This window comes from Tateyamaria omphalii, assembly GCF_001969365.1.
Lineage (GTDB): Bacteria > Pseudomonadota > Alphaproteobacteria > Rhodobacterales > Rhodobacteraceae > Tateyamaria > Tateyamaria omphalii_A.
In genome coordinates this window covers 1637979-1695649 of sequence record NZ_CP019312.1, presented here as the reverse complement: position 1 = coordinate 1695649, position 57671 = coordinate 1637979, and the positions used below count along the sequence as shown (strand labels likewise).

General features: G+C 62.6%; 49 protein-coding genes, 1 tRNA gene and 1 pseudogene (2 of these 51 cut by a window edge). 27 read left to right on the top strand and 24 right to left on the bottom strand.

The annotated features are described in order from the left end of the window. Both BWR18_RS08435 and BWR18_RS08430 read right to left on the bottom strand, forming a co-directional pair. Positions 1–1565: the 5' portion of a mechanosensitive ion channel family protein gene (locus BWR18_RS08435; protein ID WP_076627561.1), read on the bottom strand. The gene continues 739 nt to the left of window position 1, outside the view; the window shows 1565 of its 2304 coding nt (coding positions 1–1565); it begins with the start codon at positions 1563–1565; its stop codon lies off the left edge, out of view. Between the two features lie 238 nt (positions 1566–1803). After that, positions 1804–2721: a LysR family transcriptional regulator gene (locus BWR18_RS08430; protein WP_076630203.1), complete on the bottom strand. Its 918-nt coding sequence runs from the start codon at positions 2719–2721 to the stop codon at positions 1804–1806. A gap of 170 nt (positions 2722–2891) precedes the next feature. Between BWR18_RS08430 and BWR18_RS08425 the strand changes: the two genes are divergently transcribed. The 10 genes from BWR18_RS08425 (at position 2892) to BWR18_RS08380 (ending at position 14311) form a co-directional block, all read left to right on the top strand. Beyond that, on the top strand, positions 2892–6311 hold the full coding sequence (locus BWR18_RS08425; protein ID WP_076627560.1) for an indolepyruvate ferredoxin oxidoreductase family protein: 3420 nt from the start codon (positions 2892–2894) through the stop codon (positions 6309–6311). 87 nt (positions 6312–6398) lie between these two features. Beyond that, positions 6399–7286: a lysophospholipid acyltransferase family protein gene (locus tag BWR18_RS08420; protein ID WP_076627559.1), complete on the top strand. Its 888-nt coding sequence runs from the start codon at positions 6399–6401 to the stop codon at positions 7284–7286. A 30-nt stretch (positions 7287–7316) separates the two neighbouring features. Next, positions 7317–8126: a glutamate racemase gene (murI, locus tag BWR18_RS08415; RefSeq protein ID WP_076627558.1), complete on the top strand. Its 810-nt coding sequence runs from the start codon at positions 7317–7319 to the stop codon at positions 8124–8126. 27 nt (positions 8127–8153) lie between these two features. Continuing rightward, positions 8154–9182 (top strand): N-acetyl-gamma-glutamyl-phosphate reductase, encoded by a 1029-nt coding sequence (gene argC / locus BWR18_RS08410; RefSeq protein ID WP_076627557.1) that lies wholly within the window; start codon positions 8154–8156, stop codon positions 9180–9182. A 9-nt stretch (positions 9183–9191) separates the two neighbouring features. Continuing rightward, a complete protein-coding gene (gene ccmE / locus BWR18_RS08405) occupies positions 9192–9635 on the top strand; it encodes a cytochrome c maturation protein CcmE (RefSeq protein WP_076627556.1) in 444 nt (147 codons plus the stop codon). A gap of 73 nt (positions 9636–9708) precedes the next feature. Beyond that, on the top strand, positions 9709–10320 hold the full coding sequence (locus BWR18_RS08400; protein WP_076627555.1) for a holin-associated N-acetylmuramidase: 612 nt from the start codon (positions 9709–9711) through the stop codon (positions 10318–10320). Then, positions 10311–10883 (top strand): holin family protein, encoded by a 573-nt coding sequence (locus BWR18_RS08395; RefSeq protein ID WP_076627554.1) that lies wholly within the window; start codon positions 10311–10313, stop codon positions 10881–10883. The genes BWR18_RS08400 and BWR18_RS08395 overlap by 10 nt, the downstream gene beginning before the upstream one ends. A gap of 158 nt (positions 10884–11041) precedes the next feature. Further along, entirely contained in the window at positions 11042–13012 is a 1971-nt protein-coding gene (locus BWR18_RS08390; RefSeq protein WP_076627553.1) for a heme lyase CcmF/NrfE family subunit, read from the top strand. Further along, the gene (locus BWR18_RS08385) at positions 13009–13464 is read left to right on the top strand and encodes a cytochrome c-type biogenesis protein (RefSeq protein ID WP_076627552.1); all 456 of its coding nucleotides are present in this window, start codon (positions 13009–13011) and stop codon (positions 13462–13464) included. The genes BWR18_RS08390 and BWR18_RS08385 overlap by 4 nt, the downstream gene beginning before the upstream one ends. Before the next feature lie 70 nt (positions 13465–13534). Next, positions 13535–14311, top strand: a complete 777-nt coding sequence (locus BWR18_RS08380) for an enoyl-CoA hydratase-related protein (RefSeq protein WP_076627551.1) — start codon at positions 13535–13537, stop codon at positions 14309–14311. A gap of 57 nt (positions 14312–14368) precedes the next feature. Here the strand turns inward: BWR18_RS08380 and BWR18_RS08375 are convergent, their stop codons facing one another. From BWR18_RS08375 to gltX, 4 genes are all read right to left on the bottom strand, one after another. Continuing rightward, entirely contained in the window at positions 14369–16123 is a 1755-nt protein-coding gene (locus tag BWR18_RS08375) for a calcium-binding protein (protein WP_076627550.1), read from the bottom strand. A gap of 201 nt (positions 16124–16324) precedes the next feature. Beyond that, on the bottom strand, positions 16325–17344 hold the full coding sequence (locus BWR18_RS08370; RefSeq protein ID WP_076627549.1) for a calcium-binding protein: 1020 nt from the start codon (positions 17342–17344) through the stop codon (positions 16325–16327). A 154-nt stretch (positions 17345–17498) separates the two neighbouring features. Beyond that, the gene (gene gltA / locus BWR18_RS08365; RefSeq protein ID WP_076630202.1) at positions 17499–18794 is read right to left on the bottom strand and encodes a citrate synthase; all 1296 of its coding nucleotides are present in this window, start codon (positions 18792–18794) and stop codon (positions 17499–17501) included. Between the two features lie 104 nt (positions 18795–18898). Continuing rightward, on the bottom strand, positions 18899–20311 hold the full coding sequence (gltX, locus tag BWR18_RS08360) for a glutamate--tRNA ligase (RefSeq protein ID WP_076627548.1): 1413 nt from the start codon (positions 20309–20311) through the stop codon (positions 18899–18901). An 80-nt stretch (positions 20312–20391) separates the two neighbouring features. On the opposite strand from gltX, the gene BWR18_RS08355 reads away from it, so the two are divergent. Then, entirely contained in the window at positions 20392–22461 is a 2070-nt protein-coding gene (locus tag BWR18_RS08355; RefSeq protein ID WP_083957665.1) for a ComEC/Rec2 family competence protein, read from the top strand. 39 nt (positions 22462–22500) lie between these two features. Here BWR18_RS08355 and lexA read toward each other — a convergent pair whose 3' ends face one another. From lexA to BWR18_RS08325, 6 genes and pseudogenes are all read right to left on the bottom strand, one after another. Further along, positions 22501–23199 carry a transcriptional repressor LexA gene (gene lexA / locus BWR18_RS08350; protein WP_076627546.1) on the bottom strand — a complete coding sequence of 233 codons (699 nt, stop codon included), beginning with the start codon at positions 23197–23199 and terminating at the stop codon, positions 22501–22503. 66 nt (positions 23200–23265) lie between these two features. Then, positions 23266–24440, bottom strand: a pseudogene (locus tag BWR18_RS08345) (molybdopterin molybdotransferase MoeA). Further along, positions 24437–24910, bottom strand: coding sequence for a cyclic pyranopterin monophosphate synthase MoaC (gene moaC / locus BWR18_RS08340; RefSeq protein WP_076627545.1), 474 nt, complete (start codon positions 24908–24910; stop codon positions 24437–24439). Before moaC ends, BWR18_RS08345 begins: the two are co-directional and overlap by 4 nt. Beyond that, positions 24911–25726, bottom strand: a complete 816-nt coding sequence (gene trpC, locus BWR18_RS08335; protein WP_076627544.1) for an indole-3-glycerol phosphate synthase TrpC — start codon at positions 25724–25726, stop codon at positions 24911–24913. A gap of 76 nt (positions 25727–25802) precedes the next feature. Next, a complete protein-coding gene (gene trpD, locus BWR18_RS08330) occupies positions 25803–26822 on the bottom strand; it encodes an anthranilate phosphoribosyltransferase (RefSeq protein ID WP_076627543.1) in 1020 nt (339 codons plus the stop codon). After that, positions 26819–27400: an anthranilate synthase component II gene (locus BWR18_RS08325; RefSeq protein ID WP_076627542.1), complete on the bottom strand. Its 582-nt coding sequence runs from the start codon at positions 27398–27400 to the stop codon at positions 26819–26821. The genes trpD and BWR18_RS08325 overlap by 4 nt, the downstream gene beginning before the upstream one ends. Before the next feature lie 166 nt (positions 27401–27566). Between BWR18_RS08325 and BWR18_RS08320 the strand changes: the two genes are divergently transcribed. Then, on the top strand, positions 27567–29057 hold the full coding sequence (locus BWR18_RS08320; RefSeq protein ID WP_076627541.1) for a divergent polysaccharide deacteylase family protein: 1491 nt from the start codon (positions 27567–27569) through the stop codon (positions 29055–29057). 106 nt (positions 29058–29163) lie between these two features. Here BWR18_RS08320 and trpE read toward each other — a convergent pair whose 3' ends face one another. The 6 genes from trpE to fabI form a co-directional block, all read right to left on the bottom strand. Then, complete coding sequence (trpE, locus tag BWR18_RS08315; protein ID WP_076627540.1) at positions 29164–30672, bottom strand: anthranilate synthase component I; 1509 nt, start codon at positions 30670–30672, stop codon at positions 29164–29166. Beyond that, positions 30672–32519: a peptidylprolyl isomerase gene (locus BWR18_RS08310; protein WP_076627539.1), complete on the bottom strand. Its 1848-nt coding sequence runs from the start codon at positions 32517–32519 to the stop codon at positions 30672–30674. Before BWR18_RS08310 ends, trpE begins: the two co-directional genes overlap by 1 nt. A gap of 77 nt (positions 32520–32596) precedes the next feature. Continuing rightward, a complete protein-coding gene (locus tag BWR18_RS08305) occupies positions 32597–33772 on the bottom strand; it encodes an aminotransferase (RefSeq protein WP_076627538.1) in 1176 nt (391 codons plus the stop codon). Between the two features lie 81 nt (positions 33773–33853). Beyond that, positions 33854–34357 (bottom strand): xanthine phosphoribosyltransferase, encoded by a 504-nt coding sequence (gene gpt / locus BWR18_RS08300; RefSeq protein ID WP_076627537.1) that lies wholly within the window; start codon positions 34355–34357, stop codon positions 33854–33856. Positions 34358–34360: 3 nt separating this feature from the next. After that, on the bottom strand, positions 34361–34969 hold the full coding sequence (locus BWR18_RS08295; protein WP_076627536.1) for a LysE family translocator: 609 nt from the start codon (positions 34967–34969) through the stop codon (positions 34361–34363). A gap of 4 nt (positions 34970–34973) precedes the next feature. Next, positions 34974–35780, bottom strand: a complete 807-nt coding sequence (fabI, locus tag BWR18_RS08290; protein ID WP_076627535.1) for an enoyl-ACP reductase FabI — start codon at positions 35778–35780, stop codon at positions 34974–34976. Positions 35781–35930: 150 nt separating this feature from the next. On the opposite strand from fabI, the gene pdxH reads away from it, so the two are divergent. The 4 genes from pdxH to BWR18_RS08270 all read left to right on the top strand — a co-directional run bounded on the left by pdxH (position 35931) and on the right by BWR18_RS08270 (position 37796). Beyond that, positions 35931–36536 carry a pyridoxamine 5'-phosphate oxidase gene (gene pdxH, locus BWR18_RS08285; protein WP_076630201.1) on the top strand — a complete coding sequence of 202 codons (606 nt, stop codon included), beginning with the start codon at positions 35931–35933 and terminating at the stop codon, positions 36534–36536. A gap of 119 nt (positions 36537–36655) precedes the next feature. Further along, positions 36656–37192, top strand: coding sequence for a cold-shock protein (locus tag BWR18_RS08280; RefSeq protein ID WP_076627534.1), 537 nt, complete (start codon positions 36656–36658; stop codon positions 37190–37192). A gap of 1 nt (position 37193) precedes the next feature. Then, on the top strand, positions 37194–37664 hold the full coding sequence (locus tag BWR18_RS08275; protein ID WP_076627533.1) for a DUF192 domain-containing protein: 471 nt from the start codon (positions 37194–37196) through the stop codon (positions 37662–37664). Between the two features lie 55 nt (positions 37665–37719). Further along, positions 37720–37796, top strand: a tRNA-Pro gene (locus BWR18_RS08270). Positions 37797–37801: 5 nt separating this feature from the next. Here BWR18_RS08270 and BWR18_RS08265 read toward each other — a convergent pair. Further along, complete coding sequence (locus BWR18_RS08265) at positions 37802–38188, bottom strand: hypothetical protein (protein WP_157598678.1); 387 nt, start codon at positions 38186–38188, stop codon at positions 37802–37804. A 593-nt stretch (positions 38189–38781) separates the two neighbouring features. On the opposite strand from BWR18_RS08265, the gene BWR18_RS08260 reads away from it, so the two are divergent. Continuing rightward, complete coding sequence (locus BWR18_RS08260; protein ID WP_076627531.1) at positions 38782–42438, top strand: vitamin B12-dependent ribonucleotide reductase; 3657 nt, start codon at positions 38782–38784, stop codon at positions 42436–42438. A gap of 362 nt (positions 42439–42800) precedes the next feature. Here the strand turns inward: BWR18_RS08260 and BWR18_RS08255 are convergent, their stop codons facing one another. After that, a complete protein-coding gene (locus BWR18_RS08255) occupies positions 42801–43274 on the bottom strand; it encodes an RNA polymerase sigma factor (RefSeq protein ID WP_076627530.1) in 474 nt (157 codons plus the stop codon). 235 nt (positions 43275–43509) lie between these two features. Here BWR18_RS08255 and BWR18_RS08250 point away from each other — a divergent pair, with 235 nt between their 5' ends. Continuing rightward, positions 43510–43758, top strand: coding sequence for a hypothetical protein (locus tag BWR18_RS08250; protein WP_076630200.1), 249 nt, complete (start codon positions 43510–43512; stop codon positions 43756–43758). Positions 43759–44010: 252 nt separating this feature from the next. On the opposite strand, the gene BWR18_RS08245 is transcribed toward BWR18_RS08250, so the two are convergent. After that, on the bottom strand, positions 44011–45552 hold the full coding sequence (locus BWR18_RS08245; protein ID WP_076627529.1) for a trimethylamine methyltransferase family protein: 1542 nt from the start codon (positions 45550–45552) through the stop codon (positions 44011–44013). 392 nt (positions 45553–45944) lie between these two features. On the opposite strand from BWR18_RS08245, the gene BWR18_RS08240 reads away from it, so the two are divergent. After that, positions 45945–46532, top strand: a complete 588-nt coding sequence (locus BWR18_RS08240) for an outer membrane protein (RefSeq protein WP_076627528.1) — start codon at positions 45945–45947, stop codon at positions 46530–46532. On the opposite strand, the gene BWR18_RS08235 is transcribed toward BWR18_RS08240, so the two are convergent. Then, a complete protein-coding gene (locus BWR18_RS08235; protein ID WP_076627527.1) occupies positions 46529–47707 on the bottom strand; it encodes a pyridoxal phosphate-dependent aminotransferase in 1179 nt (392 codons plus the stop codon). The genes BWR18_RS08240 and BWR18_RS08235 overlap by 4 nt on opposite strands. Before the next feature lie 116 nt (positions 47708–47823). Further along, positions 47824–48180, bottom strand: coding sequence for an MmcQ/YjbR family DNA-binding protein (locus tag BWR18_RS08230; RefSeq protein ID WP_076630199.1), 357 nt, complete (start codon positions 48178–48180; stop codon positions 47824–47826). A gap of 1168 nt (positions 48181–49348) precedes the next feature. Here BWR18_RS08230 and cysS point away from each other — a divergent pair. From cysS to BWR18_RS08215, 3 genes are all read left to right on the top strand, one after another. Beyond that, on the top strand, positions 49349–50725 hold the full coding sequence (gene cysS / locus BWR18_RS08225; protein ID WP_076627526.1) for a cysteine--tRNA ligase: 1377 nt from the start codon (positions 49349–49351) through the stop codon (positions 50723–50725). Between the two features lie 85 nt (positions 50726–50810). Continuing rightward, positions 50811–52427: a citramalate synthase gene (gene cimA, locus BWR18_RS08220; RefSeq protein ID WP_076630198.1), complete on the top strand. Its 1617-nt coding sequence runs from the start codon at positions 50811–50813 to the stop codon at positions 52425–52427. 40 nt (positions 52428–52467) lie between these two features. After that, positions 52468–53235 (top strand): squalene/phytoene synthase family protein, encoded by a 768-nt coding sequence (locus tag BWR18_RS08215; RefSeq protein ID WP_076627525.1) that lies wholly within the window; start codon positions 52468–52470, stop codon positions 53233–53235. A 17-nt stretch (positions 53236–53252) separates the two neighbouring features. Here the strand turns inward: BWR18_RS08215 and BWR18_RS08210 are convergent, their stop codons facing one another. Further along, entirely contained in the window at positions 53253–54476 is a 1224-nt protein-coding gene (locus BWR18_RS08210) for an MFS transporter (protein ID WP_076627524.1), read from the bottom strand. A 91-nt stretch (positions 54477–54567) separates the two neighbouring features. Here BWR18_RS08210 and BWR18_RS08205 point away from each other — a divergent pair, with 91 nt between their 5' ends. The 5 genes from BWR18_RS08205 to BWR18_RS08185 all read left to right on the top strand — a co-directional run. Further along, on the top strand, positions 54568–55251 hold the full coding sequence (locus BWR18_RS08205) for a precorrin-6A/cobalt-precorrin-6A reductase (RefSeq protein WP_076627523.1): 684 nt from the start codon (positions 54568–54570) through the stop codon (positions 55249–55251). Beyond that, positions 55248–55877, top strand: a complete 630-nt coding sequence (locus BWR18_RS08200; protein ID WP_076627522.1) for a DNA-3-methyladenine glycosylase family protein — start codon at positions 55248–55250, stop codon at positions 55875–55877. Before BWR18_RS08205 ends, BWR18_RS08200 begins: the two co-directional genes overlap by 4 nt. Then, on the top strand, positions 55874–56539 hold the full coding sequence (locus tag BWR18_RS08195; protein WP_076627521.1) for an alpha/beta hydrolase: 666 nt from the start codon (positions 55874–55876) through the stop codon (positions 56537–56539). The genes BWR18_RS08200 and BWR18_RS08195 overlap by 4 nt, the downstream gene beginning before the upstream one ends. 141 nt (positions 56540–56680) lie before the next feature. Then, positions 56681–57274, top strand: a complete 594-nt coding sequence (locus tag BWR18_RS08190; RefSeq protein WP_076627520.1) for a hypothetical protein — start codon at positions 56681–56683, stop codon at positions 57272–57274. Positions 57275–57459: 185 nt separating this feature from the next. Next, positions 57460–57671, top strand: partial view of an HNH endonuclease gene (locus BWR18_RS08185; protein ID WP_076627519.1) — the 5' portion only. 373 nt of this gene lie beyond the right edge of the window; 212 of the gene's 585 nt are visible here — the first part of the coding sequence; it begins with the start codon at positions 57460–57462; the stop codon falls past the right edge of the window.

The window sequence follows — 57671 nt, the reverse complement described above, 5'->3', positions numbered from 1 at the left end:
GCCTGGCTGACACCGAGGATCAGGGGCAGGACTGTCGAGAGCCGCGACCCGCCCGCGCCGCCGCCATCGCCGCCGCCCATCTCTTCGGCGTTGGGGTCGTAGCCCGACGCTGTCATTTCCGCCGCGAGCTTGCGGTTGATGATGAGCGACACGACCTCGTACACCAGATAGCCGATGGCGATGATCAGCAGGAACTCCATCAGGTTGGCGGCGAAGCGTTCGCCGACGCCTGCGTTGGCCAGTGTCGTGGGTGACATGTCCCAGAAAGACGCCACGGCCATAAGGACGATGCCAAAAACCAGCACCCGCCCGATCCGCACATAGGAGCGGCGGGTGGAGACGTAGGCCCGTTCCGCCACCGGCCCTTCGCCCGTCATCGGGGGGGCGAGGTGCCGCACGAGGCCGCGAATGGCTGTGTCCATCGCCGGGGCGAAGGTGAGGAGTGCGAGGGTTTTGTATTGCGGGATGCCCTCCAGCAGGGCGAAGTTTTCGTAGCTGACGACGATGTTCACGATCCACCAGGTCGCGAGTGCGACGCCGATGCCGAAATAGGGGTAGGCGCGTGCGATCCAGTCCTCTGCCGGACTGAGGTCGTTGTAGCCGCCGCGCATCATGTCGATGCTTTCGGACCAGTAGCGCCAGAAGAGGAGTGCGACATAGAGGTGCACGGCGAAATTGACCCAGGCGCCGATGCGGGTTTCGCCCACGGGCACGCCGTTGGCGACGTTGAACGGCACGATGACCTGGCCGATGCCGATGACCATGCCCAGCCAGAACATGTGGAAGACCATGGCCCGTGCCGTGGTGTCGGTGGCTGACACGATCCGGTAGTCCGGCGCGTTGGGCGCCATGAAGAAGCGGGCCACGGCGGCGGACATGCGCGGCAGCCCGATCAGCCAGGGCCCGACCAGCATGAAGAACGGGTGGTAGTAGGCGGGCACGGCCAGCCGCGTGATCTGGGCTGCGGCGAACATAAAGACGGCGACCGACACGATTTCGCTGGTCAGGCGTTTTGCCAGGGGCACGATGGCTTCGCGCATGCTTTGGGAATCCGCGCGGCGCGGCGGCAGGACCAGCCATCCGCGGATGAGGCGGCGAAAGGCAAACTCAATGGCGAAGGCGCCCAGAAGCACCATCAAGAAGTAACCCGCGATGGCGAGCAAGCCGTTGGTGCCGACAAAATTGCCAAAGGTGGAGAAGGCGCGGGCCTGTTCAGTGACAAGCAGCGGCAGCCGTTGCAGAGCGATGGTGATCTGCGCGAATGCGCCGCTGGTCAGGTGGTAGATGAAATCCTCGATCTCGTCCGTGTCGTCGTCCGGGTTGGTGGCCTGGGCATTCAGCTGATCCAGCAGGAGCGCGCGTACCTCGCTGTCGCTGAGCCGGGAGATGAGCGCGTTTGCCGTGTCCTCCGTCAGTGGGTCGGGTAGATCAGGGACGGCAGTTTCGCGGTCTGTGGATGTTGTGCTGACAAGGGATTGCGCCTGTAAGGGGTTCGTGAGCAGGCTGATCGCTATCAGGACGGCAAACAGGCCACGCCAGACGGCGTATGTGATATGCTTTGGCATAAATGTCCCCAGGCGCACTTTTGTTTTAGGACACAGTGCGCGAGCGCGTCGATTGTTGCAAGGAAACGCTTGGGGGCGGCAGACACAAAAAAAGGCCGAGCGCGAAGCTCGGCCCAGTCCAACAGGGAGGTATGAAGATGGCGCATCTGCGCCGTGTCTCTTCAATAGGCGAGTTAGGGATGCGTTTGCCACCGATCAAGGCATTTTATGTACGGGCCTTGGCATGGCTGGTATGCGGTTATTGCATGCCTTGGGGATTTTCCTTTTGCCGCAGCATCTTACGGTAGGCGATGATCTCTTCCTGCACGAAGTCGCGGAAGGCGGCGATCCGCTTTGATTGGCGTAATTCTTCCGGGTATGCGAGGAAAACGGGCACGTCGGCCGATTCAATCTCAGGTAGCACTCGGATGAGTCGCGGATCATCCAGCGACACGTAGTCGGGCAGGATGCCCAGGCCGAGGTCTTGCAGCACGCCCTGCAGCACGCCGAAGTAGTTGTTGACCGTCAGAAGCGACCGGACCTCGTATGTCAAAAGATGTTGGACGAGGCTGCTGCCTGCGCCCACCTGGGCCGAATTCACGTTTTGGCAGATGAGCCTGTGTTCGATCAGATCCTCGAGGGTTTCGGGTGTATCGTTGGCGTCCAGGTAGGCCTGGGTTGCGAACAGCTGCATCTTGACGGTCATCAGCCGCTTGCGGATCAAGTCGGCCTGGCTGGGCTCCTTCATGCGGATGGCCACGTCGGCCTCGCGCATGGGCAGGTCGAGCACGCGTTCCTCAAGCATGAGGTCCACGCGCAGGTCGGGGTATTGTTCGTAGAGTTTCACCAGCCGCGGCGCCAGCCAGAGCGTGCCGAAGCCGATGGTGGTGGTGACGCGCAGGTCGCCGAACACCTCTTCCTCGCTGTCGCGGATGCGGGCGCTGGCGGTGTCGAGCCGCTTGTTCATGGCCGTCGTGGCGTCGAACAGCAATTCGCCTTGTTCGGTCAGGATCAGGCCGCGCGCATGGCGGTGGAACAGGGTGGCATTCAGCGATTCCTCGAGCCCGCGAATCTGGCGCGACACTGCCGATTGGCTGAGGTTCAGCTTGTCACCGGCATGAGTCAGGCTGCCCGCGTCCGCGACCGCGTGAAATATTCGTAACTTGTCCCAGTCCATCCGCACCACTTCCGTAACGTTACCGCCAACATAAGCGAAATCTTCGTATTTCACATGGCCCTGCCAACCGGAACCTTGGAATAACAAAAATTTTTCTGTGCAGGTCAGCATATGTGACCTATTATAGGTTGAAAGATATGCAAGACTGATCTCGGCAGGGGAGGCCAGCGATGAGCACGCAAAAGATTTCCTTGAACGACCGGTATGATCTGGAAAAGAGCCCGGTTCTGTTGAACGGCACGCAGGCGCTGGTGCGGCTGATGCTGATGCAGAAGGCGCGTGATGTGGCGGCCGGGTTGAACACCGCGGGGTTGGTGACCGGCTATCGCGGATCGCCGCTGGGCGCCGTTGATATGCAGATGACCCGCGCGTTGAAGCAGCTTGCCGCGCATGACGTGACCTTTCAGCCGGGGCTGAACGAGGATTTGGCTGCCACCGCCCTGTGGGGTGCGCAACAGGCGGAGTTGCGGGACGAGGGCAAGTATGACGGTGTCTTTGGCCTGTGGTACGGCAAGGGGCCGGGTGTGGACCGGTCGGGGGATGCCTTCAAGCACGCAAATATGGCCGGGTCGTCCAAGCACGGTGGCGTGCTGGTGGCGATGGGGGATGATCATACCGGCGAAAGCTCGACCGTGCTGCACCAGTCGGAATGGGCGCTGATTGATGCCTACATGCCTGTTGTGTCGCCTGCCGGTGTGCAGGAGATCATGGATTTTGGCCTTTATGGTTGGGCGCTGAGCCGGTTTTCGGGACTTTGGGTTGGCCTGAAGACAATGAAGGATACGGTGGAGGCGACGAGTGTTGTGGACGGCGATCCGCATCGGTTGTCCCTGACCGTGCCCGATTACGCGCTGCCCGAGGGCGGGTTGAACATTCGCCTGGTCGACACGCCCACCGAGCAGGAAGCCCGGATGATCGACCACAAGCGCTTTGCCGCGGAGGCGTTTTCGCGCGCCAACAATATGGACAAGCGGATGTGGGGCAAGCCGGGTGCCAAGATCGGCTTTGTCGCGGCAGGCAAGAACTGGCTGGATCTGGTCCATGCGCTGCACCTGCTGAACATTGATGAGAACGAGGCCGAGCGGCTGGGGATTACGACCTACAAGGTTGGGCAGACGTTCCCGCTGGATATGCAGGGCTTCCATGACTGGGCCGAGGGCCTGGACCTGATCGTCGTGGTTGAGGAAAAGCGCAAGCTGATCGAGGTGCAGATCAAAGAGGCGATCTTTGACGACCGGCGGGGGCGGCGCGTTTACGGCTGGTACAAGGGTGGTGCCGGGTCGATGCACCGCGAGGAGTTGTTCCCGACCCGTGGCGCGCTTGATCCGATCCTGATTGCCGAGAAGTTGGGCGGTATTCTGGTCGAGGAAGGCCGCAATACTGATGGCATCAAGGCGGGGCTGGCCAAGCTGGACGAGGCGCGCCGGTCGGACAATGCCGAGGATATCGCGGCGCGGCTGCCGTATTTTTGTTCGGGCTGTCCGCATAATTCGTCAACCAAGGTGCCGGATGGCTCGCGTGCTTATGCTGGGATCGGCTGCCATTACATGGTGCAATGGATGGACCGCGAAACGATCGGTTATACCCACATGGGGGCCGAAGGTGCCAACTGGATTGGTGAGGCGCCGTTTTCCAAGCGCGACCATGTATTCCAGAACCTAGGCGACGGAACCTACAACCATTCGGGTGTGCAGGCCATTCGGGCGGCTTTGGCGGCGGGCACGAACATCACGTACAAGATCCTTTACAACGACGCCGTCGCCATGACGGGCGGGCAGGGGAATGAGGGCGGTCTTGATCCCTACCGTATTGTCGATGAAGTGCGGGCGATGGGATGTGAACACGTCGCCGTGGTCTATGACGACAAGGAAGAGGTGGATGTGTCGCGCTTTCCGTCTGGCGTGCCGACCCATGAGCGGGCCGAGTTGCAGGTTGTGCAGGAGCGGTTTGCCAAGACGGAAGGTGTGTCCGTCATTGTGTACGTCCAGACCTGCGCAGCAGAGAAGCGGCGGCGGCGCAAGCGCGGGACGTTCCCGGACATCGACAAGCGGGTGTTCATCAACACGGACGTGTGCGAGGGATGCGGCGATTGTGGGGTGCAGTCGAACTGTGTTTCCATTGTGCCAAAGGAGACCGAGTTGGGTCGGAAGCGGGCGATTGATCAGTCGTCCTGCAACAAGGATTTTTCCTGCGTGAAGGGGTTCTGCCCCAGCTTTGTGACCTTGGAAGGTGCGCAGGTGAAGAAGGCGGCGACAACCGAGTTGGACCTGCCTGATCTGCCGATGCCCGAACTGCCGGAGATTGATGGGACGTGGAACGTGGTCATTACGGGCGTTGGCGGCACCGGCGTTGTGACCATCGGTGCCGTGATGGCGCAAGCGGCGCATATCGACGGCAAGGGGGCCGGGATGATGGAGATGGCGGGGCTGGCCCAGAAGGGTGGAGCAGTGCATATCCATTGCCGATTGGCGAATGATCCGGCGGATATCAGTGCTATTCGCGTTGCCACCGGTGAGTGCGACGCGTTGATTGGCGGTGATCTGGTTGTTTCTGCTGGCGCGAAGACCTTGGGTCTGACCAGTGCGGGGCGGACTGGGGCTGTTGTGAACTCTCATGAGATCATCACGGGTGACTTCACGCGGAATACAGAGTTTGCGTTGCCGTCAGAGCGGCTGAGCCTTGCGCTTGAGGCGCGGTTGCGGGACCGGGTTGATATGTTCGATGCGTCCGATCTGGCCAAGGCCACGATGGGCGACAGCATCTTTTCCAACATGATGATCTTTGGGGCGGCGTGGCAGCGGGGGCTCGTTCCGCTCAGCTTTGAGGCCATTATGGCGGCCATTGATCTAAATGGGGCTGCGGTGGAGCGCAACAAGCGCGCCTTTGATATCGGGCGCTGGGCGGTGCTGCATGCAGAGGATGCGGCGCGGGTGGCGGAGCCGAAAGTGATCCAGTTGCCGAAATCTTTGGAGGAGAAGATCGCGTTCCGCGCCGATCATCTGTTGAAGTATCAGTCGAAGCGACTGGCCAAGCGCTATCGCAAGCTGGTGGACGGGATCGACGATGCTGCTGTCAAAGAGGCCGTGACGAAGGGCTATCACAAGCTGCTTGCCTACAAGGACGAGTACGAGGTGGCGCGCCTGCATCTGGAGACGGAGGCCAAGGCGCGGGAGCAGTTCGAGGGGGATTTCACGATGAAGTTCCATCTCGCGCCGCCGATGCTTTCGAAAGAGAGGCCGGATGGGCGGCCCGTGAAGAAGGAATACGGTCCGGGGATGATGCGTAACTTCCGACTGCTCGCGAAGTTGAAGGGGCTGCGGGGGACGCCTTTGGACGTCTTTGGCTACACCGAGGAGCGCAAGATGGAGCGCGCGCTGATCAAGCAGTATGAGGCGGATATGAAGGCCGTGTTGCCGCAAATCAGCGACAACACGCGGGAAGCCGTTGTGGCGCTGGCCGCGCTGCCGTTGGACATCCGGGGCTTTGGTCCCGTCAAGCAGGCGAATGAGGCAAAGGCGGCCAAACGGCGCGAAGAGCTTTTGTCCGTGATCCGTGGGGGTGGTGCGGTTCAGTCAAAGGCGGCGGAATAAACGTCACACCTGTGTCACAAAGGCTAGGCAGGGTGCGCTACCACCTATAAATAGGCGCCAACCACTAACGAGCCCTTGCCAAAGTCGATGACAGCCAGCCAACGCCAGACCGCCCGCGAAATCAGTTATGCCCATTCTGCGGAGACAAAGAGTGGCCGCGCGATGATCCGACTGATGGAAAATTCGACCGGACGGCTGCGTCTGATCAAACGCGCCAAGGGGTATGAGGATGAAGTCGCTGCGGGCCGCGATTTCTGGCAGGTGATGGTCGAGCGGTACGGGCTCACCCTGGACGTGGTTGGCGGCAGCCTTGCCAATGTGCCCACAGAGGGGCCGCTGATCCTGATTGCAAACCATCCCTATGGCATTCTGGACGGGTTGATGATGGGCCACATCCTGTCCACCGTCCGGGGCGATTTTCGCATTCTCGCGCATCGGGTGTTTCGCAAGGCCGAAGACCTGAACCGGATTATCCTGCCCATCTCGTTCGATGAGACCAAAGAGGCGGTCAGGCTGAACATTGAAACGCGCAAGGCGTCGCTGAATTATCTGGGCGAGGGGGGTGCGATCGGTATTTTCCCTGGCGGTACCGTAAGCACGGCCGCCAAGCCGTTGTCGCGCCCGATGGATCCCAACTGGCGCGGCTTCACCGCCCGCATGATCGCAAAGTCGCACGCGACCGTGGTGCCCGTGTTTTTTGAGGGGCATACCAGTCGCTTGTTCCAGATCGCGTCGCATATGCACTACACGTTGCGCATGGGACTGATGATCCGCGAGTTTCGTGAGCGGGTGGACACGCCCGTGAAAGTGGCCATTGGCAAGCCGATAAATCGTGATGTTCTGGACCCGATGTCCAAAGATCCCAAAGCCATGATGGAATTCCTCCGAAAAAGCACCTATGAGCTGGCACCGGGCCCGGTCAAAAGCTTTGACCTTGGCTACGAGTTCGAGGATACGCGCTGGCCAGGGGCCTGAGCGCACAGGACCCAAGGAGGTCCGATAGACATGGCAGTTGGTATTTTCGATTCCGGGCTGGGCGGGCTGACAGTGCTGGACGCCGCGCAAAAGCGGCTGCCGGATGTTGAGTTCGTGTACCTCGCCGACAGTGCCAATGCGCCTTATGGCGTCCGGACGGCCGACAACATCTATGAGTTGACGACAGCCGCGGTGCAGCGCCTGTTTGATGCCGGTTGCGATCTGGTGATCCTGGCGTGCAACACCGCCTCTGCCGCCGCGTTGCGCCGGATGCAGGAGAGGTGGGTGCCCACCGACAAGCGGGTGCTGGGCGTGTTCGTTCCGATGATCGAGGCGCTGACAGAGCGCCAGTGGGGCGACAACTCGCCCCCGCGAGAGGTGGCGGTGCAGCATGTGGCGCTATTTGCGACGCCTGCGACCGTGGCCTCACGCGCGTTTCAGCGCGAATTGGCCTTTCGGGCGATTGGTGTCGATGTGGAGGCGCAGGCCTGTGGAGGCGTTGTCGATGCCATTGAAGACGGCGACATGATCCTGGCCGATGCGCTGGTGCGGTCCCATGTGGATGCGCTGAAGCGCAAGATGCCGGAGCCGCAGGCGGCCATTCTGGGCTGTACGCATTACCCGCTGATGCAGCATGAGTTTCAGGATGCGCTGGGCCAAGATGTGGCTGTGTATTCGCAGGCAGGCTTGGTGGGTGAGAGCCTTGCGGATTATCTGGAACGTCACCCGGACAAGATGGGCACCGGCAAGGCCGGGTTTCTGACCACGGGCGATCCCAAGACCGTCAGCCAGCGCGCTACGCAGTTCCTGCGACGACAGATCACGTTTCAATCCGCCTGATCTGACACCTTATTCAAGAAGACCGACATGACCTATAACATCGCTATTCTGGGCGCTTCCGGCTACACGGGCGCTGAACTGATCCGGTTGATTGCCGGGCACTCTTCCATTGAAATCAAGGCTTTGGGGGCATTCTCTAAGGCCGGTCAGGCGGTTGCGCAGGTGTATCCACATCTGCGGCATCTGGATCTGCCGCCAATGGTGGCCTTTGACCAGATCGACTGGACGGGCATTGACCTGTGTTTTTGTGCGCTGCCCCACAAGACCAGCCAGGAGGTGATTTCCGGCCTGCCGCGGGATTTGCGGATCGTGGATCTGAGTGCTGATTTCCGGCTGCGGGATCCCGAGGCCTATCAGAAATGGTATGGCAATCCGCACGCTGCGGTCGAGATGCAGGGCGAGGCCGTCTATGGCCTGACCGAGTTTTATCGGGACGAGATTGCCGGGGCGCGTTTGGTGGCGGGCACCGGGTGCAATGCGGCCACGGGGCAGTTTGCGCTGCGGCCTTTGATCGAGGCTGGGGTCATTGACCTGGATGACATCATTCTGGATTTGAAGGCCGCCGTGTCGGGTGCAGGCCGGGCGTTGAAGGAAAACCTGCTGCATGCGGAATTGTCCGAGGGCTATCACGCCTACGCCACCGGCGGGTCGCACCGGCACCTGGGCGAGTTCGATCAGGAGTTTTCAAAGGTTGCTGGTCGGGAGGTGCGTATCCAGTTTCAGCCGCATTTGATCCCTGCAAATAGGGGGATTTTGGGTACGGCCTATGTCAAAGCGGAGGCACAGGCGGTTCTGGATACGCTCGCGTCTGCTTATCAGGACGAGCCGTTTATCGAAGTGCTGCCCATGGGTGAGGTGCCGTCGACCCGGCATGTGCGTGGTTCGAACTATTGTCACATTGGCGTGGCGGCGGACCGGTTGCCTGGGCGGACGGTTGTGGTTGCCGCCCTCGATAACTTGACCAAGGGATCGTCTGGGCAGGCGTTGCAAAACGCAAATCTGATGTTAGGTATAAATGAGGTTGAGGGGCTCATGATGGCCCCGCTGTTCCCATGATGTGACCCGATGAAGAGCCTGAAGAAGCAGCGACGCATTCAGATCATCGCCCTGGCGGCGGTTGCGTTGACCGTGTCGACGGTGCTGATCGGCTATGCGATGCGCGACGGCATCAACTTTTTCCGTGCACCAAGCCAGATCATGGCGGAGCCTCCGGGTCCGAACGAGGTGTTTCGCATCGGGGGGCTTGTGGCCGAAGGGTCGCTTGTCCGCGGTGAGGGGGCTTCGATTCGCTTTGAAGTGACTGATGGGGGCGCGTCTGTCCCCGTGGTCTTTACCGGCGTGTTGCCTGATCTGTTCGAGGAAAATCAGGGGATGGTTGGCACTGGTCAATACATCAATGGCGTCTTTGAAGCCTCTGAAATCCTTGCGAAACATGACGAGACCTATATGCCCTCGGAAGTTGTGGATGCGCTGAAGGAACAGGGCGTTTACCAGGACCCCGAGACCTAGCGTACGGTTGCGTTAAAGTCCGTTAACCTACATCGCAGCAGTGTTGCCCCATGAATCGCCATGGGGTGAAGACATGCAGGATGTGCGTGAGATTGCAGAAGAGATTGTGGGCCGCGAGGGCGGCTTTGTGAATGACCCGGATGATCCGGGCGGGGCCACGAATTTCGGGGTGACCATTCATACGATGCAGCGGCTTGGGCTTGACCTGGACCGCAATGGCGATGTGGATGTGCGCGATGTGCGGCGGCTGAGCCGGGCGCAGGCCGTAGATATCTTTGTGCTGCATTACTTTGAACGGCCGCGGATTGGCGATCTGCCGGAACCGTTGCACGCGACGGTTTTCGATATGTATGTGAATGCAGGTGGCAACGCGATCAAGATTCTGCAGCGGTTGTTGAATTCGATGGGGCAGAGTGTGACCGTGGATGGTGCGCTGGGGCCGCAGAGCATTGGTGCGACGCAAGCTGCATTTGCCGCGGCGCCGGATCATTTGGTGGACGCATATGGGATTGCGCGGCGCAATTATTACTTCCGCATCGCTGACAATCGTCCGGCCAGCCGCAAATACGCGCGCAGTCGGGCCGGCGGCAAGGGGGGGTGGATCAAGCGGGCGGAGGAGTTTATCGCGCCGCGCTTTCACCTGACAGACGCGCAGTTTCTGAAAAGGGTTGCGGCATGGGGATGATGGGCGGACTGTTGGGGTTGCTGTTTGGCGGCGAACGGAATGTGGTGCGTGACACTGTCGAGGTGTTTCGCGAGAATGCCGAGGCCGGGTCGGCGCGTGCACATGAGGTGCAAATGACCGCCATGCGCGAATTTGGCGCCGAGTTTGCTGTGCCGCGACAGGGCTGGTTTGACCGGGTGATGGATGGCGTGAACCGCCTGCCGCGTCCGGCGCTGGCCCTTGGGACGCTGGGGTTGTTTGTGTCGGCGATGGTGTCGCCCCTGTGGTTTGCCGAACGGATGCAGGGCATTGCGCTGGTGCCGGAGCCGCTTTGGTGGCTGCTGGGTGTTATCGTGTCGTTCTATTTTGGGGCGCGGCATCAGGTGAAGGCACAGCAATTCCAGCGCGAGATCGTGCAGACGATGGCGCATGTGCCGCGAGTGATGGAGAATGTCTCGGCCCTGCGGAAAATGCGTCACGACGGGATTGGCGCAGCAGCCACTGATGGGGATGCGAATTTGACTGTCGTGTCGCTGGTGCAGGGACAAAACGCGGCATTGGATGAGTGGCGGAACGTCGCGTGATCCAAAGGCCGCTGCGCGACGCCATTCTGTGATTGGGGGCCAGCCCCCAAACCCCCGAAGTATTTTCGGCCAGAAGAAAGGGACAACTGGCGCATTAGTGATGCGACATATGCGGCAGAGGCATTGGCGAGGGGCGCAGCACATCTTATAACAAACACATGATTACAGAGCTCGGTCACTTCGCCCTCGTCCTCGCCTTTCTGATCGCAATCGTGCAGTCGGTTGTGCCCATGATCGGAGCGTGGCGACGAGACCCGCGCTGGATGGCGGTGGCGGAGCCTGCGGCGTCGCTGCAATTTATCCTGATTGCCTTTTCCTTTGCGGCGCTCATGTGGGCCTTTATCGTGTCTGACTTTTCGCTGCGGCTGGTGGTGTTGAACAGCCATTCGGCCAAGCCGATGATCTACAAGATCTCCGGGACCTGGGGGAATCACGAAGGGTCCATGTTGCTTTGGGTGCTGATCGTGGCGCTGTTTGGGGCGATGGCGGCGTGGTTCGGCAATAATTTGCCGCCGACCCTGCGGGCCCGTGTGCTGGCCGTTCAGGGGGCGATTGGTGTCGCGTTTCTGGCGTTCATATTGTTCACATCGAACCCGTTCTTGCGCCTTGCCGTGCCGCCTTTTGACGGGCAGGATTTGAATCCGCTGTTGCAGGATCCCGGTTTGGCATTTCACCCGCCATTTTTGTACTTGGGCTACGTCGGTCTGAGCATGGCGTTTTCCTTTGCCGTAGCGGCCTTGATCGAAGGGCGCGTGGATGCCGCCTGGGGTCGCTGGGTGCGGCCGTGGACACTGGCGGCGTGGGTGTTTCTGACCATCGGGATCGCGCTGGGATCCTGGTGGGCGTATTACGAACTGGGCTGGGGCGGGTTCTGGTTCTGGGATCCGGTCGAGAATGCCTCGTTTATGCCCTGGTTGCTTGCCGCTGCGCTGTTGCATTCAGCGATTGTCGTGGAGAAGCGGGAAAGCCTTAAGGCTTGGACCATTCTTTTGGCTATCCTTGCCTTTGGCTTTTCGTTGATCGGGACATTTATCGTGCGGTCCGGTCTGCTGACCTCGGTTCATGCTTTTGCGAATGATCCTGAGCGTGGCGTGTTCATCCTGATGATCATGGGCTTTTTCATGGGCGGTGCGCTGATCCTGTTTGCGCTGCGCGCAGGGGTGATGGAGGCGCGCGGCGTTTTCGGCGTGGTCAGCCGCGAAAGCGCACTTGTGGCCAACAATGCGCTTTTGGCGGTCAGCTGCTTTGTCGTGTTTGTCGGCACCATGTGGCCGCTCGTGGCCGAGATGTTCTTTGATCGGACGCTGAGTGTCGGGCCGCCATTTTTCAACATGGCGTTCACGCCGTTCATGGTGATCCTTGGTCTGATCCTGCCCGTTGGAGCGATGATCCCTTGGAAGCGGGGGCAGATGGCACGGGCCATGCGCCCATTGCGCTACGTGTTCGTGCTGGCGCTGGCCTTTGGTGGGCTGGCCTGGGCGATGAACACGGGCAAGCCGTTGACCGGACCGTTGGGCGCGTTTTTGGGCACGTGGCTGGTGATGGGGGCGATGGTTGATCTGGCGTCGCGCACGGGTCAGAAGTTTGACTTCGCCCGCTTGTGGCGCTTGCCGCGGGCAGACTGGGGCAAGACGGTGGCCCATGCGGGCCTGGGTGTGACGATGATCGGGGTCGCTGGGCTGACTGCGTGGCAATCCGAAGACATTCGCGTGGCGCAGGTTGGGGAACAGTTCAACGTCGGTGGCTATGACCTGACCCTTGACGCGGTCGAGAATGTGGAGGGGCCGAATTACCTATCAACGATGGCGTTCATCACCCTGTCGCAAGACGGCGAAGAGATCGCGCAGCTGCGCCCCGAAAAGCGGATTTATCCCGTGGCACAGATGCCCACGACCGAAGCGGGGATCGACTACGACCTTGCCCGCGACGTCTATGTCGTGATCGGGGACGAACAGGTGAACGGCGGCTGGGCCGTGCGCACCTATATCAAGCCGCTAACCAACTGGATCTGGATTGGCTGTGCGCTGATGTCGCTAGGCGGGCTCTTGTCACTGAGTGACAGACGGTTCCGTGTGGCGGTTGGCGCGCGCAAGCAGCCGCAATCGGACTCTGCGGTGCCTGCGGAATGAGGCGGCTGGCGGTTCTTATCTGGCTGGTGCTAAGTTCGGCAGCCTTCGCGCTGGACCCGACGGAGATGTTGGATGACCCCGCGCTTGAGGCACAGGCGCGCGAATTGGATCACGCGTTGCGCTGTGTGGTGTGTCAGTCGGAATCCGTAGCGTCGTCAAATGCCCAATGGGCGGTTGATGCGCGTCGCTCGATCCGCGAGCAGGTCGCGGCAGGGCAAACCAATGCGCAGGTCGTGGATTTCTTTGTCGAGCGCTATGGCGAGTTTGTCTTGATGACGCCGCGGGTGTCGGGATCGAATTGGATGCTGTGGGCTGCGGGGCCCCTGATGTTCCTTTTGGCGCTTGGGATCGGCATTGGGTATTTGCGTGGGCGCAGCCGCGCGCCAGCCGTTGCAGACGCGGGCCTGAACGATGCAGAGACGCGACGTCTGCGCGAGATTATGGACGAGTGATCGCCCATCGGGGCTGTTCTAAACTGATCGGTTTGGTATGGAAGGTCAGACCCGATAAAGGACACTGGCCATGAAATACGACACCCTCACATATGAGATGGATGATGGTGCAGCCATCATTACGCTGAACCGGCCGGACAAGATGAATGCGCTGACCACGCAGATGCGGGCGGAGATCGAGGTGGCCGTCACCCATGCCGGGCGCAATGCGCGCGTGGTGGTACTGACCGGGGCAGGGCGGGCGTTTTGCTCTGGCCAGGACCTGGGAGATCGCGCCAATGCGTCGGACCTGGACCTTGAGCGGACCTTGCGCGACGAATACGCGCCGATGCTAAGCGCCATCGTGGACTGCCCAGTGCCGACTGTGGCTGTGGTCAATGGTGCTGCGGCAGGGGCGGGCGCGAACCTTGCGCTGGCCTGCGACGTGGTGATCGCGTCGGAGAGCGCGTATTTTCTGCAGGCCTTTACCCGCATCGGACTGATCCCGGATGCCGGTGGCACCTATGTGCTGCCGCGCACGATGGGGATGGCCAAGGCGATGGGGGCCGCACTTTTTGCTGAAAAGATTACGGCACGGCAGGCAGATGCTTGGGGCATGATCTGGGAGGCTGTCGCGGATGACGGGTTCGAGGCACATTGGCGCACGCGCGTTGCGCATCTGTCGCATGGTCCGACGCAGGCCTTTGCCGCGGCCAAGCGGGTGATCCGGTCAAGCTGGAACAACGACCTGGAAAGCCAGTTGGCATCCGAGGCGGCAGAGCAGGGGGCCTGTGGCAAGAGCCGCGACTTCCGTGAGGGCGTTCTGGCGTTCGTGGAAAAGCGCAAACCCAGCTTCGAAGGGCGCTAGGTCCCAAACAGAAACAGGCCGCATGGTGTGCGGCCTGCTCGTTACCTCTGTTACGATTTACAAATTGGCGTCGAACAATTCTGTCGCCAAAACACCCGTCACGGCGATATCGGCGGATGTAAGGGTGCTCGCTGCGTTAAAGACGACCGCAACCTCTGTGCCGTTCAGGAACACCAGCGCGTTTTCACCATCGGTTTGTACGGTGACGACTGGGGTTTCGCTGCCATCGGTGTCGACGATGATGATCTGATCTTCGCCAGCGACATAGTCCTGGATCTGGGTGGTTCCGACCTGATCGGTTGAACCAAGGATGGCAAAGGTGTCTTCGCCTGCACCGCCGGTCGCGCTGTCCATTGTGCCAGCCACGAGTAGGTCGGAACCATTGCCGCCGTCCAGTGTGTCGGAAAAGCCGTCGTCGGCGATTGTGAGGGTTTCGCCGATTTCAACACCGGGCAATGCGACGTCGAGGGTGGCGCCATCGCGGATCGCTTCGAGCGCGCTTGTGCTGAGCGGATCAGCCAGCAGCTCGCCACCGACGACAACGTCGTTGCCTTCGCCGCCGCTGAGGAGATCAGAGCCTGAGCCACCGATCACGGTGTCGGCTTGCAGGCCTCCATTGACCTTGTCGTCGCCGTCGTTGCCATCGACCCAGTCAAACCCCTTGTTGCCGGATAGGGTGTCGTCGCCGCCGCGCCCTTGCAGCAGGTCGTTGTCCGCATTGCCGGTGATCACGTCAAAGCCTGCCTGGCCCTGTACGATGTCGGAGCCGTCACCGCCGGAAATGGTGTCGTCACCAGCGCCGCCTTCGACATTGTCATTGCCGCCGAGGGCATTGATGATCTCATCTGCGGCGGTCCCGCCTAAAACGTCGGGGCCTTCGGTTCCGTCAATCACGGGCGTGGTTGATGGGTCCTCGGGCTGGAGTACTCCGATGTCGTCCGCGGTCAGTGTGCCTGCCGCGCCGGTGACGCGGGCCAACACTTCGCCATCGTAACTGACCAGCGCGTCCTCTCCGTCGTCGGTGACCGTGATCAGATCCTCGTTCACCGTCTCGTCGGCGCGGAAATAGAGCGCGATGCTTTCACCTTCGGGGCTGTCGAAGTCCGTGATGGTGGCCGGGCCCAACTCACCCTCGGCGGCATCGGCGATGACAGCAAAGGCGTCGATTTCGCTGCCGCCTTCAGCGGTGTCACCTGCGCCCATGAGCAGCAGGTCCGATCCGCGCCCCCCGAACAACTGGTCGGCGGCGCCATCATCGCGCACCTCTGCGATGGGCGGGGTCTGGTCGGCAAAGATGTCGTCGATTGTGCCACCATCGCGCAGCACACGCAGTTCTGAATTGCTGAGCGGATCGGCATTCAATTCACCGCCGATCACAACGTCGTCGCCGCTGCGCCCGTCCACGATGTCTTCGCCCTGACCGCCGATCACGACATCAGACCCACCGCCGCCACGGACGAGGTCAGCGCCGTCATTGCCGTCAACCCAATCGTCGCCGGAGAATCCCTGAACCGTGTCGTTGTCCCCACGGCCCTGCATGGCGTCGTTGCCTTCGCCACCGATAATCAGGTCATCGCCGTTCAGGCCCTGGATGATATCGTTGCCGCCGGGCCCGCCATCAAGGGTGTCATTGCCCAGCAGTCCGATGATGTCGTCGTCACCTTCACCCCCGGTGATGTTGTCATCGCCGATGGTGCCGATCAGCAACTCACCGTCCTCGTCCTCGGCGGCTGAAACCTGGTCTTCGGCGTCATCGTCAGTGACCAACCCGCTGGTCAATAGTGCTGGAAACAGTGAAAGAAGAAAAAGCATGGCGAACCCCCCCAGGACGCAAGTTCAAATCATTAACGGTTGGTTGGAGTTTCTGGTGGGGTCTGTTTCAAGTCAATGCGAGGCCGCTAAATGCAACTAATGCAAGAATAAAACCGGATTTTCTGCACCTACTGTTACCCGTGCCGCGACAATGCTGCGCGCAAAGGTAGAACTGGCCACTGCGCGCTGCATTTGGGTGGGTCATCCAGTCGGATCGAGGAAGCCGACGATGATTCCGTTGTCCGTGCTGATGTCGCCCGATTCGATCTGGCCAGCTGCGCCGACGAGGATCGAAATGGGTTGGCCGTTCACCGAAATGATCGCGTTCCCGTCTTCGTTTGTGACGTCAATGGTCACCGGGTCTTCCTCTTCCTCCTCCTCGTTCTGTTCGAGCAGGACAATCAGCCCGTCTTCGGTTCCGTTGAAATCCGTGATCGTGCTGGGCCCGTTTTCGGACGTTGCCGTTTCGGCTAGAAGAGCAAACGTATCCTCGCCAGTGCCACCGGTGCCGGTATCCCCGGCGCCCAGCACAAGGCTGTCGTCACCATCGCCGCCGTTCAGCACGTCCGCTGCATCATCATCCGGCAACGCAATGAAAGCGCCGTTGGCGACGTTCAGGATGCTCGCCAGCGACTCGTCGCCGTCGCGCAATGCTTCAAGGTCATCTGCCGACAAAGGCGTGCCGGGGACCGTCCCGCCGATCAGCAGGTCGTTGTTGACGCCGCCGTTGAGCGTATCAGCCCCGTCACCGCCCAGAAGCGTGTCGGTGCCAAACCCGCCATTCACGCTGTCGTCACCGTCATTCCCTTCGACCCAGTCGGTGCCGAGGCTGCCGTTCAGGGTATCATTTCCGCCGCGGCCCTGCACAAAGTCGTTGCCGGACCCGCCGGATGCCGTGTCTTCTCCCCCACCGGCCACGATAACATCGTCGTCTGCCTCGCCCAGCAGGCGGTCAGCGCCATTGTTGCCTTCGAGCAGGTCGTCACCTGCGCCGCCTTGCAGTGTATCAGAGGATGCGCCGCCTTCGAGGGTATCGTCGCCTTCGCCGCCAGACAGCAGATCGGTTCCGGCTGTGCCCTCAATCAGGTCGTCGCCCTCTGCCCCATTGCGCACGACCCCCTCAGGTTCGGACGGCGTCGATGCGGAATCGTCGTCATCATCAAAAACACTGACAACGAGACCAATGCCCAAAAGCGCCAGCAACGCAATTCCAATACCCATGTCCAACTCTCCACTAGGCCGTTGTCACAACCGTTTAACGAGACGCCAAAGCGCGTCAAGTGAAAGGCCCTGATTGTACACAGTTGGGAAACGGTGGGTTGGATGCGGCTGCATTAAACGAAAAACCCCCGCATTGCGCGGGGGTTGATCGGGTCTAGCGGTGTTCGATGTCCACATAGTCGCGGGACGTCTCGCCCAGGTACAGCTGGCGCGGGCGGCCGATCTTGTTTTGCGGATCGGCGATCATTTCCTTCCACTGCGAGATCCAGCCCACCGTGCGCGAGAGCGCAAAGATCGGGGTGAACATCGACGTGGGGAAACCCATCGCCTCGAGGATGATACCGGAGTAAAAGTCCACGTTCGGGAACAGCTTTTTCTCTGCGAAATACGGATCTTCGAGCGCCTGCTTTTCCAGTTCCTTGGCAACCTGCAGGACCGGGTTGTTTTCGACGCCCAAGAGTTCAAGCACCTCGTCAGCGGATTGTTTCATCACCGTCGCGCGCGGGTCGAAGTTTTTGTACACCCGGTGGCCAAAGCCCATCAGGCGGAACGGATCGTCCTTGTCCTTCGCCCGCGCGATGAATTCGGGAATACGGTCGACGCTGCCGATTTCCTTGAGCATCTCGAGGCAGGCCTGGTTCGCACCACCATGCGCCGGTCCCCAAAGGCAGGCGATGCCAGCCGCGATACAAGCAAACGGGTTTGCGCCCGAAGACGATGCCAGCCGCACGGTTGAGGTCGACGCGTTCTGTTCGTGGTCGGCATGCAGGGTAAAGATGCGGTCCATTGCACGGGACAGGATCGGGTTGACCTCGTAATCCTCGGCCGGGACGGCAAAGCACATGCGCAGGAAGTTCGACGCATAGTCCAGATCGTTGCGCGGGTAGATGAAGGGCTGACCGATGGAATACTTGTAGGCCCAGGCCGCGATTGTCGGCATTTTGGCGATCAGGCGATGCGAGGCGATCTCGCGCTGGTGTTCGTCAGAGATGTCGGTGCTATCGTGGTAGAAGGCCGACATTGCGCCAACCACGCCGACCATGATGGCCATCGGATGCGCGTCGCGGCGGAACCCGCGAAAGAAGTTCTGCATCTGCTCATGCAGCATCGTATGCAGCGTGATCGTCGTTTCGAACTCTTCCAGTTGCGCAGCGGTCGGCAGAACGCCGTAGAGCAGCAGGTAGCACACTTCGAGGTAGTGGGATTTTTCGGCCAGCTGATCAATCGGATAGCCGCGATGCAGCAGCACGCCCTGGCCCCCGTCGATATAGGTGATCGTGCTGTCGCAGCTTGCCGTCGAGGTAAAGCCGGGATCGTAGGTAAAGACCCCCGCCTGGCCATAGAGCTTGCGAATATCCAGCACATCAGGGCCCGTGGTGGGCGAGTAGATGGGCAGGTCAAAGCTGTCGTCACCAATTGTCAGGGTTGCGGATTTTTGGGTATCGGCCATCAGGGTCGTTCCTTTCGTCGCGTGGCGGGCGCGTCCGCCGGGGCCCACGGAAGGCCCGTATGCCCATCGTTAGACTGTCCACCATGAACGATTTATGAACCTCGTCAGGCGGCAGCATCCTCAAGCCTGGCAAGGGTTTCGTCACGCCCCAGCACCAGCATCATGTCAAAGACCGAAGGCGTAACGGCCCGACCTGCGAGGGCGGCCCGCAACGGGCCTGCCAGCTTGCCGAATTTCGTGTCCTGCGCCGCAGCGAATTCGTTCAGGACCGCCTCCAAACTGTCACGGGACCAAGTAGCGGTTTGCAGCTGCGGCGTCAATTGCGTTAGTATACCACGGGATACCGTATCAAGCGCTTTTGACGCCTTTTCATCGGCTGTGACAGGACGGTTTGTCAGAATAAAATGCGCTTTTTCAAGGAGTTCCGGCAGCGTCTTGGCCCGCTCCTTGACGAATGGCAGTGCCGCCTTCAGCCCATCTTTCTGCGAATGTTTCAGGGGCTCACGTCCTGCGGCGGCCAAAAAATCTTCGATTTCTTGCTGCAACGCAGCGTCATCGGCCTGCGCAATGTGCTGTCCGCTCAGGTTTTCGAGCTTTTTGACATCAAAGCGCGCGGGGCTTTTCCCGATGCCATTCAGGTCGAACCACGCCTGCGCCTGCGCGTCGGTAAAGAATTCGTTGTCCCCGTGGCTCCACCCCAGCCGCGCCAGGTAGTTGCGCATGCCTGCGGCAGGATAGCCCATGATCTGGTATTCCTGCGCCCCAAGCGCCCCGTGGCGTTTCGACAGTTTCTTGCCGTCAGGGCCGTGTATCAGTGGGATGTGCGCCCAAACAGGAACGTCCCAGCCCATGGCGTCATAGATCATCATCTGACGCGCGGCATTGTTCAGGTGGTCATCGCCCCGGATCACATGCGTGACACCCATATCGTGGTCATCGACAACCACGGCCAGCATGTAGACGGGCGTGCCGTCCGCCCGCAGCAGGACCATATCGTCAAGCTGGTCATTGCGGATGGTCACATCGCCCTGCACCTCGTCCTTGATCACCGTGCTGCCGTCTAGTGGGGCCTTGATCCGCACCACGAAAGGCGCGTCCGGGTAGGTCGAAGGGTCCGCATCACGCCAAGGCGAGCAGAAGAGCGTGGATTTACCTTCCGCCCGCGCAGCCTCGCGGAACGCTGCGATGTCGTCCTGGGTTGCAAAGCATTTGTACGCTTTGCCCTCGGCCAGAAGCTGATGCGCAACTTCGGCGTGGCGGTCGGCGCGGGCGAACTGGCTGATGACTTCGCCGTCGTGATCAAGGCCGAGCCACGCCATACCATCAAGGATCGCCTGCGTTGCCTCCGGCGTGGACCGCGCGCGGTCCGTATCCTCGATCCGCATTAGGAACGTGCCGCCGCGCCCACGCGCATAGAGCCAGTTGAACAGCGCCGTGCGCGCGCCGCCGATATGTAGGAACCCGGTGGGCGAGGGTGCGAAACGGGTGACGACCTTTGGATCGGCGGGCTGGGACATGGGACGGATTTACCTTTGCTTAACCACGAACGGTCTACGGTTTCGGCTCCTGATACTCACCGCGGCCGAGAGGGGCAAGCATGGGACTGCGGCACGCGATGCTGATCCAGCGTGGGCACCTCTTTGGGTGGTGCCCGGTAGGCATGGCATGCGGGATCGCCCTGTTTTTCGGCCTGAAGTTCGAGCCGTCCTTCGCGGTAATCGCGGGCGTCGGCATCCTTGGTCTATGCCTGGCGCTTGCGGCCCGGCGGATGGGAGAGGTAACGTCCCCGGCCTTGGTCTTCGCCGTGATGATCGCGCTGGGGTTCGTAGTGGCGGGCTGGCGGGCACACTCGGTCGCCGGACCTGTCCTCGACTGGCGCTATTATGGCCCGGTCGAGGGCCGTATCGTCGGCATGGACCGCAGCGCGTCGGACGCCGTGCGCCTGACGCTGGATCATGTGAAACTGGACCGCGTCGCACCGGCTAAGACACCCACTCGGGTACGCATCTCATTGCATGGTGATGGCGCTCTGGGGGTCGCCCCCGAGCCTGGGTTGCGGGTGATGACGACTGCGCATCTTGGGCCACCGGGCGGGCCGGTAGAGCCGGGCGGCTTTGACTTCCAACGACATGCCTGGTTTGCCGAGCTGGGCGCCGTCGGCTACACCCGTGTGCCACTCGTCGCGATCAGCGTGGCCGAATTCGATCTGCGCCAGAGCATTTTTCGCATCCGCATGTCTGTGTCGGCCCATGTGCGCGATGTGCTGCCTGGTGACGTGGGCGGATTTGCGGCGGCTGTCACCACAGGTGATCGCAGCGGCATCAGCCAGGACGCGCTGAATGACTTGCGGGCCTCCAACACCGCGCATCTGCTGGCGATCTCGGGCCTTCATATGGGGCTCCTGTCGGGATTCGTCTTTGGGCTTTTACGGCTGCTCTTTGCGCTGATCCCCCATGTCGCCCTGCATTGGCCCGCGCGCAAACTGGCGGCCTTTGGTGCCTTGATCGCGGCGGCTGTCTATCTTGCGCTCTCGGGTGGAAACGTCGCCACCGAGCGCGCCTTTGTCATGGTGGCGGTGGCGCTTTGCGCGATCCTCGTCAACAGGCGGGCCATCAGCCTGCGCGCGGTCGCGATGGCGGCCATCATCGTGCTGACGCTGCGGCCCGAGGCGCTGATGGGACCGGGGTTCCAGATGTCCTTTGCCGCAACGACCGCGCTGGTCGCCGTGTTCGGTTGGATCCGCGACATGGAGTGGACGCTTGGGCCCAAGTGGCTGCAACCGGTGCTTGGCGTCGTGATCTCCTCTGCCGTGGCCGGGCTGGCGACGGCACCGATCGGTGCGGCGCATTTCAACACCATGGCGCATTACGGGCTGATGGCGAACCTGGCGAGCGTGCCGTTGATGGGTGTGCTTGTGATCCCGGCGGCTGTGCTGGCCCTGGTGCTGGCGCCGGTGGGACTGGATGTCATCGGATTGTGGCTGATGGGGGCCGGGCTGCGCTGGATCCTGTGGGTGGCGGACACCGTCTCGGGCCTCGACGGCGCGCAAGGCTATGTGGCGGGACCCGGCCCCGTAGTGCTGCCTCTGATCGCCATTGGCATGTTGTTCGTCATTCTGTGGCAGGGGCGCGCGCGCTTTGTGGGCGTCCTGCCGGTCATACTGGGGCTCGCGCTTTGGCAATCCGGGTCACGCCCGCATGTGTTGATCGCCGACACGGGTGGCCTTGTCGGTGTGATGACCGAGGACGGGCGGGCGCTCAGCAAACCCAAGGGGGCCGGATTCGTGGCGCGCAACTGGCTCGAAAATGACGGTGAGGGGATTGATCAGGTCACCGCCGCGGCGCGTTGGGACGCAGAGCATCCGGTGCGTGTCATCCACCTGAGCGGCAAGCGTGCGGCGGCCGCCTTCACTGGTTGTCGAAAGCATGAGATCGTGGTCAGCACGACCGATTTGGAAGGGCGCTCTGATCTCGACTGCCTCGTGCTAACGCCGCCCTTGCTGCGGCGTACAGGCGCCATTGCACTCATTGGGCGGGCGGACAAGTTGAGCATACGCACGGCGCGAGAGGTTGCAGGGGATCGCATGTGGTCCAGTTGGACCGCATCACCCGAACTTGATCTGACGCTTGATGGTGTGATGCCGGACAGATTGGCGCAAAGAGAGTAAGGCGGACCTGTGGTCCGCCTTATCCGTTTGGAAAAGCGATCAATAGGTGCGGATCAGCCCGACCAGACGGCCCTGCACCTTGACCTGGCCCACGGGGAACACCCGCGTTTCATAGGCCGGGTTGGCGGCCTCAAGCGCAATGGTGTCGCCCTTGCGCATATAGCGCTTCAGCGTGGCCTCGTGATCCTCAACGAGGGCCACGACGATGTCGCCATTGTCGGCAGAGGATGTCTCGCGGATCACGACGACGTCGCCGTCGTTGATCCCTGCATCGATCATCGAGTCCCCCTTGACCTCAAGCGCGTAATGTTCGCCTTGGCCCGACAGCATCTGGCCGGGCACAGCGACCGAGTGGGATACTTCGGAAATAGCCGAGATCGGCACGCCAGCGGCGATCCGGCCCATGACGGGCAGCTCGACCGCGTGCGTCGCCTCAACCGGGCGGGCGCTTGCGGGGGGTGGCATGTCAGGCTTGTCGCCGTCGATCACCCTGGGTTGAAAGCCACCCGGCGCCCCGCCAAGGCTTTCGGGCAGGCGCACCACTTCGATGGCACGCGCGCGGTGCGCGAGGCGGCGGATAAAGCCGCGTTCTTCAAGCGCCGTGATCAGGCGGTGTATGCCCGATTTCGAGCGCAGGTCCAGCGCCTCCTTCATTTCGTCAAAGCTGGGCGGCACGCCGTCCCGTTGGACCCGTTTGTGAATGAATTCCAGCAGATCAAGCTGCTTCTTGGTCAGCACTGTTCGTCCTCCAAACCCTGTTGGTTTGGGTTTGTTCTATGGACGTTCCCCTTTTGTGTCAACTCCCTAGGTCAGCAAGACCACGTCGACAACATCGCCTGTGGCCCGTGCAGGGTCGCTGGGGGGCGGATGATCAGCGCATTGGCGTTGGCCAGTACGCTCAGAAGCGAACTGTCCTGCAGGCCCGCATCCGCAACGGCGCCGCTCGTTGCCAGACCGCGCATGTAATGCTCGCGCGGACCATTTGCCGCGAGCGGTGCAGAGAGTGGCATCTGTACACGTGGCGCAGGGGCCTGACCCAACCCTTGCATCGCGCGGATCATGGGCGTCAGGAACACGGTGCCGCACACCATGGCCGACACCGGATTGCCGGGCAGGCCGACCATGGGAATGCCGTTCAACCGCCCGGCCATCAGCGGTTTTCCGGGACGCATCGCGACCTTGTAAAAGCTGCGGTCCATTCCCAATTCGCCCGCCACGTGACCGACAAGGTCGTGGTCTCCGACCGACGCCCCGCCAATGGTCACAATCAGATCGGCCCCTTCGGTCAGGCCAAAGACGGTGGTCAGGGACACGGCGCTGTCGCGTGCAATCGGCAAAAGGCGCGGCTGCGCGCCGAGGCGGCGCAGCATCGCGGCAAGTCCGAATGTGTTCGAGGCGATGATCTGGTCTGGGCCGGGGTCTTCGCCTGGCATGACCAGCTCATCCCCCGTGGCGATCAGGGCCACGATGGGGGCGCGGCGCACAGGGACAGTGGCGATGTTCATCGACGCGAGCAGGGCAATGTCCGCAGGTGCGAGAACGCGGGGCGCGTCAAACCTGTCGCCGATCTCAAAGTCGATGCCAGCGGGCCGGATATTGTCCTTGGGGCCCGGTTCATCGGTGATGGTGATCAGGTCGCCGCTGCGCGTGACGTCCTCCTGAATGACGACCTTGTCGGCACCTTCCGGCACCGGGGCACCGGTGAAAATCCGCACGGCTTGGCCCGCGCCGACTGTGCCTGACCAACCATGACCGGCTGCGGCCTCGCCTACGACCTTGAACTGGGCGTGCAGGTCCGCCTCGACCGCCTTGAGCGCGTAGCCGTCCATAGAGGATGCGGCAAAGGGCGGTTGCGTGCGCTGTGCCGCCACAGGCTCCGCAAGCACGCGGCCATCCGCCTCAAGGAGCGGCACATGTTCAACGGGCATTGCGTCTGCAAGGGCAAAGAGATGGTTCAGCGCCTCGGCAACGGTGATCATGTTGCCTCGTAACGCCCTGATTTACCGCCATCTTTGAGAACGACGCGCAGACCGCCGATTTCCATGCCCTTGTCCACGGCCTTGGCCATGTCATAGACGGTCAAAGCAGCGGTCGAGGCCGCGGTCAGCGCCTCCATCTCCACCCCGGTCTGACCGGTGGTCTTGACGGTGGCGGTGATGCGCAGGCCGGGCAGGTCAGCGTCCGGTTCCAGATCGACAGACACTTTGGTGATGGGCAGTGGGTGGCAGAGCGGGATCAGGTCAGATGTCCGCTTCGCGCCCATGATGCCCGCAAGCCGTGCCACACCGATCACATCGCCTTTCTTTGCGCGCCCTTCAGTAATGATATCAAAGGTTTCGCACTTCATCTTCACGTATGCTTCTGCCACGGCAATGCGGTCGGTGACGTCCTTGTCGGACACATCCACCATATGTGCGGCACCCTGATCGTCGAAATGCGTAAGCCCCATCTACATGCCCCCCCCGGCCGTGAGCGGATTGGCAAGCAAGGCCCGCGTGGCCGCGGCCACGTCGTCCTGCCGCATAAGACTTTCCCCGATCAGGAAGGTGCGCGCGCCGTACATGGCGAGATTGGCGAGGTCTTCGGGGGTGTTCAGCCCGCTCTCGGCCACGATTGTCCGATCCGCTGGCACCTGTTTCGACAAGGTGCGCGTCGTGTCGAGCGTTACCTCAAACGTCTTGAGGTTGCGGTTGTTGATCCCCATCAGCGGGCTTTTGAGGTTCGTGGCACGGGCCAATTCATCGGCGTCATGCACCTCAAGAAGCACATCCATGCCCCAGTCCAGGGCCGCCGCCTCAAGTTCCTGCGCCTGCGCATCGCTGACGGACGCCATGATGATCAGGATGCAGTCGGCCCCCAGCGCGCGCGCCTCGGCCACCTGGTAGGTGTCGTACATGAAGTCCTTGCGTAGGGCGGGCAGGGCACAGGCGTCGCGCGCTTGTGTCAGGTACTCTTTGGCCCCCTGAAAGCTCGGCGTGTCGGTCAGCACCGACAGGCAGGTCGCACCACCATCCTCATAGGCTTTCGCCAAAGTGGCCGGGTCGAAATCCTCGCGGATCAGACCCTTGGACGGACTTGCCTTCTTGATCTCGGCAATCAGGCCGTACGCCTCGCGATTGGCCAGTTGCAGCGCCTGCGCAAAGGGGCGGACGGGTGACGCTTCACGTGCTTCGGCCTCGACCGCTTCAAGCGGTTTGGCGGCCTTGTCGGCAGCAATCTCTTCGAGCTTGTAGGCCTTGATCTTGTCCAGGATCGTATCTGTCATCTGTCGCGCTGTGTTTGGCGGCGGAACCGGGGGCCAGCCCCCGGACCCCCGGGATTTTTTGGAACCAGAGAAGGGACTAGGCCGCGCTCTGAGTGATATCTGCCACGGCCTTGATCTTAGCCTTTGCGGCGCCGCTGTCGATGCTTTCCGCGGCCAAGGCGACGCCGTCCTCAAGCGTATCGGCCCGTCCTGCGACCTTCAATGCCGCTGCCGCGTTGAGCAGCACGGCATCGCGGTAGGCGCCTGCGGCACCGTCGAGCAGGGCGGTGAAGGCCTTGGCGTTGTCTTCGGGCGTGCCGCCCACGATGGCCTCGAACGGGTGGGTCGGCAGGCCGGCCTCTTGCGGGTGCACCTCGAAATCGGTGACAGCACCGTGTTCCAAGGCGGAAACCCAGGAGACGCCAGTGATCGTCAACTCATCCGTGCCGTCCGAGCCGTGCACAAGCCAGGCCATGTCTGATCCAAGCTGTCCCAGTGTTTCGGCCATCGGGCGGATCAGGTCGCGGGAGAAGGCGCCCGTCAGTTGCCGTTTGACACCAGCCGGGTTGGTGAGCGGCCCGAGGATATTGAAGATCGTTCGTGTGCCCAACTCGGCCCGCGTGGGCATGACATGGGCAATCGCCGGGTGATGCATGGGCGCCATCATGAAGCCGATGCCAGCCCTGTCCAGCGCCTGCTCCACGACCTTCGCGCCGACCATGACGTTGATGCCCATCTGGGTCAGCGCATCCGCGGCGCCGGACTTGGAACTGAGGTTGCGGTTGCCGTGCTTGGCGACCGGCACGCCAGCCCCTGCTACGACAAAAGCGGTCGCGGTAGAGATGTTGAGCGTGCCCTTGCCGTCGCCGCCGGTGCCCACGATGTCCATCGCCCCCTCGGGCGCATTCACCCTGTTGCACTTGGCGCGCATGACGGCGGCGGCAGCGGCGTATTCGTCCACTGTCTCGCCGCGCGTGCGCAACGCCATCAGCAGGCCACCGATCTGGCTGGGCGTCGCCTCGCCATCAAAAAGGATCTGAAAGGCCGTCTCTGCCTGCACGCGGCTCAGCGGTCCGTTGGCAGCGGCGTCGATCAGGGGTTTCAGCGCGTCGCTCATGCCGCCACCGGCATCAGGTCAAGGAAGTTCCTGAGCATCGCGTGCCCGTGTTCAGAGCGGATGGATTCGGGGTGGAACTGCACGCCGTGGATCGGCAGCTCCTTGTGGGCGAGGCCCATGATCGTGCCATCCTCAAGCGCGCCGGTGATATTCAGCTCATCCGGCAGGCTGTCGCGGTCAACGATCAGGGAATGGTAGCGGGTGGCCTCGAACGGCGTGGGCAGCCCCTTGAACACCGACGCGCCGTCGTGATGCATGGTTCCCATCTTGCCATGCACGATGTCGCCTGCACGCACGACTTTGCCGCCAAAGGCCTGCCCGATTGTCTGGTGGCCCAGGCACACACCCATCAGCGGGGTACGGGTTTCGGCGGCGGCTTCCGTAAGTGCAAGGCAGATCCCTGCCTGGTCCGGGGTTGCAGGCCCGGGCGACAGCAGAATGCCCTCGGGCTTCAGCGCCATCGCCTCCTGCACGTCCAGCGCATCGTTGCGATAGACATGCACATCGGCGCCAAGCGCGCCCAGATAGTGCACCAGATTGTAGGTAAAACTGTCGTAATTGTCGATCAGCAGCAGCATAGGCGTATTCGATGTTCCAAGGGCGCGCGATGGCCGGTATAGTTGCGCATACATGTTCAGGCTTGCCCGTCAGCGTCAAGGGGCGGACCGGGTCCGAACAAAGGGAAGAGCAGGCAGCGGCACATCGCAAAGCGGGGCCGCCGCAGAACAGGCAAAGAGGTCAGATATGGCACGGGGTTTTCTGAGCGGCATTCTATGGGGCGGCGTTGTCAGTGTTGCGGGTGCCGCAGCCTTGTCGATCGCCAGCGACAGCCCAACCGGTCCCGACGCCGTTGTGCTGGCCCCGCGCGGGGCGGATGCGCCGCAGACGGGCACGGGCGAGACACCGCAAACTGTAGGGGACGCCGATCTGGTCCGCGACGGGGATGTGCCGCAGGTGGGCAGCCCCGAACCTGATGATGTGACCGCCGCCGAAGCCGCCGGTGCGGATACGCCAACCGTACCGCAGACCGGTCAGGCCGGGGATCTGGCATCCCCAGCTGGCGCGGGCGAGAGTGCAACCGTCGCCATTGACACAGATGCGCCGCTTCAACCGGGCGTTCAGGGCACCGCGCCCACGGCCCCGACAGGTGAAACGGAGCTTTCTATCTCAACCGATCCGGCCCAACCCCCGGCGCCTGACGTACCGGACGCGCCAACTGCGTTTTCAGATGAAGCCGCGGTGTTGCCCGAAGCAACGCAAACACCGGGTGCCGAAGCTCCGGCGCCAACGGCCCCCGACACCACACCCGGGCCTCAGGCGCCCGAGGTAGCGGACGCGCCCGTTGAGCTTGAGCCGCTGCCCGCGCCGGAACAATCGCAGGACCGCACAGCCGGGTTGCCGTCTGCTCTTGATCCCGCAATTGATACCGGGCGCCCCAGCATCGGGCGGCCCGCGACGTCGCTGATTGACCGAGGCTCCGACACCGAAGAGCCCGCGGCAAGCACAGCCGACGAAGAAACCGTCGCCGCTCCGTCCGGCCCACCGATCGAGGCGTTCGCCGCTCCGTTTGAAAACCCCGAAGCCAAGCCGCTCATGTCGATTGTACTGATCGACAACGGAGCCGACCTGACCGGCGGCGCCGTGGGCCTTGCCGCGTTGCAAAGCTTCCCCTATCCGCTGACCTTCGCCGTCAACGCATCACTTCCGGACGCATCCGCACGCGCGGCAGAGTACCGGGGGCAGGGGTTCGAGGTCGCAGTGCTGCTCGACATGCCGGCGGGGGCCACCGCCTCCGATGCCGAAGTCACATTGTCCGCGGCCATCGACGCGGTGCCCGAAGCCGTCGCTGTCATGGAAGGAACGGCCACCGGCCTGCAGGAAAGCCGCGATGTGTCGGACCAAGTGGCCGCCGCCGTACGCGCCTCGGGCCATGGCCTCGTGCTTCAATCCAAAGGGCTGAACACCGCCCAGAAGCTGGCCGCCCGCGAAGGTGTGCCCGCAGGTCTGATCTTTCGCGATTTCGATAGCGCAGGGCAAACGCCGACTGTGATCCGGCGCTTTCTGGATCAAGCCGCTTTCCGTGCCGGGCAGGAAGGGGCTGTGATCATGGTGGGGCGCGTCCAGCCTGACACGATATCTGCGCTTCTGCTATGGGGTCTGCAGGACCGGGCCGAACGTGTGGCGCTGTCGCCCGTCTCCGCCGCATTGAAGGTGTTGGCAGAACAGCCGGAGTGACACGCGCCTGTTCGATCAAGCGCACGCAGGTACGCTCTTTCTCTGTCTAAAAAATCCGCACCAAAGGGTCGGGTGGCCACATACCGCCCCGCGCGAAGGTAAGTTGCTACCGGTTGCCCCCGGCAAACCGTGCCGCATCAGCCGCCGCGCGACGTATGGCACCCGACTTGTGCACGGTCTCCATGAACTCGGCCTCGGGATCACTGTCGTAAACGACGCCGCCACCGGCCTGGATATAGAGCTTTTGGTCCTGCACCACTGCGGTGCGCAGCGCGATGCACATATCCATGTCGCCGCCTGCGCTGAAATAGCCGACCCCGCCGCCATAGACACCGCGCTTTTCCGGCTCCAGCTCGTCGATGATTTCCATCGCGCGGACCTTGGGCGCACCCGAAACCGTGCCCGCAGGCATCCCGGCAAAAAACGCATCAAGCGCATCTTTGCCCTCGGCCAACTCGCCCACGACATTCGAGACAATGTGCATGACATGGGAATACCGCTCGACGATGAACTCCTCGGTTGGGCGCACGGTGCCGATCTTGGCCACGCGGCCCACGTCGTTGCGGCCCAGATCCAGCAGCATCAGGTGCTCGGCCAGTTCCTTCTCGTCGCCCAATAGATCGGCCTCCAGCGCGCGGTCGGCTTCGGGCGTGTCCCCGCGGGGACGGGTGCCTGCGATGGGGCGGATGGTGACCTCGTTGCCAAAGACGCGGACCAGGATCTCGGGGCTGGCACCGACGACTTGGAAACCGCCGAAGTTGAAATAGAACATGAAAGGTGACGGGTTCGTGCGGCGCAGACTGCGATAGAGCGCAAAGGGCGGCTCGCGAAATTCCTGTGTCCAGCGTTGGGCGGGCACGACCTGAAAGATATCGCCCGCCTTGATGTATTCGCGCGCCGTCTCGACGGCGGCCTTATAGCCGTCCTTGGTGAAGTTCGACACAGGCTCCGACGGTTCCGACGCATCACCCAGATCGCGCGTCTCTACCGGCATTGCACGCTCCAGATCGCGCACGGCATCCATCACGCGCTCGGCGGCCTGAGCATAGGCGGCGCGCGCCGATTGACCATCGCTGACCCAGGCAGGGGAGACGACCGTCACCTCGCCCTTCACCCCGTCCAGCACGGCCACGACCGACGGGCGCAGCATCAACGCATCGGGCAGGCCCAGCGGGTCGGGGTTCACATCCGGCAGACGCTCCACCAGCCGTATCATGTCATAACCCAGATAGCCGAACAGACCGGCAGCAGCCTGGGGCAGATCGTCGGGCAGGGCGATGCGGCTTTCCTCAATGAGGGCGCGCAACGCGTCCAGCGGGTTGCCCGCGACTGGCTCGAACGCGTCCGCATCGTAGCGGGCCATGCGGTTGATCGAGGACGCGTCGCCATCGCAACGCCAGATCAGGTCCGGTTTCATCCCGATGATCGAATAGCGCCCGCGTACCTCACCGCCGGTGACGGATTCCAGAACAAAAGCGTCCTTCTGCGCGCCCGTCAGCTTCAGCATCAGCGACACGGGCGTGTCGAGATCCGCTGCCAAACGGGTATAAACCACCTGGTTTTCGCCCGCCGCATAGGCCGCCGCAAAGCTGTCGTAGTCCGGGACGAGGGCCATCAGGGAAAGTTCACATGGACGGCGTCCAACGCCTGCTGATTGATCTGGGTGCCCGCGCGCAGGACCACATCCTCGCCAAAGATGTTGAAAATCTCGCCCGCCATGATCTGGCCCAGCTCGGCGCTCAGGGCTTCTGTCTCGGCCTGAACCTCGGGGCTATCTGCCGCTGGGTTGATCGCATCGAGGCGCACCACCAGTACGGCCCCGTATCCAGGAATGATACGCACATCGCCCGGTTCCATCTCAAACACGGACGTCATGAATTCGGGCGGCGTGCCCTGAACAAAGGCGCTGCGGTCCAGCTCGGTTTCCACAATCGAATCAAGTGATTGGCTGGCGAAGCTTTCGCCTGCCTCAAGCGCAGGCAGCAGAGCTTCGGCCTTGGCGGTCAAGCGGGCTTCGCTCTGTTCAGCCTCCCAGTTGCCCTGCACGTTCAACTTTGCCTCTTCAAACGGGGCAGGGCGCGGCGGCAGCAATTCCTCCATGCGCATGGCAAAGATGCCGCCTTCGTCAAGTTGCACGATTTCGGGAAAGTCATCCTGGGTCAGGTCCACCGCTGCGTCCCGAAAGCCGTCATAGGCGGCAATGCCCTCGCCAAGGGCCGGATACCAGTCGATGGTGCCCAATTGCATGTCGGTTTCGGCGTCCAGTTCCTCGAGCGTCGCGCCACCGGCCAGCATGTTGTCGAATTCTTCGGCGAGAACCTCGACCTGCCGACGTGCGGCAGCAATCGACAGTTCCTGTTGCAACTCCGGCGCGGCCTCTTCGAAGGTGACAATCTGCGCGGGCAGGACCGCGTTCACGCGGAAAAGGGCAGGGCCAAGAGACGACGGCAGCGGGCCCACGACATCGCCGACTTCGGCGTTGAACACAGCTTCGCCTGCCGCATCCAGCTCCAGACGACTGACATCGCCCATGTCGATGTCACCCAATTCCAGCCCACGTTCGGCGACAAGAGCCTCGAACGTCGTGCCGTCGACCTCAAGCTGTGCCGCCGCGCGCTCGGCCGCCTCGGCATTCAGATAAACCAGCCGTTCGACCAGACGACGTTCAGGCTGATTGTACTGATCCGCCCGCGCCTCATACTCGGCGCGCAGTGTCGTCTCCTCGACCTCCATCGAGTCGAGGATCATGTCGGGCAGCAGCACGGCATAGGTGATGCGCTTGGTCTCGGGCAGTTCGTAGTCGCCGAGGTTTTCCTCATAATAGGCGCGCAGCACCTCGTCCGAAGGGTCGGGCAGGTCCGTTTCCAGATCGGCCTGGCCCAGACGCACCCATGTGAAATCACGCGTCTCGCCCAGAAAGGATACAAGTGTCCGGGCATACGTGTCGGGCATCTGCATACCGGACACGATGGCGCCCTGCAGGATCGAGCGGGAGACTTCCTCGCGCAGCGTCGTCTCAAAATCCGCCTCGCTCGTGCCCTGCTGGTCGAGGGCAAAGCGGTAGGCGTCGCGGTCGAACGACCCGTCAAGGCCGCGGAAGGCCGGGATGTTCAGGATCTCGTCCCGGATCACCTCGTCACCGACGCTCAAGCCCATCTCGCCTGCCTCGTAGTCAAGCGCCCGGGCGCGCACCAGTTGCGCCAGCACGGCCTGATCCAGCCCGATGGCTTGGGCGCGCGCAAATGTCAGCGGTGTGCCGGTCTGCTGGCCCACCGCCTGCATCTCGCGTTGGAGCGTGTTGGCATAGGTCTGGACGTCGATATGCTTGTCGCCGACCTTTCCTACGGTGCGGATCGTGCCGCCCAGGCCATCGAGGCCAAAGCCCAGGCTTAGCCCCACAAACAGCAGGCCCAAAAGGATCCAGACAGCGATTTTCGAGATGGAAGTCTTGCCCTGAGCCATGTGCGCCTTCTTGCGGGTTCTGTTGCATTCCGGGGATGTCTAACGGCCCCGCCAGACACGGGCAAGGCCGGTTGGTGTCAGAGCGCCAGGGCTGACAGCCTTGTGTAGAGCGCGGCAATGCCATCCGCGTCCAGATTGGCAAAGGCGATGCGCAGTTGCCGTTGTCCTTCGGGCGCGTCGTCGGGCCAGAACATGGTGCCGGGCAGGCACAGAATACCGGCCTCCTGCACCAGCTTCGGCGCCAGATCGGCTGACGACATGTCGAACGGGTGCTGCATGTAGGCGAAATAGGCCCCCAGACCCATCAACTGCCATCCCTTGTCCGCCAGCACCGGAAAACCATCGGTGATGGCCTGTCTGCGCGCCAGGATTTCATCCCGCTCGCCGGCGACCCATTGGGTCAGATTTTCCAGCCCCCACAGGGCAGCGTATTGACCGATCTGGCCGGGGCATATGGCGACGGTGTCAAGGAATTTCTCAGCCTCCGCCAGCCGCTCAGGTGAGGCCACCAACGCACCGACCCGGTGTCCGGTCAGGCGGTAGGCCTTGGAAAAGGAGTAGAGATGGATGAATGTCTCCTCCCATCCGTCCTGTTGGAACAGCGCATGGGGCGGGCCGCTGCGGCTGTCGAAATCGCGGTAGGTCTCATCGACGATGAGGGCGATGCCATGCGCCTTGGCCAATTCATGGAAGCCTAGAACCAGCGCGTCCGGGTACTCTACGCCCGCCGGATTGTTGGGCGTCACAAGCGCAATCGCCCGCGTCTTGTTCGTGATCAGCGCGCGTGCAGCGTCCACATCCGGCAACATCCCCCCGCCCACGGGCAGCGGCACGGAAGCGACACCCGCCATGTCCAGCCACATCTTGTGATTGAAGTACCATGGCGTCGGCAGGATCACCTCGTCCCCTTCGTCGCACAGCGTCGCGATCGCGGCGGCAAAGGCCTGATTGCAGCCCGACGTGATCGCTACGTTTTCCGCGTGTGTCGACGCGCTGTAGTGCTGGTTGATCTGTCGGGACAAGCCTGCGCGCAGGGCGGGCATCCCCAGAACGGGACCATACAGATGCGCATCATCGCGGGTCAGGGCCGCGTCCGCCATCGCTTGCCGCAGCGCGTCGGGCGGCGGATCCACCGGGGCGGCCTGGCTCACATTGATCAACGGTCGGTTGGGTGGAAAGGTGACATCTTCCAGCCAGCGCCGTGCCTCCATCACCGGAGGCGCGAAGGTGGATGCGGTGCGCGAGAGTGTCATGCGGCTGCTCCGGTTGCAGAGGCCGGAGCCTCCGGCGGGGATTTTTTGAAACAGGGAAGGGCAGGACCGTTTGGGCGTCGATCAATCCTTGCCGCGATAAGGCTCGACATATTGCAGGGCCATATCCCAGGGGAAAAAGATCCACGTGTCCTGGCTGACGCCCGTGATGAACGTGTCGACCATCGGTTCGCCCTTGGGCTTGGCGTATACAGTGGCAAAATGCGCCTTGGGGTAGAGGTCGCGCACCACTTCCAGCGTGCGACCCGAATCCACGAGATCGTCGATGACCAGAATGCCGGTGCCGTCGCCCATCAAATCCGCATCCGGTGCTTTCAGCACTTCCACTTCACCCTGGCTCTGGTGGTGGTAGGATTTGACGCTGATCGTGTCGACGGTGCGAATGTCCAGTTCGCGGCTAACGATCATGGCGGGTGCCATACCGCCACGTGTGATTGCAACGACGGCGCGCCACGCTCCGTCATCAGGCCCATGACCATCCAGCCGCCAGGCCAGCGCGCGGCTGTCTCGGTGAATCTGGTCCCAGCTGATGTGAAAGCCTTTTTCGTGGGGGAGGCGGTCTGCCATAGTCTATTTCTCCAGGATCAGGCGCAGGCCGAGCGCGCCCAGCAAAGTGGCCGCGATGCGGTCAAAGATGGGTTTGAGGCTGACATAGCCGCGCCGTACATGCGGTGTGCTCAGCGCAAGGGCCAGACAGGTATAGAAAACCAATTCAAGCGCCCAGTGGTTCAGCACGATCACAGCGATGTCGGCAGGGGCAAGCCCCTTGGGAAAGACGACGACAATGACGGCGGCGGCAAAAAGCATGGATTTCGGATTGCCGAAGTTCAAAAGCATCCCCGACAGCACCGCGCGCCCACGCGCCAGGGGCGCTTCGCCCAAAGGATCACGGGCATGGCGCCATGTCTGGACCGCGATCCAGATCAGGTAGAGCGCGCCGCCAATCTTCAGGGCGGTATAGGTCCACGGAAACAGGGTAAAGACCGCTTCAAGACCCAAGAGGGCTGCCAGCGTCCACATGGCCGCCGCTGTGCCCAGGCCGATGCCGGTCGCAATGCCCGCGCCGCGCCCGCCGGTCACGGTCGCCCGCGTGATGAACAGCATCGCGGCCCCCGGCGACACCAACGCGGCCAGCAACACGGTGTTGAACGCGACAAGCTCGGCAATGGTCAGCGACATGGGCCTATCCTTTCGAGATGTCGGGTGCGTCCACCGCCTTCATCCCGACCACATGATACCCCGCATCGACATGCAGGTTCTCGCCCGTCGTGCCAGAGCCCAGATCGCTCAGCAGATACAAAGCCGACTTGCCCACATCTTCTATGGTCACGTTGCGGCGCAGGGGCGAGTTGTATTCGTTCCACTTCATGATGTAGCGGAAATCGCCGATGCCCGACGCGGCCAGCGTCTTGATCGGCCCGGCACTGATGGCGTTGACGCGGATGCCGTCCTTGCCCAGATCCTCAGCCAGATACTTGACCGACGCCTCAAGCGCCGCCTTGGCCACCCCCATGACGTTGTAATGCGGCATGACCTGTTCGGCGCCGTAATAGGTGAGGGTCAGCGCACTGCCGCCCGCTTTCATCATCTTTTCTGCCCGCTGCATCACCGCGGTGAAGGAATAGACAGAGATGTCCATGGTCATCGTGAAGTTGCCGCGCGACGTATCGACATAGCGACCCCGCAGCTCGTTCTTGTCGGAAAAGCCGATGGCGTGCACGATGAAATCAATCTGACCCCAACGCTCCTTCAAGCTGTGGAACAGGCCGTCAATCGACGCCTCATCGCCCACATCGCAAGGCAGGACGATATCACTGCCCAGCTGCGCGGCCAAAGGATCAACGCGCTTTTTCAGCGCCTCGCCCTGATAGGAAAAGGCCAGTTCGGCCCCGGCCTCGCGCAGGGTGCGCGCAATGCCCCAGGCGATGGATTTGTCGTTGGCAAGGCCCATGATCAACCCCCGCTTGCCTGCCATCAGACCGCTCGCCATATCACTGCCCATCCCGTTCCCCACTTTCGGCCGTGTCGTCTGGCGGCCAGCTTTAGGCCATTGCCCGAGACGCATCAAGAGACGCAGGCGTGGTTGCACCTCGATCAGGCGGACGCTAGCTGTTTGATCAGCGACGCAAAGGAGACGGGTATGGCGGATCGGGATGGCAAATTTGCGGGGGATAACCCATTTGACATCGTACGCGCCTGGATGGACGAGGCAGAGGCCGCCGAGCTGAATGACCACAACGCCATCGCACTCAGTACGGTGGATTCTGATGGCCTGCCCAACGCACGCATGGTTCTGTTGAAAGAGGTCGAGGACAACGCTTTTGTCTTCTACACCAATTATACCAGCGCCAAGGCCGCGGAGCTGGACCATGCGGGCAAGGCCGCGTTTCTGCTGCATTGGAAGTCGCTGCGGCGACAGGTGCGGGTGCGGGGGCTGGTGGAAAAGGAAGAGGGGCCGCAAGCGGATGCTTACTACGCGTCGCGGTCGCTGAAGTCGCGGCTCGGGGCCTGGGCCTCGGATCAAAGCGCACCGCTCGACAGTCGCGCCAGTCTTATGGCCAGGGTCGCCAAGGTAACGGCACGCGAGGGGACAAGCCCGTCGCGCCCACCATTCTGGGGCGGCTACCGGATCACTCCGATCGAGATCGAGTTCTGGGCTGACGGTGCCTTCCGGCTGCACGATCGGTTCCGTTGGCGGCGTGAAAATGCGGCCTCCGATTGGACGATCACACGTCTCAACCCGTGAATTTCACGTGACTTGAAATGTAAGGTGCTGAAAAATATTCACTATTTCGCACTTGAATTTCGCTGTCGAAATGGCGCAAATCTGGGGGGCGGCAATAAACGTTTAAAGAAAGACACGTCGTGTCAGAACACTCATCAGATACGGATATGGTCACCGGAACGGTGAAGTGGTTCGATCCTGTCAAAGGCTTCGGCTTTATCGTGGCAAGCTCCGGCGGCCCTGACATCCTGCTGCATGTCAACGTGCTGCGCAATTTCGGACAATCCTCGGTTGCGGATGGCGCCGACGTAGACGTACGCATCCAGCACACAGAGCGGGGCGTGCAAGCAGTAGAAGTCCTGTCGATCACGCCACCAACCCATACGGATTCGTCATCACTGAGTGATTTGGCGCATATGGATGCGACCGCCGTCGCCGACGCTCCGCTGCAACCGGGCCGCGTCAAGTGGTTCGACAAGGGCAAGGGGTTCGGCTTTGCTAACGTGTTCGGCAGCAGCGAGGACGTGTTTCTGCATGTCGAGGTGTTGCGCCGCTCAGGTCTGTCGGACCTGCAGCCCGGCGAAGCGCTTGCGCTGCGGGTTATCGCCGGGAAACGCGGACATATGGCGGCCGAGGTTCTGGCCTGGGAAGCGGCGCTGCCCAAGGAAGAAGCATAAGATGCGCGCTCTGCGGGCTTGCATCGCCATGCTGGCCTTGCTGGTCAGTGCACAACTCGCTGCGGCACAATGCGACGACACGACGGTCTGGCTGCGCGGAGATTTTGGCCAGGCACGGTTCACGATCGAAATCGCGGACACGCAACGCAGCCGCGCCACCGGCCTGATGAACCGTCCCTCCATGCCGTCAAGCGAGGGGATGCTGTTCGTCTACCCGCGCCCACGGGCGCTGTCGTTCTGGATGCGCAACACGCTGATTCCGCTCGATATGCTGTTTGTCGATCCGACGGGCACGGTCGCTCATATCCACCACGAAGCTGTCCCGCTGGACGAAACACCGATCTATGGCGGCGAGGGTCTGACCCATGTGCTGGAAATCAACGGTGGGCTCGCCCGGATGCTGGGCATCGGCGAGGGCGCACAGCTGCGCCACCCCAGCTTTGATCAGAATAACGCAGCGTGGCCCTGCTGATCGTGCGCTTTGGGCTTTTCAATTCGAAACGCGGCGTCTAAGACAGCGCCACGGTCGGAGCGTGGCGCAGCCTGGTAGCGCACCTGTTTTGGGTACAGGGGGTCGGAGGTTCGAATCCTCTCGCTCCGACCAGTTTCCTAACTGTCCGCAATACCGCCCGTTGCCACCAGCAGCTGGTCCATCAACTGATCCAGCGCCTGCTGCTTGATATAGATGCGCCGCGGATTGCCCGACTTCTGCACCACCTCCGCAAAATAGGACAGTTCGACGACATAAGCACCATCGTCCCGGCCCGTTTCCTTTTGCACGACCAGCGTCGGCGCCTCGAGCGCGCCATCGTATCTAAGCAGTAAAAACGCGGCCACATCCGGGGGCGGCAGGATCCGGCATTGCACCACTGACCGGGACACAGTGCGCAACTGATCGCCGGGCGCGTTGCACGAGGATCGGAACGCGTCATCCAGAGGCGCAGGATTCGCGGCAAAGGTCGCTCGCCGCACGGGCAGGTCTTGTTCGTCCGTCACCACGGTCTCTACATATTGTGGTGCACAGGCGCTCAATGCGACGGCAAGACAGGCTATGAACGGTCGCATTTTGTGCCTCATCTCAGGGATATCCAAACATCACCACATTTTCCGCAGCGCGGCAAAACGTTTCTACCGAGGCGTGTGTTAACCTGTGGATAACTTCAGGTGAAGCATCCACAGGCAGGTCTAAACTGCCCGAATACAGGTGATTTTTCACACCCCGCCTTGGGATCGTTTTTGCGTCCAAACCCGCGGCGTTAACGAAGTGAATCGGACGACCAACAGCGCTATGTCGCGGCGCGCAACGGTCAAGAAAAAAGATGTCAAAAAAGTTTTAAAATGTCGTTGACGCACCCCCTCCAGATACGTCACCTTGTGCGGGCCGGGCGCTTCACCACAACATTTAGTGGCTAACACTAGGGGCGACGCGCCGGGCACGAGGGACAGACTTAACCGCGCCAGATGCTGAAAGCGAACCCGATACTCGGGTCCGTGCGAGAGCGGTCTGCCACCGTGTCGGCACATTGAATACGGGGATCTGCAACGTCAGGCACCTGTCATGGAACACCAGCTGGGAATGAGGCAGCGTAATGAAGATTGAAAGACAGTTCACCAAAGCCGGTCAGGACGCCTATGCGGAGCTTGATTTCGTGACCACCGCGTCAGAAATCCGCAATCCTGACGGCACCGTGGTGTTCCGTTTGGACGAAGTGGAAGTGCCCGGCAGATGGAGCCAGGTCGCAAGCGACGTGATCGCGCAGAAATACTTCCGCAAGGCCGGCGTGCCCTCCAAGCTGCAAAAGGTCGAAGAAGCGGACGTTCCCGAGTTCCTCTGGCGCTCTGAGGCGGCCAAGGGCGCCGAAATGGGTGGCGAAACGTCCTCCAAGCAGGTCTTTGACCGGCTCGCAGGCGCATGGGCGTACTGGGGTTGGAAGGGTGGTTATTTCTCCACCGAGGAAGACGCACGCGCCTATTATGACGAAATGCGCCACATGCTGGCGACCCAGCGCGCGGCACCTAACAGCCCGCAATGGTTCAACACCGGCCTGCACTGGGCCTACGGCATCGACGGCCCGGCCCAGGGGCACCACTATGTCGACTACAAGACCGGCAAGCTGACCAAGTCCAAATCCTCCTACGAACATCCGCAGCCCCACGCTTGCTTCATCCAGTCGGTCAAGGATGACCTTGTGAACGACGGCGGCATCATGGACCTTTGGGTCCGCGAGGCGCGCCTGTTCAAATACGGCTCCGGCACCGGAACCAACTTCTCCAGCCTCCGGGGCGAGGGTGAGAAGCTGTCTGGCGGCGGCAAATCGTCCGGCCTCATGGGCTTCCTGAAAATCGGTGACCGGGCAGCGGGCGCTATCAAATCGGGCGGCACCACGCGTCGCGCGGCCAAGATGGTGATCGTCGATGCCGACCACCCCGACATCCAGGACTTCATCAACTGGAAGGTGATCGAAGAGCAGAAAGTGGCGTCCATCGTCGCAGGCTCCAAGATGCACGAGGAAAGACTGAACGGCATCTTCGAGGCCATCGGTACATGGGACGGCGCCGAAGCGGACGCCTACGATCCCAAGAAAAACAATGCGTTGAAGGACGCGGTGAAAGCGGCCAAGCGCGTCGCGATCCCCGAAACCTACATCAAGCGCGTGCTGGATTACGCCCGTCAGGGCCACACCAGCATCGAGTTTCCAACATACGACACCGACTGGGATTCTGAGGCATACAGCTCCGTCTCGGGCCAGAACTCGAACAACTCGATCCGCGTCACTAACGCCTTCCTGACCGCCGTTGAAAAAGACGCCGATTGGGAACTGATCAGTCGCGTCGATGGCTCGGTCACCAAAACGGTCAAAGCACGGGATTTGTGGGAACAGGTCGGCCACGCCGCATGGGCCTGTGCCGATCCGGGCATCCAGTACCACGACACCGTCAACGACTGGCACACATGCCCCGAAGATGGCGCAATCCGCGGCTCCAACCCGTGTTCGGAATACATGTTCCTGGACGACACGGCCTGCAACCTGGCGTCGATGAACCTGCTGACCTTCCTCAAGGATGGCCAGTTCCAGGTCGAGGATTACATGCACGCGGCCCGTCTGTGGACCGTGACGCTGGAAATCTCGGTGATGATGGCGCAATTCCCGTCCAGGGAAATCGCGCAACGCTCCTACGACTTCCGCACGCTGGGCCTTGGCTACGCCAATATCGGCGGTCTGCTGATGAACATGGGCCACGGCTATGACAGCGACGAGGGCCGCGCGCTGTGCGGCGCACTGACCGCGATCATGACCGGCGTGTCCTATGCCACATCCGCCGAAATGGCGGGCGAGTTGGGGCCGTTCCCCGGCTACAAGAAAAACGCCGACCACATGCTGCGCGTCATGCGCAACCACCGCAACGCGGCCTATGGCGCGACCGAAGGCTATGAAAAGCTGGCAGTTAAACCCGTCGCGCTGGACCATGCCAACTGCCCCGATCCCCGCCTGATCGACGTGGCCATGTCCACCTGGGATGAGGCGCTGAAACTGGGCGAGGCCAATGGCTACCGCAACGCGCAATCCACCGTGATCGCGCCCACCGGCACCATCGGTCTGGTCATGGATTGCGACACAACGGGGATCGAGCCGGACTTCGCACTGGTGAAGTTCAAGAAATTGGCCGGGGGTGGCTATTTCAAGATCATCAATCGCTCGGTGCCCGCGGCGCTCGAAAACCTCGGCTACGGCTCGGCCCAGATCGAAGAGATCGTCAGCTACGCGGTGGGCCACGGCTCCATCGGAAACGCACCTGCGATCAACCACACGACGCTGGCCGGGCACGGCTTTGGCGCCAATGAGTTGGCCAAGGTGGATGGGGCGCTGGAATCGGCCTTCGACATCCGCTTCGTCTTCAACCAGTGGACATTGGGCGAAGAATTCTGCACCGGCGTTCTGGGTATCCCGGCCGCCAAGCTGAACGACCCGACCTTCGACCTGCTGCGCCACCTGGGCTTCTCCAAGGCCGACATCGACGCCGCCAATGATCACGTCTGCGGTACGATGACGCTGGAAGGGGCACCGCACCTCAAGGAAGAGCATTACCACATCTTCGACTGCGCCAACCCGTGCGGCAAGAAGGGCAAGCGTTTCCTGAGCGTTGACAGCCACATCACCATGATGGCCGCGGCGCAGTCCTTCATCTCGGGCGCGATCTCGAAAACGATCAACATGCCCAACGATGCAACGATCGAGGATTGCCAACGCGCCTACGAGTTGTCGTGGTCGCTGGGGGTAAAGGCCAACGCGCTCTACCGCGACGGCTCGAAACTCTCGCAACCGCTGGCCGCGGCCCTGGTCGAGGATGACGAAGAGGCGCAAGACGTTCTGGAAAGCGGTGCGCCTGCCGAAAAGGCTGCCGTGCTGGCCGAAAAGATCGTCGAAAAGATCATCGTCAAGGAAATCGTCCGCAGCCACCGCGAAAAGATGCCGCAACGGCGCAAGGGCTACACCCAAAAGGCGGTTGTTGGCGGGCACAAGGTCTACCTGCGCACGGGCGAGTACCAGGACGGCAACCTCGGTGAGATCTTCATCGACATGCACAAGGAAGGCGCCGGGTTCCGCGCGATGATGAACAACTTCGCCATCGCCGTGTCCGTGGGCCTGCAATACGGTGTGCCGCTTGAGGAGTTCGTGGATGCCTTCACCTTCACCAAGTTCGAACCCGCGGGCATGGTGCAGGGCAACGACAGCATCAAGAACGCCACGTCGATCCTCGACTACGTGTTCCGCGAACTGGCCGTGTCGTACCTCGACCGCACCGATCTGGCGCATGTGAAACCCGAAGGGGCCACCTTCGACGACATCGGCCGGGGCGAGGAAGAGGGCGTGTCCAACGTCTCCGAACTGTCCGAGACGGCGGCGTCGAAGTCGCTGGAAGTGCTGAAACAGATCAGCTCGACCGGCTACCTGCGCAAGCGTCTGCCCCAAGACCTCGTCGTCTTGCAGGGCGGCATGGCCGACACCGCAATCGACGCCGAGGCAGCGCTGCAAACCCTGGTGCCCGAAGTGGCCGCGGGTGGCGCCGCCGCCGTGTCGACCACGACCGTGTCCGCAGCGGCGCTGACCATCGACGCACGGACCAAGGCCAAGATGCAGGGCTACGAGGGCGAGGCCTGCGGCGAATGCGGTAATTACACGCTGGTGCGCAACGGCACCTGCATGAAGTGCAACACCTGCGGCGCGACGTCCGGGTGTAGCTGACCAAAACGCACCCCGGGGAAGGGGTGCGAGGGGGCCGGGCCGGCAGGCCGGTCCGGCCCCCGACGATACAAACGGCAAGGGCGGTGCGCCGACCTCGCTAAATGATCCAACGGGTGTGCCTCTGCGAAAATGGGATTTTCGCTCTGTCACGCGCACCGGGAAATCCTTGATTTCTCAGTAGGATAGGGTGGGGCGGTACTTTGTCCCCCCACCTTTACACGGGGCGGGTGCGCTCGCCCCCGACGACGTGCAGGCCGCAGGCAGAAAAGTACCGGGCGGTTAACATATTGAGCCTGTACGGCGAAACTCACAGGGGGGCCATTCGGTCCCCCTTTTTTCCATTGGCACGGCCCGGTGGGTGCTCACGCGTCCTTTGCCAGATCCAGCCGCAGCTTTGCCCGCGCGCGCGCCAGCCGCGACATGACTGTCCCCAGCGGCAGGCCCGTCGCGCCGGACAGGGCGCGGGGCGACGTCTCGCCCGCCACCACCAGATCCATCAACTGGCGCTGCGGGGTCGGCAACCGCTCGATCGCGGCCAGCGTGTCGGCGCAATCCAGGCGCAAAAGCGCGTCCGGCTCGGTCAGCGCGTGGTCTTCCTCCAGCTCATCCGTGGCCTGTATGCGCCAGCTTCGGCGGGCGCGGTTCGACAGCGTGCGCATCGCATAGGCCGGCAGATCGTCGATCTCGGTGCCATCGCGCAAGCGCTGGCACAGGCTGAGCAGCGTGTCCTGCACCAGATCCTCGGCTTCCGCGCGGCTGCCCGACAGCCTGCGGGCGCGCCGCGTCAGCACCGGGATCAGCGGCACAAGGCGGCGAGAGGTCGGGCGCTCTGTCATGCTGGCAAAGCTGGGCGCTGCCGGACCGCTTGACCACCCCGGGGGTTTTCGCCGACCGCCGGGCACCACCCTTTTTGGGCAGCCTGCCGCCCATCTTCGCAGCCCGGATCGGCAGGCGGTCGCGCGATCCGCACCCGCACCGCCGGTTGGGGATGCAAAGCGGCGCAATACGCTCAATCTGTGTGAGGGCGCCCGGAAGCGCCCCCTCAATACCCAAACTCAGCAGGAGTTCAAAATGAAGAAGATTGCTTCCCTGACCTGTGTCGCAGCACTGTGCCTTCCCGCGTTTGCCCTGGCCGAGGTCCCTGCCGATCTCGACACCGATGCAGACGGCGTGCTGACCATCGACGAGGTACAAGCGAGCTTTCCAGAGGTCACATCGGACGGTTTCTCTGCGATGGATTTGAATGCCGACGGCGTCCTGGACGAGGACGAAGTGGTTGCAGCCCAGGAGGCGGGATTGATGCCGCCCACCGAAAGCTGATCCGAACACCCGGCTTTTGCTGCGTGTTGTAACGTCCGCGCGGTAAAAAGGTGGGAGTGTGGGGTCCGGTCTCCCCCCAGGGGCCGGGCCCCTACTTTTTGCGAGTTCCTTTTTCTCTGATGCAGGGACGTTGTGCGGCTCGGCCAATCGGTCCTGCCCTGACGCCCTCAAAGCCGCCTGACGGACAGTGAGGCGGGTTTTTTCGAAACAGTGAAGGGGCGAACGCAGCTGGTCCGCCCCCATTGTCTTGGTTTACGCCTCTGGCAGGTGGATTGCGAATGTGGCGCGGATCGCGGCATCAAGTGCTGGGTCGAAAGCTGCGGCGGGGCGTGTCGCGAGGATTTGCTCCTTGCGCGCGGTCGCCTTGGCGATCAGGTCGGGCTTGTCCTGTTCTGCCCATTCCTTGGGCGAGGTGCGGTCGCCCAAGGCGGGATAGACGCAATCCGATTGCATCCGTGACAGGGTCTGTTCGGTGCCCAGATAATGGCCGGGCCCCCCCATGCAGACCTGCGCGATCTGGTCGAGGGCCAGCGTTTCGTCCGTCACCTCGATCCCGCGGGTGCAGCGCAGGGCCTGTCCGATGATGTCGTCGCCCAGGATCAGGCTCTCGTGGCAAAACCCAAGCAGTGAGGCGTGCATACCGGCGGCTTCATAGACCATGTTGCAGCCCGACAAACCCGCCATCACGTTGGAACACATCTGTTCCCAGCCTGCCTGCATGTCCGGCAATTTGCTGTCGGATGCCCCCGCAGCCGCACCGCCCGGCAGGTCATAGAACCGGTGCATCTGCGCACAACCCGCCGTCAGCAATGCCTGTTCGCCCGACCCGATGGACATCGCCCCCGTACGCAGATCAAGGCCGAAGGGCCAGGTGCCAAAGATGGCAGGCGCGCCCGGTTTGACCGCGTTCACATAAACGAGCCCCGCCAGACATTCGGCCACCGCCTGCACGATGGCGCCAGCGATGGTTGATGGTGCCGTGGCGCCTGACATGCCCGCCGACAGCAGCAGCACGGGCATGCCAGCCTTGATACACGCCTCCATCACCTGACAGGATTCGGATGCGAATTTCATCGGCGGCACGACAAAGCAGTTGGAATTCGACATGAACGGGCGCGCGCGCCAGGCGTCTTCGCCGCCCGCGATCATGTGCAGCATCTCCACCGCTGGCGCCACGCAGTGCGGTTCGGAAAAGCTCATCCCGATATGCTTGGTCGTGCCAGAGGTGCAGGCGTAGACCGCGTTGTATTCGCTTTCGACCATGTCGGGGATGTCGCGGCAGACCATTGGGCGCTGGCAGAAATGGATGTTGTCGAGCACGTCGCAGATCCGGGCGGCGTCATGCAGGTCCTGCACGGTGCTTTCGCGATATTCCCGCCCGCTGACATCGACCAGGTGGACCGCTGCGCCTGCCGTGCCGTAGTGCACGCGGCTGCCGCTCAGGGTGAGGTCGTTCTTGCCATCGCGGCTGTGCAGGGTGATGGCGCGGTTGGCGCGCGCCAGCGTGTCCTCCACCAGCGCGCGCGGGAAACGGATGCGCCCATCATCGCCCTGGATGGCGCCCGCGCCAGTCAGGTGGGCCACGCCCGAGGGTGGCGCATCGGCGAGGCCAATGGTTTCGAGGGCGTCAAGTGCTGCGCCGTGGATGCGCGCTACCTCGGCTTCGGTCAGCGGGTTGTACCGCCCACCCGTCAGGCCGGGGCGTACGGGTCGCAGATGATCGGGCAGGGCGGCGGCACGGGCGGCACGCCGTGCAGCGCGCCCGCCCGCGCGGGAAGGGGTTTGGTCATTCATGTCATGGGGTCCGCAGATCAGTGTGGCGTGGAAAAGGGCGTGTGCTTAACCGCCCCGGGCCGCCCGCGCGCCGCGCGTCCGCGCTCGGCCCCGATGGTGCGTGTCACCAGTCTGATCTTGCTGAAGGCACCCTGCACGCTGTGCGTTTCCTCCCGATCCGCGAATGTTTCAGTCTGTTGTCGGCTCACAGGATGATGTGCAAATTGCCGCCTGTCTTGTCTGTTTGCGACAGGCGCACGCGGCTTGCCGCTGCCTGGATCCGCCGCTTTGAGCGGTCTGCTGCGCAGGCACGCGACTGTGATGGGCCGGGGCTGGAACAAAATGGTGATGTTGCCACTTGTTCTTTGGGAGGTGCGCTACGCGTGCCTTGCCAACACAAAAGGAGCAGACTTATGAAGACGCGCATTCTTGCGATTGGCCTCGCCGCAACGCTGGCTGGCCCCGCTTTGGCAGGCAGCCTCGAGCCCCCGGCGCCCGAGCCTGCGGCACCGGCCCCGCTGCCGCCCGCACCCGTGCAGACATTTGGCGGTGACTGGACCGGTGGTTATGCCGGTGTGCAGCTCGGCTACGGCGATGTGGACGCCACCGGCGATGCGGATGGTGACGACATCCTCTACGGTGCGCACCTGGGCTACCGCTATGACTTCGGCACTTTCGTGCTGGGGGGTGAGCTGGACTATGACTTTGCCGATATCGACCTCAATGGCGCGGCGGACGTGGACAGCGTGGCCCGCCTGAAACTGCAGGCCGGGTACGATTTCGGCCGGACGCTTGGGTACTTCACGGCGGGTGTCGCCGACCTCGACACGTCGCTGGGCAGTGAAACCGGTGAGTTCTACGGCATCGGTGTCGCCTATCAGATCAACGACCGCTACACGGTGGGCGCGGAACTGCTGGACCACAGCTTTGACGACATCGGCGGTTCGGGGGTCGAGGCGGACGCCACGACGCTGACCGTGCGCGGCTCGATCCGGTTCTAGGCGGCGCGCGCGCGCGCTTCGGCAAAGCCCGCAAGCGTGCGCAGCGCCGTTTCAAATCCCGCGTCGTCGATGGTCATCGCGACGCGGACATGCCCGGCGGCAGCGCTCCCAAAGCTCTCGCCGGGCATAACGGCAATGTGGTGCCGGTCCAGCAGCGCATTGGCAAAATCGTCTCCGCTCATCCCCGTCGCCCTTATGTCCAGCATCAGGTACATCGCCCCCTGCGCCGGGATCAGCCCGATGGTGTTCTGCGCGCCCAGCACTCGCTGCGCGATGGCGCGGCGGCGCAGAAAGGGGGCGGCGACCTCCGCCTCGAACGCAGGTCCCTGACCCAACGCAAAGACGGACGCGTCCTGAATGAACCCCGGCACACCATAGGTGGTGTGGGTGGCAAAGGTGATCAGATGGGCGATGACCTCCTCGGGCCCGATGATCCAGCCGCAGCGCGACCCGGTCATGGCATGGCTCTTCGACATCGAACCGATCACGAGGGTGCGCTCGGCCATGCCGGGCAGGGCGCGGGGCGACAGATGCGCCCCCTCCCACACCTGCGTGTCATACACCTCGTCCGAGATCAGCCACAGATCGTGGTCCACGCAGACCTGCGCAATGCCCTCCAGCGTGGCGCGGGAATAGACCGTGCCGGTGGGGTTGTTGGGCGAGTTGATCAGGAGACTGCGCGCGCCCTCCGCATGGGCCGCGATGTCGGCGGCACGGGGCTGAAACGCATCCTCCGCCCGCGTCGCAATCGCCTGCGGCACCGCGGACACGCCCCGGATCGTGCCGGGATAGGTGGCATAATAGGGGTCGAGGTAAAGCGCGGTGTCGCCCGGATCACAGGCGGCGGCATGGGCAGCAAACAGCGCCGCCTGCCCGCCGGGGGTGATCAGCACATTGTCGCGGGTGGTGGGCACCCCTGTACGCTCGGTCGTGCGCGCCGCGACCATGTCGCGCAACGCATCCGTGCCCGGCACCATCGCATAGCCCGTATGCCCGCCCATCGCACTCCGGTGCATGTCCTGCAGAATGGGTGCCGCGGTTCGGATGTCATGCTCGCCAATGGTGAGTTCGGTGACGGCCGTGCCCGCCGCAATCATCTTGCGCGCCTTGATGAACACATCCCAGCCATCCGATCCACCGCCGGTGAGGGTCTGCATGCGTTGGGACAGGGACATCGGTTGCTCCTTTTGCGGGTCTCGGGGCCAAGGGCGCAGAGGGCGCCAGCGATGTCAACACGCGGACTGGGGCGCTGCCCCAGACACCGGAGTCTATGTGGCAAGATGAAGAAGGGTTATGTGTCGTCCTGCCACGCGGCAAGGTCCGCTTGCGCCTTTTTGGGCAGGCTCTTGCGGATCAGGCCATAAGAGGTGTGGATGCGGTCGGCCAGCGCGTCCGCACCCGGATGATCAAATGGGATACGGACCCAGGAGCGGTGGAAATACTTCGCCTTGATGGCCGCCCCGATCTCGATCAGGAACTGCGCGCTGTCGGGGTCCGCCGTCTTGACCGACACACCGTCAAGCGCATGGCCATAGCAGGCGAACATCTTGTCTCCCACCTTCCACGCCTCCAGCCCGCCATCGGCATTGGAGTGATACCACGCGCCGGGCAGGGCGGCACAGATGCGGTTTGCGTCATCGACAGTCATGGCGTGCCGGTATGAGATGAGCGTATCAAAGTCTGCGATCCAATCGTCATCACCGTTCCTCCCTCTGAGCAGACCTATACCGCCGCCCGGCGGCGCACAGAAGGGGGTATTGGCCTGGCCAAACGGCTGCTGTGCGGCAGCCACCACGCTTCGCACCATCCAACCAAATGACAGGTCGTTAGCATAGCATCCATATCACGAGTGATCAGCGGTCAGGGCGCACTATTGCAATTCACCTCAACGGCACGTTGCAGCGTGCGCAGTTGCGTTGCGACGCGGTTTTGTTTTGGCAACCGCTCCATGGCGTTCCGGTTGACGCCCCCGCTGACATCGCGTCGGCGGAGGATCCGGCAAAACCGGACATGGCGGCAAAGTTCCGCATGGGGATACAAGGGAACAATCCGGGCGCAGGCATCAGCCGGTTCTCACGTAAAATGATCGTGGATTACGGGTTGGAAACGCGACGCCGACCCGCGCGAACTTAAGGACGCCAAGGGTGTGCTTGCCGCGCAGGATGACGCGACACTGATCCTGCGCAAGGATGCGGCGCGCAAATTGTCTGATCGGGGTCTCCGGTGTTCGGGGAATACATCCCGGGGCAACGCCGCCGTATCTCGGCTGGACCGCGCTATTGTCCGGGCAGGGCCGACACCCCCGGAGACAGCAGGCAGGTGGCATCAAGAAAACCCCGCGCGCCTCGCGACGTGGTTGGTTTTGTCCGTCGCCTCGTCCCGTGCGCGCATCGGGCGATAGCTGTCGCCAAAATCCATGCCGCGCGCCGCACCAATGTCCGCTTCTCCTGCTCAGCGCAGGCATGCCGTCTTCCGTTTGTGCAGCACTCTTCACGCGGCGCGCGCGCCGCCAAAAGTCACAATGACCGAGTTGGGCGCCCGGCAGACGTTCCTGCACCCTGCCTGCAGTGCAGCGCGCTCGACCAAGGATGCCTCCTCCCGCACCACATGGCGGTCCCCATCACGCCCGCCCCTGAAAAGGGTTGACCGACCATCATCCTGCGCGCTACCCACCGGGTATGAACCGCACGATTTGCATCACCTGCTGCATCATCTGCTGATTTCCTCAGCGGGCCGGTTCTTTGTTTCCATGACATCTCAGAATTGCTAGGCCCGCGCCAACCTGCGCTCACGCCCTGCATCTCTGAGGCTTCGACATGACCATCAAGCTTTACAACACCGCGACCCGCCGGAAAGAGGCATTTGAACCCCTCGATCCGGAAAACGTGCGTATGTATGTCTGTGGCCCCACCGTCTATGACCGCGCCCATCTGGGCAATGCGCGTCCTGTGCTCGTCTTTGACGTGCTCAACCGGCTTCTGCGCCATGTGTATGGGGCCGATGCGGTGACGTATGTGCGCAATTTCACGGACGTGGATGACAAGATCAACGCCACCGCGCTCGCGCGGAAAGAGGCGGGGGCCAAAGGCACGCTGGAAGAATTGGTCGCCGAGCGGTCCGATGAAACCATCGCGTGGTATCACGCCGACATGGATGCGCTGGGGGCCTTGCGCCCCGATCACGAGCCGCGCGCGACCCAGTACATCGCACAGATGGTGGCGATGATCACCGACCTGATCGACAAGGGCTTCGCCTATGCCAACGAGGGCCATGTGCTTTTTCGTGTGCGGGCCTATGCCGACTACGGGCAATTGTCGGGCCGCTCGGTCGACGACATGATCGCAGGCGCCCGGGTCGAGGTCGCACCCTACAAGGAGGATCCGATGGACTTTGTCCTCTGGAAGCCCTCCGACGACGATCTGCCCGGCTGGGACAGTCCGTGGGGCAGGGGGCGGCCCGGCTGGCACATCGAATGCTCGGCCATGGCCTACGAGCTTTTGGGCGACAGGTTCGACATCCACGGCGGCGGCAATGACCTGCAATTCCCCCACCACGAAAACGAGATCGCGCAGTCGAAATGCGCGGGCCACGGCTTTGCCAATGTCTGGATGCACAACGAGATGCTGCAGGTCGAGGGCAAGAAGATGTCGAAATCCCTCGGCAATTTCTTCACCGTCCGCGATGTGCTCGATCAGGGCGTGCCGGGCGAAGTGATCCGTTTTGTGATGCTGTCCACCCACTACCGCAAGCCGATGGACTGGACCGAGAAGAAGCGGGCGGAGGCGGAGGCGACCTTGCGCAAGTGGGCGGGGATTGTCGGCGATGCCGACGGCACGGATGTCCCAACGGACATTCTCGACGCGCTGTCGGATGATCTGAACACACCGCTCGCTATCACCCACATGCACCGCCTTGCATCCGATCACGACGCGGCCGGATTGTCGGCGGCGTTAACCTTAATGGGCATTAACCTCACTGCCGTTGATGTCTCCGATACGTCCGATCTGGACGGCTGGGCCGCGCAGCTTGCCGCGCTGCGGGCAGATGCGATGGTGTCCAAGGATTTCGGCCCTGTGGACGCGATGAAATCCGCGCTGGTCGACGCCGGTGTCGAGGTCCGCATGAGCAAAGCAGGCGTCGAGCTGGTTCCTGGCGCTGGCTTTGATGCGGCCAAGCTGGAGGCGCTGAAATGAGAGTGAACCTTTCCAAAGGGTTAACGCGCCGCTGTAACCCATTGAAATCCCGTGCCTGCCACACCGTCCCAGCGAGGGACACATGATGACCCGCGAACGTATTTTCCTCTTCGACACCACCCTGCGCGACGGGCAGCAAACGCAAGGGGTCCAATTCTCCACCCCGGAAAAACACCAGATCGCCCAGGCCCTCGACACCCTCGGGATCGACTATATCGAGGGCGGCTGGCCGGGCGCCAACCCCACCGACAGCGCCTTTTTCGAACAGCCCCCCAAAACCCGCGCGACCTTCACAGCCTTCGGGATGACCAAGCGAGCGGGCATCAGCGCGGAAAACGACGACGTCCTCGCCGCGGTCCTGAACGCGGGAACCGGGGCGGTCTGCCTGGTCGGCAAGACCCACGATTTCCACGTGGAAAAAGCCCTCGGCATCTCCCTGCCCGAGAACACCGCCAACATCTCCCAAAGCTTTGCCCACCTTGCCGCACAGGGGCGCGAGGCGATCTTTGATGCCGAACATTTCTTCGACGGCTACAAAAGCAACCCCGACTACGCCCTCGAAGCGGTCCACGCCGCCCATGATGCCGGGGCGCGCTGGGTCGCCCTTTGCGACACGAACGGCGGCACCTTGCCCCACCAGATCCACGAGATCACCAAGGCGGTCATCGCGTCCGGGATCACTGGGGACCGGCTGGGCATCCACACCCACAATGACACCGAAAATGCCGTGGCCGGATCGCTGGCCGCCGTCGATGCGGGCGCGCGCCAGATCCAGGGCACCTTGAACGGGCTGGGCGAGCGGTGCGGAAACGCCAACCTGACCGCGCTGATCCCGATCCTGCTGCTCAAGGAACCCTACGCGAGCCAGTTTGAAACCGGCGTCTCGGTGGAGGCGCTGGCAGGGCTGACCCGGACCAGCCGGATGCTCGATGACATCCTGAACCGCGTCCCCCAGAAACAGGCGGCCTTTGTCGGAGCATCGGCCTTTGCCCACAAGGCCGGGCTGCACGCCTCGGCCATCCTCAAGGATCCGACGACGTATGAGCATGTGGACCCGGCCTCGGTCGGGAACGCGCGTATCATTCCGATGTCGAACCAGGCGGGGCAATCGAACCTGCGGAGGCGATTGGCCGAGATGGGGCTGGAGGTCGCGCCGAAAGACCCCGCCTTGCCCCGCATCCTCGACCGGATCAAGGCGCGCGAGGCTGAGGGCTATTCCTATGACACCGCCCAAGCATCCTTCGAACTGCTGGCGCGCGACGAGCTGGGACTGCTGCCCGAGTTTTTCGAGGTCAAGCGCTACCGGGTCACGATCGAGCGGCGCAAGAACAAGCGGGATCAGATGGTGTCACTGTCCGAAGCCGTCGTTGTGGTGAAGGTTGACGGTCAGAAGATGCTGTCCGTCAGTGAATCCATGGATGCCCTAGGCACGGATCGCGGGCCGGTCAACGCGTTGGCCAAGGCGCTGGCCAAAGATCTCGGGCGGTATCAGAAATTTGTCGAGGATATCCGCCTGGTCGACTTCAAGGTCCGTATCACCCAAGGCGGGACCGAGGCCGTCACGCGCGTCATCATCGACAGTGAGGACGGGCAGGGGCGGCGGTGGTCCACGGTCGGTGTCAGCGCGAATATCGTCGATGCGTCCTTTGAGGCGCTGTTGGATGCGATCCGGTGGAAACTGGTGCAGGACGGTGTGACATGAGCCGCCGTGCCTCTGCCGCCTGTCCTGTGACGGGGCGGGCATGACCTTTCCCAACCAGGTCGTTCCCTGCGCCCGGCTGGTCGAGCAAGGCGACCCGGACCGGTTCCGCACCGTGATGGCCGCGCCGGTGGACGCGCGCGCAATCCTGTTTCCGCTCTATGCCCTGAATGTCGAAGTGTCGCGTGCGCCCTGGGTCACACAAGAGGCGATGATTGCGGAGATGCGTTTGCAGTGGTGGCGGGACGCGCTTGAGGAGATCGCCGAGGGGCGGGATGTGCGCAAGCATGAGGTGACGACGCCCGTGGCCACGATCCTGTCGCCCGACGCGGCGCGCCGCTTGGACGAGGCGGTCGCGGCGCGCCGTTGGGACGTCTACCGAGAGCCGTTTGAGGATGAGGCGCATTTTGATCGGTATCTGGACCAGACCGCGGGCCACCTGATGTGGACCGCGGCAGAGGCGTTGGGCGCGCCGGCCGATCAGGAACGGGCGGTGCGTTCGGTTGCGGCAGTTGGTGCTTTGGTCGCTTTCTTACGTGCCGTGCCAAAGCTCGAAGAGGCCGGGCGTATTCCCTTGCTGGATGGGACACATGAAGGTGTCGCAGCACTTGCGGGGCGCATCAGGATGCGCCTTACGACCCCGCGTGTGCCAGCACGTGCGCGGGTTGCGTTGTGGCCCGCGCTTGGGTCGGCGCAGTGTCTGAAACAGATTATGCACGCACCCGCAATGGTGGCCAACGGTACAGTGCCCGTGCCCTTGGTCCCGTGGCGGTTGAGTGTCGCGGCATTGACCGGACGCGCGATGCTGTAAGGCGGATCCTGATCCGCCTAAGCCGTAACGGCCCGTTGACGCATCACCAGCCAGATCAGCGACCCGCCTGCCAGCACAAGGAACGGCACCATGGCGATGTTGACGGCTGCCCAGCCTTCGACGGCGTCACCGCCTGCGCAATTCATCAAACCGCCCGAGGCCAGCGAGGCAACGGTCACCCCGCCAAAGACGATCAGATCGTTCATGCCCTGCATGCGGCCGCGCTCCTGCGCGCTGTGGGCGCTCGACAGCATGGTGGTTGCGCCGATGAACCCGAAGTTCCAGCCGATTCCCAGGAAGAACAGCGCCCAGTAAAAGTTGGCGAGGTCCACGCCCTGCAACGCCACCAGCCCTGCAACGCCGAGGATGGCAAGGCCCAGCCCCATGATCGTCTCTGCCCCGAAGCGCGAAATCAGGTGGCCGGTGAAGAAGGACGGTGCAAACATGGCCAGCACGTGTACGGTGACGACATTCGCGGCGTCCGGCTCGGTAAAGCCGCAGCCGACGACGGCGAGCGGGGTCGACGTCATCACCAGGTTCATCAGCGCATAGGACACCGCAGCACAGATCACGGCCACGGCGATGCGCGGGTCGCGCAGCAGTTCCTTGCGGCTGCGGCCAGGGCCGTCCGTGGCCGAAGGTGCGGGCGGCTTGGGGATGTCGAGCAGGAAGAACAGCGCCATGCCCATCAGGTTGAAGCCCATCGCAACCCAGTAGATCGGGATGTACCGTGCCACGGTCGCGTCTGCCGTGTCTGCGGTGACATAGCCCACGACCTGCGGGCCGATGATGGCCGACAAAAGCCCGCCTGCCATGACGTAGGAAATGGCCTTCGGCCGAAAGGCGTCCGATGCGGTGTCAGCCGCGGCAAAGCGATAGAAGCCTTGTGCCGACATGTAGATTCCCGTCATGTAACTGCCCACCAGAAACAGCCAGAAACTGCCGATACTCAGCGCCCAGACCCCGATGGCGGCCCCGAGCAGCCCGCCAAAGGCACCGATGATGAACCCCGATTTGCGTCCGAAGCGCTGCATCACATTCGACAGCCAAGGGGCCGTGGTCATCGACCCGAACACGATCAGCGAAATGGGCAGTGTGGCGAGGCAGGCAAAAGGTGTCAGCTGCTGTCCGGCCAGTCCAGCGACCACGAACATCATGGTGATCTGGCTGCCAAGGAAGGCCTGCGCCGCCACAAGGACGGCCACGTTGCGCTTGGCGCGGGTATCGTCGATTTGGGTCATGCGTTTTGACTATCCCCGTGCGCGGCCTGCGACAAGCGTGCGTTTGAGCGCAGGTGCTTGCGCGCAAGCCAAAGGGGCGTAGGGTGGCGCCATGGCACGGCTCTTGATCCTTGGCGGTTCGGCGATGACCGACCCCGCGCTGGTCGCGCTGACGGGGGCGGGCCATGACGTGTCCGTCTATTGGTCGCGGGCGCCGGGGTCTTCGGACGTATCATGTGCGACGCGCCTGCGGGGCGGATTGTTGGGCGCCGAGGGGATCGTGGATACGACCCACCCCTTTGACGATACCGTGCGCAGCATCGCCATGCGACTGGCCCCGCATCTGCCGCGTGTTCGGCTGCGGCGTCCCGGCTGGACGGCAACCTCGGACGACAGATGGCAGCATGTGACGACACTGCCCGACGCCGTGGCCGCCTTGCCCGCGGGGGCGCGTGTTTTTGCCGCTTCCGGGCGCGACAGTGCCGAGGTTCTGACCCACCATGACGGCCCGGTCTTCTTGCGCCAGTTGCAGCGCCACGACCATGCGGCCCCGGATGGCTGTACCTATGTGTTTGGCAGCGGGCCGTTCGATGTGGACGATGAGATGGCCCTGTTTCGCGACTTGCGGATCGACGTGGTGCTGGCCCGCAACATCGGTGGCACAAGCAGCTTTCCAAAACTTGCCGCGGCGCGCGCGCTGAACATGCCGGTGGTTTTGATTGACCCCCCGGACAGCGGCTTTGGCGTGCAGGTTGGCGATACGGACGCCTTGTTGGACTGGGTGGGCCGCTTGTGACGGGACGCATTGTAGAGACGGATGCCGACGTGGCCGAAGGTGCAGCATGGCTCGCCACCTGCGATCCGGCCCTCGCGAGGGCGCTTGAGACTGCGGGGCCGCTGCCCTTGCGGCGCAGGCCGGACGGGTTTGCCGCCCTGTTGAATGCCATTGTCGGTCAACAGGTCAGCACCGCGTCCGCCAATGCGATCTGGGGCAGGCTGGACGCCGGGGGCATGACACATCCGACCGGGGTGATTGCGGCGGGTGAGGATGGTTTGCGGTCTGCGGGGCTAAGCCGCCAGAAGATTGCCTATGCCCTCGCTTTGGCCGATGCCGGGATTGACTATGACGCGCTGCGCGCGGCCCCGGATGCCGAAGTGATCGCGACGCTCACTGCCGTGAAGGGCATCGGTGTCTGGACGGCCGAGATCTATGCCATGTTTGCCCTTGGGCGCGCGGATGTCTTTGCGCCCGGTGATCTGGCCCTGCAGGAGGCGGCGCGCATGATCTTTGACTTGCCGGAACGGCCCAAGGAAAAGGCGCTGCGCGGGATGGCCGAGGACTGGTCGCCCTGGCGGGCGGTTGCTGCGCGGCTGTTCTTCACCTACTACCGGGTCGCAAAGGGCCGAGAGGGGATCACATGACACGGGTGTTGCAGGCAGGGCGGGTTGAGCCGCAATCGGGTGAGTTGCGGTCCATCGTCGTGTTCCTGCATGGCTATGGTGCCAATGGCGCGGACCTTTTGGGGCTGGCCGATCCGCTGGCCGAGCATCTGCCCGATACGCTATTTGTGGCCCCCGATGCGCCCGAGGCCATCGACATGATGCCGGGCGCATATCAGTGGTTTCCGATCCCATGGATCGACGGGTCATCCGAGGAAGAGGCCGAGCGCGGTTTGCGCGCCGCGGCCGAGGACCTGAACGCCTTTCTCGACGCATTGATGGTGGACGAGGATGTACTGCCCGAACAGGTCGTGCTGTTCGGCTTTTCCCAGGGCACGATGATGTCGCTGCATGTGGCGCCGCGGCGCGAAGACCCGGTTGCGGGCATCATTGCCTTTTCCGGGCGTCTGCTGAACCCCGAAGTACTGGCCGATGAGGTCGTGAGCCGTCCGCCCATCCTGCTGATCCACGGCGATCAGGATGACGTCGTGCCGCCGCAATCGCTGCCGCAAGCTGCCGAGGCGTTGCAGGGGGCAGGGTGGAAGGACGTCTATGCCCATGTCATGAAAGGCACGGCGCATGGAATCGCACCTGATGGCCTAAGTGTCGCGCTGGCCTTTATGCGGGACAAATTGGGGCTCTGAGCGGAACAATATTGCCAAATCGGCCACTTTTTTTCGCGCTTGCCCTTGATCTGGTAGTCCCTCACTACATTTGCTTTGCCCTGTCGCGATTTCTGTGGCGCACTGAGCCGATAAAAACAGTGCGCAACAGGGGGACGCGACATGAAGATGGCGCTCGTTGGGGGCTTTGCCCTCGCGGCGGCGGTGCTGAGTATCACTTTGACGACACCCGCCACCGCCTTCAACTTGGATGAATTGCAAACGACGACGGCGGCGGTCGATACCGAATTGGACCGGTCGATAGTCTTGCGCTCGGTCCGGATGCCGGGGGCATTCGGCAAGCTGATCCTGGATATGGATGCGGATGCCCGTTTGCTCGACCGAACACGTGACGTGGCCAACCTCACGGATGCAGATGTCTGGGTGGTGGGCCTGCGCGGTTGGTCGGACACTGAATGGCTGGAAACCAGCCCTTTGCACAAGCTCTTTGCCGCACATCTCCATGCGGCCCATCCGGCGCAGCGGTTCAAGTCGTTTCAGTGGAATGTGCGGGGTGGACAGATGATGGATGTCCATTTCGTCAACTTGCGCCGCGCGTCGGACTTGTCCGAAGCCTGTCTAGCCGAACTGGTCTACCGGCTGTCGCAACGGGCCGTAACCAGCAGACGTGTGGCCGATCTGACGCTGGTCAGTGCGCGGGCCGAGCCGTTGGTGGCGCTGACGGACGCTCCGGCCAATGCGGGGCATTGCGACTAAGCCCGCAACCTGTGGATAACCGTCATATGCGTGTCATGAACCTGTCCTATCCGACCTGCGACATCTCGTGGTCAGCTGGGCACTTGCCAGACGCTTTCCACAATATATAGTCACCGTATAAAGCTGGGGCGGGTTCCCCGCTCTGGTGCCGATAACGGGCAGACAGGGCGAGGACGGAGTCACTTATGGACGGCGATTTCAGGACAGAATTTACGCGCAGCCCCTCTGCGCTGAAACAGCACCCGGCGCTGGTGTTGAATGCCGATTACAGGCCGCTCAGCTACTATCCGCTGTCGCTTTGGCCATGGCAGGAGGCGATCAAGGCCGCCTGGCTCGACCGGGTCGATATCGTGGCCGAATATGACGAGGTCGTCCGGTCCCCGAGTACCGTGATCCG

Coding starts and splice junctions, on each gene's coding strand:
- BWR18_RS08400 (WP_076627555.1), top strand. CDS start 9,709: ATGCAGGATGTGCGTGAGATTGCAGAAGAGATTGTGGGCCGCGAGGGC.
- BWR18_RS08240 (WP_076627528.1), top strand. CDS start 45,945: ATGAAGACGCGCATTCTTGCGATTGGCCTCGCCGCAACGCTGGCTGGC.
- BWR18_RS08395 (WP_076627554.1), top strand. CDS start 10,311: ATGGGGATGATGGGCGGACTGTTGGGGTTGCTGTTTGGCGGCGAACGG.
- BWR18_RS08425 (WP_076627560.1), top strand. CDS start 2,892: ATGAGCACGCAAAAGATTTCCTTGAACGACCGGTATGATCTGGAAAAG.
- pdxH (WP_076630201.1), top strand. CDS start 35,931: ATGGCGGATCGGGATGGCAAATTTGCGGGGGATAACCCATTTGACATC.
- BWR18_RS08195 (WP_076627521.1), top strand. CDS start 55,874: ATGACACGGGTGTTGCAGGCAGGGCGGGTTGAGCCGCAATCGGGTGAG.
- BWR18_RS08310 (WP_076627539.1), bottom strand. CDS start 32,519: ATGGCTCAGGGCAAGACTTCCATCTCGAAAATCGCTGTCTGGATCCTT.
- BWR18_RS08430 (WP_076630203.1), bottom strand. CDS start 2,721: ATGGACTGGGACAAGTTACGAATATTTCACGCGGTCGCGGACGCGGGC.
- BWR18_RS08245 (WP_076627529.1), bottom strand. CDS start 45,552: ATGAATGACCAAACCCCTTCCCGCGCGGGCGGGCGCGCTGCACGGCGT.
- BWR18_RS08250 (WP_076630200.1), top strand. CDS start 43,510: ATGAAGAAGATTGCTTCCCTGACCTGTGTCGCAGCACTGTGCCTTCCC.
- BWR18_RS08255 (WP_076627530.1), bottom strand. CDS start 43,274: ATGACAGAGCGCCCGACCTCTCGCCGCCTTGTGCCGCTGATCCCGGTG.
- cimA (WP_076630198.1), top strand. CDS start 50,811: ATGACCCGCGAACGTATTTTCCTCTTCGACACCACCCTGCGCGACGGG.
- BWR18_RS08370 (WP_076627549.1), bottom strand. CDS start 17,344: ATGGGTATTGGAATTGCGTTGCTGGCGCTTTTGGGCATTGGTCTCGTT.
- BWR18_RS08385 (WP_076627552.1), top strand. CDS start 13,009: ATGAGGCGGCTGGCGGTTCTTATCTGGCTGGTGCTAAGTTCGGCAGCC.
- cysS (WP_076627526.1), top strand. CDS start 49,349: ATGACCATCAAGCTTTACAACACCGCGACCCGCCGGAAAGAGGCATTT.
- fabI (WP_076627535.1), bottom strand. CDS start 35,780: ATGGCGAGCGGTCTGATGGCAGGCAAGCGGGGGTTGATCATGGGCCTT.
- BWR18_RS08295 (WP_076627536.1), bottom strand. CDS start 34,969: ATGTCGCTGACCATTGCCGAGCTTGTCGCGTTCAACACCGTGTTGCTG.
- BWR18_RS08260 (WP_076627531.1), top strand. CDS start 38,782: ATGAAGATTGAAAGACAGTTCACCAAAGCCGGTCAGGACGCCTATGCG.
- gltA (WP_076630202.1), bottom strand. CDS start 18,794: ATGGCCGATACCCAAAAATCCGCAACCCTGACAATTGGTGACGACAGC.
- ccmE (WP_076627556.1), top strand. CDS start 9,192: ATGAAGAGCCTGAAGAAGCAGCGACGCATTCAGATCATCGCCCTGGCG.
- BWR18_RS08375 (WP_076627550.1), bottom strand. CDS start 16,123: ATGCTTTTTCTTCTTTCACTGTTTCCAGCACTATTGACCAGCGGGTTG.
- BWR18_RS08420 (WP_076627559.1), top strand. CDS start 6,399: ATGACAGCCAGCCAACGCCAGACCGCCCGCGAAATCAGTTATGCCCAT.
- BWR18_RS08230 (WP_076630199.1), bottom strand. CDS start 48,180: ATGACTGTCGATGACGCAAACCGCATCTGTGCCGCCCTGCCCGGCGCG.
- BWR18_RS08205 (WP_076627523.1), top strand. CDS start 54,568: ATGGCACGGCTCTTGATCCTTGGCGGTTCGGCGATGACCGACCCCGCG.
- BWR18_RS08210 (WP_076627524.1), bottom strand. CDS start 54,476: ATGACCCAAATCGACGATACCCGCGCCAAGCGCAACGTGGCCGTCCTT.
- gltX (WP_076627548.1), bottom strand. CDS start 20,311: ATGTCCCAGCCCGCCGATCCAAAGGTCGTCACCCGTTTCGCACCCTCG.
- BWR18_RS08380 (WP_076627551.1), top strand. CDS start 13,535: ATGAAATACGACACCCTCACATATGAGATGGATGATGGTGCAGCCATC.
- BWR18_RS08320 (WP_076627541.1), top strand. CDS start 27,567: ATGGCACGGGGTTTTCTGAGCGGCATTCTATGGGGCGGCGTTGTCAGT.
- BWR18_RS08275 (WP_076627533.1), top strand. CDS start 37,194: ATGCGCGCTCTGCGGGCTTGCATCGCCATGCTGGCCTTGCTGGTCAGT.
- trpE (WP_076627540.1), bottom strand. CDS start 30,672: ATGGCCCTCGTCCCGGACTACGACAGCTTTGCGGCGGCCTATGCGGCG.
- BWR18_RS08355 (WP_083957665.1), top strand. CDS start 20,392: ATGGGACTGCGGCACGCGATGCTGATCCAGCGTGGGCACCTCTTTGGG.
- BWR18_RS08190 (WP_076627520.1), top strand. CDS start 56,681: ATGAAGATGGCGCTCGTTGGGGGCTTTGCCCTCGCGGCGGCGGTGCTG.
- BWR18_RS08215 (WP_076627525.1), top strand. CDS start 52,468: ATGACCTTTCCCAACCAGGTCGTTCCCTGCGCCCGGCTGGTCGAGCAA.
- moaC (WP_076627545.1), bottom strand. CDS start 24,910: ATGGGGCTTACGCATTTCGACGATCAGGGTGCCGCACATATGGTGGAT.
- murI (WP_076627558.1), top strand. CDS start 7,317: ATGGCAGTTGGTATTTTCGATTCCGGGCTGGGCGGGCTGACAGTGCTG.
- gpt (WP_076627537.1), bottom strand. CDS start 34,357: ATGGCAGACCGCCTCCCCCACGAAAAAGGCTTTCACATCAGCTGGGAC.
- BWR18_RS08235 (WP_076627527.1), bottom strand. CDS start 47,707: ATGTCCCTGTCCCAACGCATGCAGACCCTCACCGGCGGTGGATCGGAT.
- trpD (WP_076627543.1), bottom strand. CDS start 26,822: ATGAGCGACGCGCTGAAACCCCTGATCGACGCCGCTGCCAACGGACCG.
- argC (WP_076627557.1), top strand. CDS start 8,154: ATGACCTATAACATCGCTATTCTGGGCGCTTCCGGCTACACGGGCGCT.
- trpC (WP_076627544.1), bottom strand. CDS start 25,726: ATGACAGATACGATCCTGGACAAGATCAAGGCCTACAAGCTCGAAGAG.
- BWR18_RS08305 (WP_076627538.1), bottom strand. CDS start 33,772: ATGACACTCTCGCGCACCGCATCCACCTTCGCGCCTCCGGTGATGGAG.
- BWR18_RS08390 (WP_076627553.1), top strand. CDS start 11,042: ATGATTACAGAGCTCGGTCACTTCGCCCTCGTCCTCGCCTTTCTGATC.
- BWR18_RS08325 (WP_076627542.1), bottom strand. CDS start 27,400: ATGCTGCTGCTGATCGACAATTACGACAGTTTTACCTACAATCTGGTG.